Raw genomic sequence first — 46,980 nt, 5'->3', positions numbered from 1 at the left:
GATCTTGGTCGACACTGTTCTAGCAGGGGCTCTGTTGCTGTTTCCGCCGATTTGACGACACCACGAAATCGCTAACTAAGTGGTCTTGGGACTAGCCCGACGAGGTCACCCGATCACACCCGGAACGCGTCGGCGTTCTCCGAGGCCCACTGAGCGAAGCTGCGCGCGTCCCGGCCGGTGATCTCGCGCACGGTCGGGACCACCGTGTAGCCGACCTCCGGGGTGTCGCCCAGGGCGTGGACGAGGAACTCGATGGTCTGCTCGCCCATGCCGTCGGCGGCCCACTTGGCCCGCGCCTCGTCCACGGTCAGCTCCACGTACGCGACGTGCCGGCCGATCGACGCCCCCAGGATCTCGACCTTCTGCCTGAGCGTGATCGCCTCGGGACCCGTCAACACGTACGTCCTGCCGCCGTGGCCGCCCTCGACCAGCACCGTCGCGGCCACGGCGGCGATGTCGCGCTCGTGCACCAGGGCGCTCAGCCGGTCGCCGAACGGCTCCTTGATGACGCCTTCCGTCTTCACCGTGTGAGCCCACCAGCGCAGCGTGTTCGACATGAACTCGACCGGGTGGAGCAGCGTCCACTCCAGGTCGGTCGCGGCCAGCGCCTGCTCGAGCGGGCCGTCCTCGCGCCCGCCGAGCACGGTGGCCCGCCGCACGCCCGCCTCGACGGCCAGCTTCACGAGCGCGGCGCCGTCCGGCAGGGGCGCGTAGTCGTCGCCCGCGAAGTTGATGAAGTGCACGCCGGTGACGCCCTCGAAGGCGTCCTGCAACGACTCGGGCCGGGCGAGGTCTCCGGCGACGACCTCGACGCTCTCGGGAAGCCCGGCCTTGGCGGGGTTTCTGGTCAGGGCGCGTACGTGCTGCCCGGCCGCGAGGAGCTCCTCGACGACGAGACGGCCGACGGTCCCGGTGGCTCCGGTGACGAGGATGGTCATGGCGAACCCCTTAGATCGGAACGGAACGTTCTGCTCTTATATTAGCAGAACGGAACCATTTATTCCGCATACTCCTTGAGCGAGATGGCGTTCGCGGCGCGGTGGATGGGGCCGGCGATCCTGTCGATCATCCGGTCGCGGCCGGGCAGGTGGGGCAGCATCTTGATCATCTTGAGCTGGAACCAGAGGGCCGCGCGCGACCCGATCACCATGCCCTTGACGTTGGCGGGCCCAAGTGCCTGGTTGACCTCGACGAACGGGCGCAGCTCGCGCTCGTACCCCGCCGCCCCGCCGCCCTTCGCCAGCTCGCCCGCCAGCACGTACGCGCCCACGAGCGCCAGGCTCGTGCCCTGCCCCGAGGCGGGCGAGGCGCAGTACGCCGCGTCGCCCACGAGCACGACGCGCCCCTTCGCCCAGTGGTCCATGTGGATCTGGGTGACCGAGTCGAAGTAGAAGTCCTTGGCGTCGCGTGCGGACTCGAGCAGCGCGGGCACCTCCCATTCGACGCCCCGCATGGCCTTCACCAGCAGGTCCTTCTGGGCGTCCGGGTCGCGGTGGTCGTAGGCCAGCGGCCGCGACGACCACATGAACAGGGCCTTGGCGCGGGTGTCCTGCCTGGTGCTGTAGACGTTCGCGGTCCTGCCGGGGGTCGCGTGCACGGCCTCCTCGCGGTCCAGGCGCAGCGTGTTGGGCACCGTGCAGATCGAGATGTAGTAGCCGAGGTCGCGGGCGTACCGGGACTCCTCGCCGAAGGCGATCCTCCTGGTGTTGGAGTGCGCGCCGTCGGCTCCGACGACCAGGTCGTACCTGCGTGGGGCCGAGCGCTCGAACGTCACCGTGCCGTCTTCGGCGATCCCCGTGATGGAGTCGCCGAAGACGTACTCGACGTCGTGGCGCGTGAGGTCGTACAGCAGCTCGTTCAGGTCGCCGCGCATGATCTCGACGTCGTCGCCCGCGCGCCCGCCGAACAGGGCGGCGTCCATCGCCGCGGCCTTCCTGCCCCTGGCGTCGTAGTAGGTGGCGATCCGCATGTCCGTGCTCCTGGCGCGCACCGCGTCCATGATCCCCATGCGCTCGATCACCTGGAGGGCCGCGCCCCGGATGTCCACCTTGTAGCCGCCCTCGCGGATGGAGGGTGCCCGCTCGACCACTGTCACGTCGAAGCCGTGCTGCTTGAGCCAGTACGCCGCCGCGGTGCCGGCGATGCTCGCGCCGGAGATCAGGATGTCCGTCATGGCCATGACGGTACACATGTCTCAGACGCTTGTCTAGAACGAGTTTTCAAGACAACTGTGCTAGCCTCTGGGCATGGGAAACAGGGAAGATCTGCTGGCCGGGGCGAAGCAGTGCCTGATCGAGAAGGGTTATTCGCGCACGACGGCGCGCGACATCGCCAACGCTTCCGGGGTGAGCCTGGCGGGCATCGGCTACCACTTCAAGTCGAAGGAAGCGCTGATGAACGAGGCGCTTTTCGAGGCGATGCGGGAGTGGGGCGACGAGCTCGGGGCCACCCTGTCGGCCGACGTCGGGGCGGACGCGACGCCGCTGGAGCGGTTCGAGGCGGCCTGGGATCGGGTGACGGAGTCGTTCTCCAGGCTCCGGCCACTGTGGGTGACGCAGTTCGAGTTGCTGGGGCAGATCGACCACGTGCCCGAGGTGCGCGAGCAGCTGGTGCAGTCCATCAAGGAGGCGCGGCTGGGGCTCGCCGAGCTGTTCGAGGGCGCGGAGACCGGGACTGATCCGGAACGTGAGCGGCTGGTGGGGACGGTCTACCAGGCCATGCTGACGGGGTTCCTGTCGCAGTGGCTGCTGGACCCGGACAGTGCGCTGTCGGGCCGCGAGGTGGTCACGGCCCTGCGCATGATCGCCTCCTGACGGCGCTTGCGGGTCAGAAGGCGCTTATGGTGGCCGGGGCGCGTTCGGCGCGGCTCAGGGTGCGGACGACCGCCGTCGCCCCGTGCCGGTGCACGGCCAGCCGGGCCAGCAGCTCCACCACGGGGTCGATGACCGATGAGGGCAGCTCCGGAGTGTCCAGGCCCACGCTCGCGGCCAGGTCGTCCGAGTGCACGACCAGCTCCACCAGCCGCGTCAGCAGGAAGTCGTCGAGCCGCAGCGACCAGCCCGACGGCAGGGCCACGACCCGGTCGGCGGGCTCGGCCGCCAGGGCGGCGGTCTGCAGGTCGAGCAGCGCCTGCGTCCTTTCCACCAGCGCCACGGGCCCGTCCGCCGCGGCCGCCTGGCCGCCGCGCCTGACGCTCACGTTGCTCTCGTGGTCGAGCCCCGCCTGCACCCACGGCGACCTCGAATAGTGCTCCAGGAGCCCGATCGGCTCCTGGACCTGCCCGTTCGGCGGGAGCACGTCACGGACCCTGACGAGCTGGTGGGCCAGGTGCCCGGCCAGCCCCGCGACGCTGAACTCGGTGAGCGCGCTCGGCTTCTCCCAGGCCGCCGCCACCGCGGGAGCGCGCAGCAGCGACACCGCCGACTCCGCGGCCACCAGATAGGACTGCCTGATTTCCCCCATTTGCTGCCCTTCTCCTGATTTCAGGTGGTAACCCGCGCCAAGACTATCCCCCGGACAATCAGCGCGAGCGCCGCCATATGCCGGCCAGGCTCAGGAGGTCAGTGCCTTCCTGATCGCCGATCTGACGAACGCGCGGGCCAGCCTGCCCCTCCTGAAGCGGCTCAGCACCGGCGCCGCAGTCCCGTACCTCCGGGCCCGCACGTCGGCCACCACCTTCTCCGGCGCCCCCAGCTCGGCGAGCACGTCCAGGGCCTCCCGCTTGCTGATCAGGCGTCCCTCCCGCAGCGTGACCGTGGCCCTGGCGACCGTCAGCATGCCCAGGTCCACCCAGATGTCGCGCAGCCAGCGCCGCCGCCCGCGCGTCTTGACGAGCCAGAAGTCACGTAAATCGGTCCGTACGAACTCGGCCACCTCCTCGTCCGACACGGGAGGCAGCAGGGCGGCGGGCGGCGGGCCGTACAGCTGGAGAGCCCCGTCGTGCAGCTCGCGGCGGGTGATCGCGGTGACGGGGCGGCGGAAGATCTCCTCGTGGGCCCACGTCACGTGCTCGGTGGAGTGGTCGGCCAGCTCCTGTCTGGCCATGTACGAGCAGTGCAGCCCGGCCGCCAGCGGCTGGTCGAGCGCCCGGTGGGCGGCCTTGATGCGCCGCCACTGCTCCATCGTCACGGGCGTGTCCACGACCGCGATCAGGTCGAGGTCGCTGCGTCCCGGCTGGTAGTCGCCGGCCGCCAGCGAGCCGTGCGCCCATAGTGCGACCAGGGGAACGATGGGCTCGATGCCCTGGAGAAAGTCGCTCAGCAGTCGTTCGGTCGCTGTGTGCATATTGGCAACTATGATCGATGCGCGACCGAGTGGGAAGGTCGCCCCTGATCACGAGGGGTGTTGAGGGCGATCGCCGCGGACCGCTCCCCGACACCCCGGTCAGGTCATCACGGTGTATCGAACAGCGCGCTCACCGACTCGCCGTCGTGGATGCGGCGCATGGCCTCGGCCAGGGCGGGTGCGATCGACAGCACGGTGAGCTTCTCGCTGGGCTTGGGCGGCGGCACGGTGTTGGTGCAGACGATCTCCGCGACCTCGGGCAGCGCGCTCAGACGTTCGACCGCCCCGCCCGCGAACAGCCCGTGCGTGCACGCCACCCGCACCGAACGCACGCCGCGCTCGCGCAGCCGGTCGAGCAGCTCGATCACCGTGCTGCCCTTGGCGATCTCGTCGTCCAGGATGATCACGTCCTTGTCCGCGACATCGCCGATCACGGAGCTGATCACCACGCGGTCGTCGCTGAAGCGCTGCTTGGCGCCCATCGCGACCTCGGTGCCGAGCAGGCGGGCGAAGTGTGCCGCCTCCTTGGCGTTGCCGAGGTCGGGGGAGACGACAACCGTGTTCGACAGGTCGTACTGGCGGAAGTGCGCGGCCAGCTCGCGCAGCGCGTGCAGGTGGTCGACCGGGACGCTGAAGAAGCCGTGCACCTGCGGCGAGTGCAGCGTCATCGCCAGCACCCGGCTGGCGCCCGCCGCCACCATCAGGTCGGCGACCAGCCGGGCGCCGATCGAGATGCGCGGGGCGTCCTTCTTGTCGGACCGTGCGTACGCATAGTGGGGCAGAACCACGGTGGTCCTCGCCGCCGACGCGCCCCTGGCCGCGTCGAGCATCAGCAGCAGCTCGACCAGGTGCTCCTGTACGGGCGGCACGAGCGGCTGGATGAGGAACACGTCGCGCTCGCGGCAGTTGGCCTGGAGCTGCACCTCGAGCACGTCATTGGCGAAGCGCTCGATCTTCACCGGGTGGAGTGGCGTGCCCAGATGGCTGCAGATCTCTTCGGCCAGCTCGGGATGGGCGCTGCCGCTGAAAACCGTGATGTCTCGCACGATTTCGTAAGCATAGCCACCTGGCCTGGGCGTTCATGCGAGCAGGTCGGGGTTCAGCGCGTCGAGGTCGGGCAGGACGCGCCACGCCAGGGCCAGCGCGTCCGGCGCGGGCGGGTAGCGCGGATGCGGCACGGCGATCACCCGCATGCCCGCCGCGTGCGCCGAGCGCAGCCCGTTGCTCGAGTCCTCGACCGCCACGCACTCCTGGGGATCGACCCCGATCCGCCGGGCTGCCTCCAGGTATCCGTCGGGCGCGGGCTTGCCGCGCTCGACCTCCTCGGTCGAGACGGTGGCCGCGAAGCACTCCTTGAGCTCTGCCGCGTCCAGCACGACGTCGATCAGCGTCCGCGGGGACGAGCTGGCCAGCCCCAGCGTGATCGACTCGGACAGCCGCCGCACCGTCTCCACCGCCCTCGGCATCAGCGGCACCTCGTCGCGGTAGTGGGCGGCCATCTGGTCCACCACCCTGCGCGCGATCTCGTCCGGGGGCAGCGACACCCCGAGCGAGTGCAGGTAGGCGGCCCACTCCGCGGTGCTCATGCCCATGAGCCTGGACTGCGTGTCCGGCTGCCACGTGCCGCCGTGATCGGCGACGAAAGCCCGCCGCACCTCCTCCCACACCGGCTCGGAGTCCACCAGCACGCCATCGAGGTCGAACACACACGCATTCACCCGACAAGCCAATCACACGGCTCACGACATGCCCTTATTGCCCTAGATTCATGCTATTAGGGCAGTTTATTGAGCTATCCGGGCCGATTCCCGGGCACTCGGCATGGCATGGCAGACCTTCCAAATCACGACAAGGGCGACTTCGTGGACGCGGACCGCGGGTTCATCGGGAAGCTCAGCCCGGCAGTGATCAAGACTGCGGACAGCAGGGTCATCTGGGACAACGACGCCTACGAGTTCCTCCGGGGGGAGTGCCCGGAAACGGCCCATCCCAGCCTCTGGCGACAGGGCCAGCTGTGTGCCAGGCAGGGTCTGTACGAGGTCGCGGAGGGGGTCTACCAGGTACGCGGCCTGGACCTGTCGAACATGACCCTGGTCGAGGGCGAGCGCGGCGTCCTGGTGATCGACCCGCTGATCTCCACAGAGTGCGCCGCCGCCGCGCTGAAGCTGTACCGCGACCACCGCGGTGCCCGCCCGGTCACCGGCGTGATCTACACGCATTCGCACGTGGACCACTTCGGCGGCGTACGCGGCGTCACCGAGGGAGACGTGCCGATCCTCGCCCCCGCCGGTTTCATGGAGCACGCGGTGGCGGAGAACGTCTACGCGGGCCCCGCCATGACCCGCCGCGCCGTCTACATGTACGGCACCGCGCTGCCCCGCTCGCCGGAGGGCCAGATCGGCTGCGGCCTCGGCATGACCAACTCGACGGGCACCGTGTCGCTCATCCCGCCCACGCTGGACGTCACCCGTACCGGACAGGAGGAGAGCATCGACGGGATCCTGCTGGTCTTCCAGCTCACACCGGGCACGGAGGCTCCCGCCGAGATGAACTTCCTCCTCCCCGACCGCCGCGCCCTGTGCCTGGCCGAGAACGCCACCCACAACCAGCACAACATCCTCACCCTGCGCGGCGCCCCGGTGCGCGACGCCCGCCTCTGGGCGCGTTACCTGAACGAGGCGATCTCGCTGTTCGCCGACCGCGCCGACGTCGCCTTCGCCTCTCACCACTGGCCCACCTGGGGGCGCGACGGCATCGTACGGTTCCTCGGGGAGCAGCGGGACATGTACGCCTACCTGCACGACCAGACACTGCGGCTGCTCAACAAGGGCCTGACCGGGCCCGAGATCGCCGAGGCCCTGCACATGCCGCCCGGGCTGGAGCAGGCCTGGCACACGCGCGGCTACTACGGCTCGGTCAGCCACAACGTCAAGGGCATCTACCAGCGCTATCTGGGCTGGTTCGACGGGAACCCGGCGCGTCTGTGGGAGCACCCGCCGCGGGAGAGCGCGCTCCGGTACGTCGAGTGCCTGGGCGGGGGCTCGGCTGTGGTCGAGCTCGCCAGGCGCTACATCAGGGAGAACGACCTGCGCTTCGCCGCCCAGCTGCTCAACCACGCCGTCTTCGCCGACGAGGGCAACAAGGAGGCGCGTGACCTGCTCGCCGAGGTCTACACGCGGCTCGGCCACGGCGCCGAGAACGCCACGTGGCGCAACTTCTACCTCATGGGCGCCCTCGAGCTGTCCGAGGGCATCGTGCCGGCCACCGTGGACACCGCCTCGCCGGACCTGCTGACCGCGCTGAACGTGGAGCAGATCTTCGACTCGATCGCCATCCGCGTGGACGGTCCACGCGCCTGGAACGAGCGGTTGTCGATCGACTGGCAGCTGACCGATCTGGGGGAGCGGCATCGTACGACGTTGTCCAACGGCGCGCTCATCCATCAGCGGGAGCCGGCGGACGAGAGCGCGGACCTGACGCTCCGGCTGACGAAAGAGCAGCTCGTGGGGCTGCTGTCGGGCAAGGGCGTCGGGGGTGTGGAGCGCGAGGGGGACACGGGGGCGCTGCAGCGGCTGGTCGCCGTACTCGACCGGCCGGCGCCCGACTTCGCCATCGTGACGTCCTGACCCTGGCCGCGACGCCCTGAACCCTGGCCTCGACCTCCGGATCCGTCAGTCCGAGCCCTCGACCTCGAGCGCTCTGCAGGTCAGCACCAGGAGCGTCACCACGGCAGCCCCGACGCCCGGGCCCACCACGAGCGGCAGGGTCAGCTCGCCGGCATGCCACGCCGCCGCCAGGATCGCCGCCGACGTCACCACCGCCACCCCGAACATCGCCGCCCACAGCGGCAGCAGGTCCAGGTACACGAACAGCAGCGGGAACGCCAGCCAGACGAACGGCGGCGCCATCGCGGCGAGCACCATCCATCCGGTCGTCACCACCACGAGCCACACGGGGCCGCGCGCCTGGACCGCCGCCAGGCCGCCGGCGGCATATGCCAGGCCGAGCAGCACGCCGCCGACGGCCACGGCGACGTGGTCCTCGCGCAACGAGCTCACCACGGCGATCGCGAGCAGCCCGCAGACGGTGGCGTGCACCGCCCACCGCAGCAACCGCGACGGAGCGTCCATCATTACTCACCAAGAGTAACAACGGTCATGAGCGAGGTCACGTGCCGCGAGGCCGCCAGGCGAAGATCTGGTCGCCCGCGTTCGTGCCGCGTCCGTCCGACGCCGGATCGCATGCCCTTGGGATCAGGCCGGCTGTTCGGGGCGGTGTGAGCACACCGCTCAGAACCGGGTCACCTGCCGCAGTTGCCCCACTTGTCGCGACCGCCCTTCCCCTCAGAGGCGGAGCCCGGGCTCTGGATGGTGCCCGAGTACTTGACGCACAGACCACGCGCGAACAGCTTCACCGGCTTGGTGTGCCTGCTGTAGACGCCCGAGGCCGTCGCGGAGGAGGTCAGCGGAGGAGTGGTGGTCTGGACGGTCAGCGTGGCGCCCATCCGGACCTTGGCGTGGTTGACGTCGAACAGGGTCCGGAACGTCACTACGCAGTTGTAGCCGTTCCTCCTGTTGTAGAGCAGGAAGACCTTGCCGAGCTCGGCGCCCTGCCTGCCCTTGATCGTCCGGACGCCGTCCTTCACCACACGGAAACCGCTGCCGCAAACGCTCTGCGGCGTCTCGGTGGTCGCCTGCGCGGGCGCGGCGGTGGCGAGCGTTCCGGCGGCAAGGAGGGTGGCGGCGACGATCGTCTTCGCGGACATGAACACTTGCGTTCCCTTCATAGATCGAACACCGGATTAGAGACCGTGTCCGATCAAGAAGTTCACTGGTTCCCGTTCAGAATGTTCATTTGCAGCGGGTCGGGTCCAGTGCTCCACGCGTCCGCTCACACGCCACCGCCCTGGTCCCGCCGCCTACGACCTGGCCCGCACCGAACCCGAGTGCAGGGCGGCGGGCGATGAACACGTACTCGCGGTTGTCCTCGGTGAAGGGCTCGCGGCCGAATCCACCGTACAGCGCTTCCCAGCTCAAGCCCGGCGACCTCGCGCCCGCCATCGAGGCGCGCGGCGATGTGATGGTCGAAGGTGATGGCGTTCCAGGGAACCGCCCTTCCGGCATGAGCGAGGCGGCGACCCGCTCGAACGTGCGGCGGCGGTCGGCCCAGGTCGGCAGGTGCTGGAGCGATCGGAAGGGGCAGTAGACCAACGCCGCCGGCTCGTCCAAGGCGAGGTCACGCATGTCACCCTCGCGAAGGCGATCATGAGCCGATGGCAACGACTTGGGACGAGCACTGGAAGCCGTTGCCGCCCATGGCCATCCGGACTCGCCCGATTCGGGCAAGCTTGGGGCAGTAGGTTCCGGCCGGGCTGATCAGTTGAGGGGGCAGCGTGCGGGCGAGGTTGCGCAAGCTGTACGCGGGCGGGCAAGAGTTCGTATGGAGCGGCCGGATCCACCACGTGGCCGGCAACCGCGACTGCCACAGGTGTGTCCGCTTGCGCGTTTGGGGCGCCGGGAAGAACAGCCGTGCGCTCGAGGTGGATCTGTTGTCGAAGGCTGTCCTGCCGTGGGGCTGTGCGACTGACTCCGCCTATCCGACCCCGAAGGACGTGCGGAAGGTCATCGACTACGCCTTGCTGCATGGCTGGGATCCCGACCTCGCCGCCGAGAGCTTCTTCTTGAGCGAGAGCGAGCACGCTGCCGAGTTCGAGCTGACCGACTTCCTCATCACCGATCGCCTGAGAGACGAGGGGGCGCCGGATCCAACCACGCGAGTGCTCGACGCCGCCGAGACCGCACCGCCGGCCAACCGTTCCTAAGGGCTGAGCATGAGCTGCACCTGCTCAGCCGAACCGAAGGACGACCCGCCCTTCACCCATCGAGCACGAAGCGGTAGACGATCGAGTTCCGCCGTTGGAACCCCACCCGTTCATACAGGCGATTCGCCGCCTCCCTGGACGGCCGCGACGTGAGATCGACCGTGCGAGCCCCTGTCTCTCTCGCCAGTTCGAGGGCTCTGTCCGTCAGCGCCGCAGCAACCCCCTGCCCACGGGCTGTCTCGTCCACCACGACGTCTTCGACACGCGCACGAAGCCCGGAAGGCAGCGGAAAGGTGACCAGAGTCAGGGTTCCAACGATCTGCCCTTGAACGCGAGCCGCCAGCACCGTGTTCGATTCGAAGGCCAGCAGCCGGGCCACGGCTTCACGATCGAGCGCTTTCGCGGTCGTCGACAATTGCGGCAACAGCCGGCCGAGCGCGGCCACGACATCGTCACTCGCCTCACGGATGATTTCAATGTCGACGCCCATGAGCCCGACCTTATCGATCGGCGTGGGAGTTGATCTCCTGATGGCGCCGCAGGACGGCTCTGGCCAGGTCGGCAGGGGTTCGCCTCGGCTCATCCGTTCACAGATCGGCGGATACGGACTGGTGCTGCTCAGGCAGCTGGCTTTCCGGGTGTGCCCATACCAGGACGTTGTCGTGCCGTTCCCGTTGAAAGAAGGCGAGCACCTCCTGATCGGAGTGGCGCAGGCTGAAGTGCGTCAAGACGAACAGCGTGTCCGGGTGCGCCTCGATCACGGGTTTGAGCCGGCTCCAGACCGTGTGCCCGACCCGGTCGGCGCGGGACAGCTCGCTGTCGTGGAGAAAGGTGCACTCGGTGATGATGACCGGGTAGGTGAACAGCCAGGGGTTTCGCTCGAACACCGACACATGTGTATCGCCCAGGAAGGCGAAAAGAGGACGGCGTACCTGCCGGTCGACCGCTACGCCTTCGCGCCGTTTCTGCGCCATGATCCGGCCGAACTCCGCGCCGCGTCCGTCCCGGACGAGGGCGGCCCGCAGCTCCTGGAACTCGGGCAGCAGTTCCTTGCCGTTCTCACTGAACGCGTAGCCGACGCAGGGCACCTTGTGCTCGCATCGCACCACGCGGACGTGGTGGCCACGCGAACCGAAAGTGAATTCGTCGTCCTGCCGCACGCCGTGGAGACGATAGGCCGGGGCGAGCGCCGGATCGTACGGCGCCGCGTGATTCAGTTCGGCGGACGCACGCAGGAAGGTCTCCACGTAGGCAGCGCCTCGGCAGGCAGGTAGATGTCGGTGCCGGCTGCTCTGGAGGCGAGGTAGTCGAGATCCTTGGCGTGGTCGTGGTGCGTGTGCGTCAGGAAGATCACCCCATGCGGCTGACCGGCGCTATTGGGAGAGTGCTCATGGCCGTACTGTTTTCCGCATGAAGCTGCTCTCCGTCAACATCGGCAAGCCCCGGCGCAACCCGTGGAAGGGTCTCAGCGCGACAGGCATCGACAAGCGGCCCGTTGACGGTCCGGTCGCCGTCTCCGCTCCCGGCCCCAAGGGCACCGGCGCGGTCGGTCTCGAGGGCGATCGTGTCTACGACGTGAAGCACCACGGCGGTTCCGACCAGGCCGTTTACGCCTATGCCCGCGAGGACCTCGACGGTTGGCAGACCGAGCTGGACAGGCCGCTCGCCAACGGCGTCTTCGGAGAGAACCTCACGACCCTTGGTGTCGACGTCAACGGCGCTCTGATCGGCGAGCGTTGGCGCATCGGGTCCACGGTGGTCCTGGAGGTGTCGTGCGCGCGGATCCCGTGCGCGACCTTCCAGGGGTGGCTGGAGCGCGACGGGTGGATCAAGCGGTTCACGCAGGCCGCACTGCCGGGTGCGTATCTGCGCGTGATCGAGCCCGGGACCATCCGTGCCGGCGACCCGGTCGAGATCGTCCACCGGCCCGGCCACGACGTGACCGTCGCGCTCGTGTTCCGTGCGATGACACTCGAACCTGATCTGCTGACGCAACTGCTGGCCGCCGACGCGCTGCCGCAGGAGGACAGGGAACTGGTCCGTAGGCGTACGACCGCGTAGATGGCTCGGGACAGGCCCGTCCTCGCTCTCGGGTCAAGCGCGCCGGGCGACCAGCCGTCCCGCGTACTCCTTGACGGCCAGCGCCAGGGCCAGGGACTCGGGGCCCAGCAGCAGGCCCGCGCAGAGCAACCGGTACCAGAATCCGGCAGTCAGGGGGCCCTCGGCCAGGCCTTCGGCCGTCCACTGCAGGACCTCCACGATGACCGGCAGCAGCAGGAAGCCGAACCAGGCGGCCACGCCGAGGAATCCCGCGAGCCACAGCCAGCGGAACCAGCGTCCGGTACGCAGGTCGGTTTCGGTGGCGTCCGCCAGTTCCTCGGCTTCCTCCGCCGTCAGCCTCCCGAAAGCCTGCCGCAGCATCAGCGACTTCACGCGCCACAGATTCCGGCAGCCCAGGGCGTTGACCATCACCGCGTAGAGATCGGTGCGGAGAAAGACCAGGCTCTGCCAGAGCATCTGGATGACCTTGATGAGCGCCCAGGCGGCCAGCAGCGACGCGACCGTGCCGGGGGCCGACCAGAGGCCGGTGTCGATCAGCAGCCGGCCGGTGAGCAGCACGGCGAGCAGTACGGAGTCCACGGCCAGGCCCGCCAGCAGCGGGCCGTACCGCTGGCGGCGCGGGAGCGTCCACAGTTGGGTGAGATCAGTTTCGAAGACGAGCATCCACATGCGGCGGTCGACCCCGAAGCGGGTCTGGATGCCGAGAGCCCGCGCGCCGAGCCAGTGGCCGCACTCGTGGCTGGCCGCCGCGAACCACACGAAGGGGATCCAGGCCAGCGTGCTCAGCCCGGTGTCGTCGAAGGCGAAGGCGTCCTCGGCCGGGTTGGGGATCAGGCCGGGCCGGAGTGCGAAGACGCCCAGCGAGTAAAGCAGGCAGGCGGCATAGAAGGTCCAGGCCACGGGGCCGAAGAAGGGGCGTACCGTCTCCGGGCGGATGCTGGTCATCCAGCGGCGGGCCTGAATGGGTGCGGTGCGGACGGGCTCCGACGCGGCGCCGTCCCCCGCATCCTCGTCGCCGGCGTCCTCGGCCAGGAAGCCGAGCTCCCCGAGGGTTTCGACGAACGACGGCACGTTGACCGGCTGGCCGGCGAACTCCTCGGCCTCGGCCGCCGCCTCTTCGATGCTCGCTCCCCGCTGCAGGGCGGCGATCACCACCCCGCCGACCGCCGGGATCGTCACGAAGGTGCCGGTGGCGGGGTCGCCCACCAGAACCTCGTCCTCGCCCTCGGGTACGACGCTGAGCGGCCTGAGCCTGACCGTGGCGGAGCCGGGAGTGGTCACCGGCGCTCACCCTCGCGCGGCGGGGCCTGCAGGCAGACCCGGCATTCCGGGTTCCCGGGCAGGGGCTGCCACTCGGGCACCAGCCCCTTGCGCAGATCGAGGGTGACGCGGAACCCGGCCGCGCGGGGCGGTTCGTAGCCGGTGAGGTAGCGCTGCGCCTCGAAGGCCAGCAGCGAGCCGACCTGCATCGCCATCGGCCCGGTGAGCGGGTTGCTCAGCTTCATGTTCTCCACGATCCGGTAGGCGACCCCCTCCGAGCTGTCCTCGGCGGGCCGGTCCGCGTAGTCGCAGGCGAGGCACGGCGTCCGGCCCGGGTCCACGGAGAGGTACATCAGCTGGGTACGGTTGGCGCCCCCCAGCACGTACGGGACGCCGGCCCGGACCGCGGCCTCGTTCGCCCAGAGATTGGCGTGCGGATGGCCGTCGAGGCCGCCCGCCATCAGGTCGATGTCCTGGACCAGGTCCGCGAGGTCCTCGGGGGCGGAGATCCAGCGGTCGACGGCGTTCACCTTGATGCTCGGGTCGTAGTCGCGCACCCACGCGGCCGCGCGCTCGGCCTTCGACAGGCCGATGTCCGCATGCCGGTAGAGGAACTGCCGGGAGAAGTTACGGGGTTCGACGCGGTCCTGGTCGACCAGCGTCATCTCGCCGACGCCGAGGCCGGCCAGGCACTGCACCAGGGAGGAGCCGCCTCCGCCGACGCCCAGCACCAGGACGTGGGCCTCGCGCATCGGCCGGAGGAACCCGGCGCGCCGGCGGTCAAGGGCGGAGTAGGTGCCGTAGAAGCAGAGGTTCGAGAAGTGTCGTTCGTCCTCGTCCGGGTCTCCGAGGGTCCTGCCGTCGGCGTCCTCGACCAGGCCCAGGCCGTCGAGCCCGCTCAGGCCCCGGCTGACGTCCTCCTCGGAGAGCTGGAACCCCTGCCTGCCGAGGGCGTCGCTCAGCTCGGCGGCGGTCTGCGGGGCCCGGCGCAGCTCGCTCAGGAGCGCGGCCACCTGACCGTCGGGATCGTTCAGGGTGATCGCCTCGCGCGCGTCGAAGACCACCAGGAGATCCTCGCCGGTCGCCTCCCATTCACATTCCTTCAACGCCACACGCATCGTGCCTCCCGAGCCAGTACGCATGTTGGGCCCCGGCGGGGAGGGACAAGGGCGCGTACGATGAGGAGCGTCTTGTCTCCCTCCCCGCGGGAGAAATCGTCAGGCGATGTCAGCGCCTCACGTGGACGGGTTCTGGGTGGCCTTGACGGACTCGACCTTCTTGACCTTGATCTCCATGATGTTCCTCCTCGTGAGGTTCCACGGCCTTACGTGCCGCTTGTGAAAAGACTGATGGTTGGTACTGAAATGGCGCTGATTTTCCGCTGAGTTGGCGGTTAGGCTGCCAAGCATGATCACGCCGGGCACTCATCGAGGCATGTAGTGGCTGGAGGCAGGGACGAGTGACCGTGGACGGCGTTGGGTTCCGTCTGTTAGGGCCGGTGGGAGTGTGGGACGCCGGGCGATGGCTGGGCCCGTCCGTCGCGCAGCAGCGGACCGTGCTGGCGATGCTGTTGCTCGAAGTGGGGCGTCCGGTGCCCGTGACGCGGCTGGAGACCGCGCTGTGGGGCGCCGAACCGCCCGAGTTCTCCCGCAACGCCGTGCAGGGGCACATCTCCAGGCTTCGCCGGCTGCTGGCCCCGTTCCCCGAGGTGGCGCTGGCGACCTCGGCGCGCGGCTACCGCCTGGCGGTGGAGCGCGAGCGCGTCGACCTGTACCGCTTCCGCGAACTGGTCCGCGAGGCCGGCGAGAGCGAGCCGGAGCGCGCCGTCGGCCTGCTGCGTGGCGGGCTGGCGCTGTGGCAGGGCGCGCCCCTGGCGGACGTCGCAGGCCGGTGGCTGCCCGACGTCGTCGTGCCGGGCCTCGAGGAGGAGCGGCTGGCGGCACTGGAGCAGCGGGCCGCGCTCGACCTGCGGCAAGGGCGCCATCATGAAGTGGCGGCGGAGCTGGCGGCCCTGGTCGTTGAGAACCCGCTGCGGGAACGGTTGGTGGCCCTGCTGATGACGGCGTTGCTGCGATGCGACCGCCGCACCCAGGCGCTGGCCGTCTTCCGTCGCGTCAGGCGCCGCTTCGCCGAGGATCTGGGCATCGAGCCCGGCGAGGAACTGCAACGGCTGCACCAGGCGATCCTCGCCGGCCGGGAGGAGACGGCCGGGACGACAACCGCCGCGACCGCCGCCACCGGTACGGCCGGGACGGCCGGGACGGCAACCGCCGCGACCGGTACGCCCGCCCTCGCGGTGCCGCGGCACCTCCCCCCGGACATCGAGCTGTTCACCGCCCGCGAGGAGGAGCTGGCCGCCCTGGACCGGCTGACGCTCCCGGCCGCCGGCTCCTCGCCCTCGGCGCAGGCGCAGGCGGAGGCGCTGGCGCTGGCGCCGTGCGTCATCACCGGCACCGGCGGCGTCGGCAAGACCACCCTGGCCGTGCACTGGGCGCACCGGGTACGCGACCGTTTCCCCGACGGTCAGCTCTACGTGAACCTCCAGGGGTTCGGCCCCACCCACATCGCCCGGCCGCCGGCCGAGGCGGTGCGGCTGTTCCTGGACGCCCTCCAGGTGCCGTCGCAGCTGATCCCCGCAACGCTGGAGGCGCAGGTCGGGCTCTACCGCAGCCTGCTGGCGGAGCGGCGCATGCTGATCCTGCTCGACAACGCCCTCGACGCCGACCAGGTCCGGCCGCTGCTGCCCAACGCGCCCGGCTGCCTGGCCCTGATCACCAGCCGTGCCGAGCTGACCGGCCTGGTCGCGGCGGAGGGCGCCCGTACGCTGTCACTGGGGCTGTTCTCTCCCGCGCACTCCCGCGAACTCCTGACGCGCCGGCTCGGCGTGGACAAGGTGGGCGCCGAGCCGCAGGCGGTCGACGACATCGTCTCCCGGTGTGCCGGGCTGCCGCTGGCCCTGGCCATCGTGGCCGCCCGGGCCCATGCCCGCCCGGCGTTCCTGCTCGGCACGCTCATCTCGGGACTCGACGGCCTCGACGTCTTCGACGGCGGCGACGCGGCGACGAACATGCGCACGGTGTTCTCCTGGTCCTACCGCGCGCTCAGCCCGGACGCCGCCCGGCTGTTCCGGCTGCGCGGCCTCCTGCCGGCGCCTGAGATCTCCACCGCCGCGGCCGCCAGCCTGGCCGGGATTCCCGTACGGCAGGCCAACCGCCTGCTGACCGAGCTGACGCGGGCCCATCTGGCGGCGGAGCGCTCCCCGGGGCGTTACGGCTGGCACGACCTGCTCAGGGCGTACGCCGAGGAGCTGACCCTCCTCCACGACTCGGAGGCCGAGCGCCGCGAGGCGCTGCACCGGCTGCTCGACCACTACCTGCACAGCGCACACCTCGGCGACCGGCTCCTGGACCTGTACCACCGCGTGCCGCTGGCCCTGGCGCCGCCGCTGCCCGGCGTGGTCCTGGCCCGCATCACCGACCGCGCGCAGAGCCTGGCGTGGTTCGGTCGCGAGCACCGGACGCTGCTGGCGGCGATCCGGCATGCCGCGCGCTCCGGGTTCGACGCGCATGCCTGGCAGCTGGCGGGCGCCTGCTGGGGTTTCCTGTCCCAGGAGGGACGCTCCGACGACCAGGTGGCCATGCACCACATCGCGCTGGAGGCGGCGGCACGGCTGAACGACCCGGCCGCGGAGGCCCACGCCCGCGTCGGGCTCGCCCAGGCCCTCATCCGGCTTGGCCAGGACAGCGCGAGCGAGTCCCATCTGCGGGAGGCACTCGCCCTGTTCGGCGGCCTCGGCGACCAGGTCGGGCAGGGGGTCTGCCTCATCTACCTCAGCGTGCTGAAGGACCGCCACGGCCAGTACGCGGAGGGGCTGGCCCTGAGCGAGCAGGCGCTGCGGCTGTACCGGACCGCCGGCGACCGGGCGGGCGAAGGCCGGACCCTGAACAACATCGGCTGGTTCCACGCGCAGCTCGGGGCGTACGGGGAGGCGTTGCGCCGCTGTGAGGAGGCGCTGGCCATCCACCGCGAACTGGACGACATGCCCGGCGAGTCGGCCACGCTCGACAGCATGGGCCACATCCATCACCTGCTCGGTCAGTACGAGGAGGCGATCGCCTACTACCAACGGTCACTGGCCTGGCGCCGGGGCGGGAAACGCGCGCTCGGCGCCCGTACCCTGCGGCGGCTGGGCGAGGCCCAGGTAGCGGCGGGGCGGGTGCGCGAGGGCAGCGACACCCTGCGGCGCGCCCTCGACCTCATCGCCGAACTGGCCCCGGGCGACGCGGACGCGCTCCGCGCGAGGATCAACAGCCTCAGCGAGCCGGACGAACCGCCGGCCTAGGCGTGTGCTGAAGACTTCAGGCTCGGGTCGGTGCGTACGGCCTTGGCGGGGGCCTCATCGCCGGCCTGATAGTCGGCTTGGGGGCCGCGGTCGATGTGGTCGGCGTGGTAAAGGCCCTGGGCCAGCAGACCGCGCACGTGTTCGTCGGCTGCGCTGTAGTAGACGAAGGTGCCCTCGCGGCGGCCCTTGACCAATCCGGCCAGGCGCAGCTTGGCCAGATGCTGGCTGACCGCGGTGGGGGCGGCGTCGGCGAGTTCGGCCAGGCAGGCGACGTTGGATTCGCCCTGTAGCAACGCCCACAGGATCTTGATGCGGGTGGGGTCGGACAGCAGCCGGAAGGACTCGGCGGCCAGGTGCACCTGTTCCTCGTTCGGCATGTCGAAGTCGGGCAGAGAGGTGTGCATGTCGCCAGCATATCCCCGAACCTCGCTGCTTGCGTATCTGCGTGTATACGCATATACGATGCTTCGGTGACAACAGAGCTGAGACCTTCCCCCGCTGCCCTCGCCCCGGCAGCGACGTCCTCCACGTGGTGGCGGTCCGGGGCCGGTTCGCTGATGGAGGTGCGCTGGGCCATCGCGGCCACCGCGCTGTTCGCCGCCGGCGGCGTCGCCCAGCTGGCCGACGCGCCGCCGTGGCTGTGGTGGACCCTGTACCTGGCTTGCTACGTCGCCGGTGGCTGGGATCCGGGCCTGTCCGGGCTGAAGGCATTGCGCGACAAGACGCTGGACGTCGATCTGCTGATGGTCGTGGCGGCGATCGGCGCGGCGGCGATCGGGCAGGTCTTCGACGGTGCGCTGCTGATCGTCATCTTCGCCACCTCCGGCGCGTTGGAAGCCGTGGCCACCAAACGCACCGAGGACTCCGTGCGCGGCCTGCTGGACCTGGCCCCCGACCAGGCCACCCGGATCGACGACAGCGGCGAGGAGGAGGTCGTGGCGGCCGCCGACCTGCGCCTCGGCGACGTCATCCTGGTACGGCCGGGCGAGCGCGTCGGCGCCGACGGGCGGGTGACGGCCGGTGCCAGTGACGTCGACCAGGCCTCCATCACCGGCGAGAGCCTGCCCGTGGACAAGCAGGCGGGCGATGAGGTGTTCGCCGGCACGTTGAACGGCACCGGCGCCCTGCGCGTGCACGTCACCCGGCCGGCTTCTGAGACGGTGCTCGCCCGGATCGTGGCGATGGTCGGGCAGGCCGGCGCGACCAAGGCGCGTACCCAGCTGTTCATCGAGAAGGTCGAGCAGCGCTACTCCGTGGTGATGGTCGCCGCCACCGTCGCGTTGTTCGCCATTCCCCTGGCCTTGGGGCAGAACCTGCAGGAAAGCCTGCTGCGGGCGATGACGTTCATGATCGTGGCCTCGCCGTGCGCGGTGGTGCTGGCCACCATGCCGCCGCTGCTGGCCGCCATCGCCACCGCCGGCCGCCACGGCGTGCTGGTCAAGTCAGCCGTGGTGATGGAGCAACTGGCCGACGTCACCCACGTCGCCTTCGACAAGACCGGCACCCTGACCGAAGGGCGCCCGCACCTGGCCCACCTGCGTCCCATACCCGACCTGGCGACAACCCCCGAGGGCGGCTCGGCGAGCGCCCCTGGCAGCGAGGCCGACTGTCCCGGCAGCGAGGCCGACCGCTCCGGCAGCGAGGCCGACCGCTTGCTCGCACTGGCGGCTGCGGCCGAGCAGGGTTCTGAACATCCGCTGGGCCGCGCCATCGTCTCCGCCGCCCACCATCAGGGCCTGCGGCTGCCCGCCGCCACCGACTTCGCCGCCCTGCCCGGCCGAGGCGTGCGCGCCCACGTCGATGGTCAGGTGGTCGAGATCGGCAGCCCCGCCCACCTGCTGGCCGAGACCGCGCCCGGTGCTGCCGAGCGGGCCCGTACGGTGGTGGCCGAGACCGCGCCCGGTGCTGCCGAGCGGGCCCGTGCGGTGGTGGCCGAGACCGCGCCCGGCGCTGCCGAGCGGGCCCGTGCGGTGGTGGCCGAGCTCGAGGACGACGGGCACAGCGCCGTGCTGATGCTGCTGGACGGCCGCCCCGCCGCGGTGCTCGGCCTGGCCGACCGCATGCGCCCCGGCGCAGACCGGGTCGTGGCGCACCTGACCAGCCTGACCGGCACCGCTCCGGTCCTGTTGACCGGCGACAACCCCCGCGCGGCGGCCCGCGTGGCCGAGCAGGCGGGCATCACCGACGTGCGGGCGGGCCTGCTGCCCGAGGACAAGGTGAACGCTGTGCGCGAACTGCAGCAGCACCAGGCGCGGGTGGCGCTGGTGGGTGACGGGGTCAACGACGCTCCCGCGCTGGCCACCGCGCACGCCGGGATCGCGATGGGCCGCGCCGGCGCCGATCTCACCCTCGATGCCGCCGACGCGGTCATCACGCGCGACGAACTGAACACCGTACCCGCCGTGCTCGCCCTCGCCAGGCGCGCCCGCCGCCTGGTCATCGCCAACCTCGTCATCGCCGGCGCCTTCATCGCCGTCCTGGTGGCCTGGGACCTGCTCGGCGACCTGCCGCTGCCGCTCGGCGTGGCCGGACACGAGGGCTCAACCGTCATCGTCGGCCTCAACGGCCTGCGCCTGCTACGCAACGCCGCCTGGAGACGCGCCGCCGCCACGACCGCACGCCGGCAGACCTGACCACGACCGCCCGGCCCTTCCCCTTCCCTACCCCGAGCCCACCCGGGCGGCCCTGCCCATATCGGCTTGGGCCGAAATCCGGGGGGTTCCTCACGGCCGGGGGACGGCGAGCCTGGACAGCCGTTCGTTGACCTTGTAGTAGAGGTTGCCGAAGCCGTCGGCCGTCAGCCCTTCCATCCCCGGGACCGTCAGCAGCACGGTCAGCGCCTTGGTCGATTTTTCGATCTTGAAGATCTGGTCGCCGCTCGTGCCGTACACGTGGTCCGGATCCTGGGCCAGGGTCAGCAGCGCTCCGTCACGCCAGGCCAGGCTGGGCTTGGCGGCGTAGTCAGGGTCGGCGAACAGCCGTTTCGCCGTGATCGTGTCCGGCCGCGCCGGGTCGAGCGTGAACAGCGAACCTCCCGCCAGGCCCCAGAGCTCGCCGTCCACCGCAGCGAGGGCCGTGACGGCCTTGGGCGCTGTCAGCGGGAGCTGGTACGTGCGCACGGCGCCGTCGGCAGGGTCGAACGAGAACAGCACGGCCGAGGCACCCGGCGCGTAGACGGGGTCGACACCCAGGGCGCCGCGGGTGGAGGTGCCGCCGAACAGCCTGCCTCCCGCGTACGCCAGCGAGACGACGGACTGGTTCGACGCCACGCAGATGGTCCGACCGGCCGTGCCCTCCTTCCAGATGGTCAGTGCACCGCTGCGCTTGCCGTACTTCGGGACCGTGCCCATGTAGACGGTCCCGTCCGGTCCGCCGGCCAGCGCGTACGGCCGGTCCTGAGGCGGCGGGCCCTTGCCCGGCTCGCAGTCGTCGGCCTTGTCGCCCGCCGCGCCGCCGGTGTACCTGAGCGTGGGCGGCCACGAGCTCGCGGGTTCGTAGCTGTAGAGCTTCGCCGACGGGTAGGCCCCGATGTAGAGCCGCCCGTTGTGCGCCAGCAGGCTGTCGGTCTGGCTGAGCCCGTTGCGGGTCGGCGTGTCCGGTCTGTCGTCGTCGCCGTCGCCCCGTAGCGGGTTGTAGACGCCGGTGCCGCCCGTCAGGTAGCCGCCGGTGTAGATCTTGCCGTCAGGCCCCGCGCCGAGCGCGTTGATCGCGGCAGGCAGTACGGGGGCGCCGGAGATGACTCTGGTGCTCGATCGGCCGGCGACGGGGTCGTACTTGAAGATCCTCGTGCCGTCCGAGGCTGCGCCGAGGCCGACCAGCGTGCCGTCGACCCAGGTGTATCCGGTGACATCGAGGTCGGGGCGGACGGAGGTCGCCTGCACGGCCCGGCTGTCCACGTCGTAGGAGTGCAGCACACCTTCCCGGACGAACCAGACCTTGCCCTCGCGGGCCGGCGAATGGTGCAGGTCCACGTCGGTGATCGTGGCGTCGGTGACGGCGGCGTACGAGCCGTCGGCCTCGCGGACGACGCGCAGGACGAGCAGGGTGCGGTCGATCCAGGCGAACAACCTGCCGCCCGTCCAGGTGAGCCCGCCCACCATGGAGTTCTCGGCGTAGGCGTCGGGGAGGAGGCTGTCCACCCGCCCCGTGACGTTGTCGAACCTGACCAGTCCGGCGTTCGTGCCGGTGCCCAGGTACGTGGCGTTCGCGGCCGCATCGTGGGCGAGGCTGCGCACGTACTGGGCACCCGCCACGATGGGCACGTTCCCGATCGTGGTGAAGGCGCCGTTGTCGTACTTGAAGTAGCGGCCGTCGTTGTAGGTGCCGCCGTACACCTTCCCGCCCGCGCCCGGCTCCAGGTCCCAGATGAACGAGTAACCGCCTTCCGCCCGCCCGAGGTCGGTGACCGCGGACTGGCCGGGGACGTACCGGTAGAGCTTGGAGTTGGGATAGGTGCCGAGGTAGACGCTGCCGTCGGTGGCCGTGGCGGCCGCCCAGCCGCCGACGGTCGGTGTGGCCGCGCTGTCCGGAATGGTGATCTTCCGGGTCACTTGTTCGGTGGCCACGTCGATCACGGCGAGCTGCGGGTTGGTGTCGGCGGTGCCGGTGTAGAGGGCGTACGCGCTGCCGCCCGCGAAAGTGGTGGCGTTGGGCACGCTGCTCTCGATCTGCACACCCAGATCGGTCACGTCCCTGCTGATCAGCACCTCGTCCCAGTAGGCGGTGCCCACGTCGGCCACGCCCGAATAGATGAGGGCCGATACCGTGGCCGTGCCGGCGGGCGCGACACCCGAGGTCGTGACGCGGTTCCACCGCCTGCCCGTCGCCGGGGCGTTCGCACTCGCAGCGAGAAGGCGGCCGGAGGCGTCCCTGAAACGCAGATACAGATACGCCGTGCCGCTGTCGGCCCAGACCTCGGCGTACAGCGTGTAGCGAGTGCCCGCCGTGGCGGGCAGTCCCGGCATGCTCTCCCTGCCGTAGGCGGCACTCGGGTCGGCGTCGGTGACACGCGCTGCGGTACGCCCGTCCCAGACCACGGCGTCTACCCCGCCCGGGCTGTGCGAGCCGCTCCAGCCGGTCAGCCCTCCATCGAAGCCCCCGTTGACGAGCCGCAGGTCGGCCGCGGACGCCGGCGTGAACGGCATCGCGAGCAATGTCGCCAGGAGCGCCGCGGCCACCGCTCCGCGCACGGCGCGTCTCACGCGCCTCTGCCTTTCCAGTGGACGGACAGGTGTTGAGCGTGCTGCCGGATCGGGCACGCTAATGGACCCTCCATGGGAATCTGCACAGCACTACCTCCACATGAGTTTCGTGTGCGCGATTACGGTCTTGACCGTAACTTTGTGATCGGGATCCGTCAACGCTGTGGTTCCCGTCGCCCTCATGTCATGGTCCTGATGCCGTGCCCGAAGCATCGTCGACCCTGCCGACCGTTCCCCGAGCAGGTCACACGTCCGTAGACGCGCCGATGGCGAGATGGTGGTTCTCGGGCTTGGCGAGCGCACCGATGACCCGGGTCCATCGGCGCCGGTCAGCCGACCTGGTCCCAGGGGATGGCCTCGATGCGATCGATGTTCTCCTCACCCCATTCCCCAAGTGGTGCCATCGCGGTGTTGAGCGAGTGACCGAACTCGGTGAGTGAGTACTCCACCTTGGGCGGGACCTGGTGATAGACCTCGCGATGCAGCAGCCCGGTGGCCTCCATCTCCCGAAGCTGCAGGATCAGCACCCGTTCGCTGACGCCGGGGACCGCGCGCCGCAGCTCCCCGAAGCGTAGGGGGCCATCCTGGAGCGCGAACAGGATCAGCCCTTTCCACTTGCCTCCCATGACGGCGATGGCCGCGTCGAGACCGCAAGTGAACGTCCGCGTCTTCGTCTTCTTCACCCGCCCACACTTACATTTTTAGCGGTACCCGGCAAAATTGTCGGTACTTGAGGGAATGTCTGTGCCGGCCCCAGCATGGATCAGGCGCCGCACCCAGACCACCAATGGCATCGAAGGCGGCACGCCCCCTCTTTTCTGTTTGGAGTACGCACGTGACTGGAAATAGCTCGACGCCGGTGACCGTCATCGGACTGGGCTCGATGGGCGCGGCACTGGCCGAGGCCTTCGTCAAGGCCGGGCACCCGACCACCGTCTGGAACAGGACCGCCGCCAAAGCCGCCCCCCTGATCGCCATGGGAGCCGAACATGCGGATGCCGTCAAGGACGCGGTAGCGGCAAGCCCGCTGGTCATCACCTGTTTGACCACGTTCGACGACACTCGGCTGGCTCTGGAGCCGGCCGCCACGTCCCTGCACGGGCGGGCCCTGGTCACCCTGAACAGCGGCTCCCCGTCCGGCGCCCGCGAGACGGCCGCCTGGGCCATCGGCCACGGCGCCCGGTTCCTCGCCGGGGCCGTCAAGAACGTGCCCTCGGCCGTGGGAGCGCCGGACACCCTGCTGTACTACAGCGGCGACAAGACCGTTTTCGAGGAGTTCGAGACGACCTTGAAGGTGCTGGGCGGCGACACCGTGCACCTGGGCGAGGAGAGCGACCTCGCCGCCCTGTACGAGATGGCCGTGGGCGCCATCCTGCTGCCCGCACTCGTCGGCTTCTTCCAGGGCGCCGCCGCCATCCAGGCACGCGGGCTCGAGGCAGGCTCTATGGTGCGGTTCGCCGGCAAATGGCTGGACATGATCAAGTCCCTGCTGCCGATCTACGCCAAGGAGATCGACAACGGCGACTATGCCGATGCCGCCTCCTCCGTGAACCTTTTTCTCGCCGGGGCGGCCCACGACCATGACCTGGCCAAGGAGACGAACGTCGACACAGCCTGGCTTGCCCCGCTGCACGACCTGGTGAGGCGGGCGGTTGAGGCGGGCCACGGCGACCACAGCATCTCGGCCCTCACCGAAGTGCTCAGGAAACCGGCACGACAGGCATAAGCAGGACTCTCACCGACCGAAGGCGAGCGCGACCGGCCTATCGCCGACCTTCTCGGCAAGCTCATCGAACCCACCCTGTCAGCTCGGGAAGTCTTTCGACATCATGCGTTTCGAGCTGCGAAAAGACTGACCTGAGCACATGCGGGTCGAGTGACCGTGAGTTCCCCGTATTCCTCCGCGCCGCCGACCGTACGGGCAGGCAACTGGCATGCACCTCGACGCTCAGCATCGGCCGACGTCAGTGGTGCCGGCAAGCAGCAGGGACGGAGGCCGCCAGCAGTTGCCACGAGCTGAGCGAGGCCCTCAAAAACCTGTAGAGCATCGTCGTCGGGCATGCCAACATGACCGCGTGCTATTCCTCTTCGCGCGGCAGCCCTCGGGCGCCGAGCGCTGTTTTTCTCTATGGGCGCGGAGTACGTGCCCTGTCTGCGGCTTTGAATAAGCAGATCGGAGGTGCGGAGCGGAATGACTTGTCGCCTTGTCGCGCTCTGCTTCGATGCGCACGACCCGCTCAGTCTCGCGCGCTTCTGGGCCGGCGTCCTGGGCTGGGAGATGGCCGACGACCCCCAAGACGGCATCGCCCTCCTGCCGAGCGATGACACCGGGTTCCGGCTCCGATTTCTTCCGACTCAGGAGCAGAAGGTCGGCCAGAACCAGATGCACTTCGACCTGACGAGCACGTCCCTCGAGGACCAGCAGCAGACGGTGGCGAGGTCGCTCGGGCTCGGCGCCCGGCACATCGACGTCGGTCAACGCCCGGAGGAGGGTCATGTCGTGCTCGCAGACCCCGAAGGCAACGAGTTCTGCGTCATCGAGCCGGACAACAAGTTCCTCGCCGACTGCGGATTCATCGGAGCGCTTGCGAGCGACGGTTCGCAGGAGGTCGGTTACTTCTGGAGCGAAGCGCTGGGCTGGCCGTTGGTCTGGGATCAGAACCAGGAGACCGCGATCCGCTCGCCGCACGGCGGTCCGAAAATCACCTGGGGCGGTCCGCCACTGATGCCGAAGACCGGGAAGTACCGGCTGCATTTCGACCTCGCTCCACCCGCCGACGGTGATCAGCAAGCGGAGGTCGACCGTCTCATCTCCCTGGGGGCAACGCGCATCGACATCGGTCAGGGCGAGGTCAGCTGGGTGGTCATGGCCGATCCCGACGGCCATGAGTTCTGTGTTTATCCGGGTAGCCCGGCAAGCGCGGGTCGATGGTGAGCGGGATGATCAGGCTCCCATCTCAGCCGTCTACGGCACTGATACCCCGATCATCCCGGAGCCGGAGCGCCGCGCCGAAGGCTCTTTCGGCTGACATGATCCATGCCGAAGAGGGGTGGGTTAGTGTGGCCCGCGTGAGCCCGCGGGAGGTGGCCGCCGACCGGTTATCGCGCCTGATCGTATGGGCCCGGTCAGCCGCACTGGTCAGGAGGACGGGTGGGCGCCCCGCACCCCTCGTCGAAGTGGCCGGTCTGCTGCTCGTGATCCTGCTCTTCTCACGGCTTCATGCCGCCGCTGGGAAGGACGTCGCAGCCGCCACCGCCAACGCTCTGGCCCTGCAGTCCATAGAACGGGTCCTCCACCTGGACATCGCACTGAGGGCGAACCAGTGGCTGACCGAGCATCCAGCCCTCATCCAGCCGGCGGTGTACTACTACCGCCTGTACTACCTCGTGATCATCGGTGTGCTGGTGTGGGTCTTCGTCCGGCACGCCGACGTCTACATCAAGGTCCGCAGGACCCTCATCGCGATGGCCGTCCTCGTGCTGCCCGTCTTCTGGGTGCTGCCCATGTCGCCCCCACGGTTCGCCCTACCAGGCGTCGTCGACATCATTGCCGAGCACGACATCGTGGGCGGCCATGCCTCACGACAGATCGAGGACGGCCAGAACCTGTATTCGGCGATGCCCAGCATGCACGTGGGATGGTCGTTGTGGTGCGCGTATGCCGTGTGGTGCGCGCTGCGGGCCTCCCACCCGCGATTGGCGTTGCTGTCGTGGATCTTTCCGCTGGGTATGGCCGCAGTCGTGCTGACCACCGGGAACCACTACGTGCTCGACATCGCCGGAAGCGCCGTGTTGCTGGCCGTCTCCATCGCTGTCGTATCAGCGTGGGGCCACCTGGCCGAGCACCGGCGCGCTGAAGATTGAGCGCCATCGGACAGCTGTGGGGGAGCCGGCACCGCCCGGATGCTTGCTCACCTCCCGATCGTCCTTACAGCTATCCGTTGCGCGGCCCGAGCACGGGCGCGCGCGAGAGCGGCCTCCAGGCTGGCGGCAGATCTTCGGCGCGGACGGCCTGAGGGGGTCTACCGCGCCGCTGCCGCACGCGCAGCGTGTGGCAGCGAGCGGGGCCGCGTGGCGGGGCGGAGCACCGCCCTTGATACCTACAAGAACTGTTCGGCCAGTACGCAGACGATGCCTGGCGATCTTCACGAGCGTGAGGATTCCTGCTCGCTTTAAGGACGATCAGGTGTCGTAGGAGCCGTCCCAGGGTGGATAGAAGCCAATGTGATCGGGATAGAGCTCCGCGTACTCGTCGCCTTCGTGATCTTCCAGGATGAGGCCGAAGACCACACCATCGCACTCCAATCGAAACGGACGAATGGCGATGTCGCCGAACTCGAGGTCGGGGAGCTCAGTGAGCCATTCGCTCAGTCGCTGGACCGCGGCATCCACCGACTCCCTGTGCCTGTCGTCGGCTCCGGTGCACTCGATCCGCGAGTCAAGGTAGCTGCCATCAGGGCTGAAGCGGTGAAGAATGGCATACCACCGCTTATGGGACAGCCAGTCCTCGGTCCTTGAGTAGTCCTCTCGGAAGGCGGGCACGACCCCGCCGAGGAACTGACCATTGCGCCACCGGCCGATGCGGTCGGTGTGATAGTCGGGCTCATATGAAATAGGGATGACCTCGGGATACGTCACGCCCCGAACCGTAGCCGCCTTGTATGACAATCCCCGATTTGCCCAGAGACGCCCGGCGATGAGCCGTACCGCATCATCTCGCCCACCCCTGACATGGCGGTGATCGAACCCGCGCTGTCAGCTTGGGAACTGCATCGATCACGGCCTGATGAGGTACTGAACTGGGCAGAAAGCCGGCCCTGAGTGACCGTGATTGAGCCCTCGTCACCCCTGTTAATGGCCCGGCGATCAGTCGTTGACCTGGTCTTTCCCACGCGGCGCGCACCCCGCGCCTGCCTGATCATCCCATCGCTCAATGAGTCGCCGGAGGCGGATCGTTCCGCAGTCTGCTGTACATCCAGCCGTCGCGCCACTGACCGGCACGGAACTCCACAGCGCGTAGGACACCTTCCAGTGTGAAGCCGGCCTTCTCCAACGACTTCTGTTCTGCGATGTTCTCCGGGTGGGTGGCCGCTTGGATGCGCTCGGCTGGGGTGTGAGTGAACAGGTAGTCGCACAGCATCGCCTGAGCGCGCCAGCCGATGCCACGCCCGCGCCAGTTCGGAAGCAGGGCGATCCCTATCTCCCAGTATCGGGAGACCTCGAACCCTTGCGCCGACCAGCTCATGAAGCCCGCGGCCGTGCCATCGACCTCGACGATGATCCTGCTGTCAGCTTCGCCTAGGTAACCGTCGGCAGCGTAGCGCCGTGCTGGGGCCTGCGCATCGCGGAACCCCGCCCAGTCCAGCCCGATCAATCCCGGCTCTGTGGCGAAACGCCGGAACATGGCGAGATCGTCCTCTGTCACCGGCCGCAGTCGTATCTCAAGCCCGCTCATCGCGCACCTCCCTTGTGACGCATTCGTACGCCAAGATCGCGTCACTGGCCTGGACCCTACCTCGCCGGATCTTGGTGCGCGGGACATTCCGGCAGGGACCGCGCCCTTCGGCACGATTCCGCGCGAGATGCCACCTGGTCGAACGCGATCTCAGTGAGTCCGCTGACCGCGCCAAGGACCTTCCTTTAGATCATGTAATGGGGCGCCAGAGCCGAATCCTGATCGAGGTGACGTGCGCCCCCACGCCTGCACGTCCGGGGTAGGTCTTCCGCAGCGCCAGACGACCATCCGGCGCCATCCACCTTCGCGAGCAAGGGATCGAACCCGCGCTGTCAGCTTGGGAACTGCACTGATCGCGGCACGTGAGGGCTCTGAGCTGGGCGGAAACCAGGTCGCGAGTGACCGTGACTACTGTTGTTGATCGCAATCGGAGTAGTCGCTACCGGGTTGCACGAGGCGGTGACCTTCGTGCTGGACTAATCCGCCTACCGGGAGGTCCGTGGCCGTCCTGATGTGGAAGCGGCTCCTGCATTCCGGCCCGAGCGGGAATTCGTACAGTCGCCGTCCCGGAAGCAAAGCCAGCCCTCGCTTGCAAGGAGAGCGCTCAGGTCTCGCTGGTGCGCAACCCACTGATGGCGGTCCTCCTGACGCTAGCAAGGCGGTTGCGACGCCGCAGGAGGATGAAAGGTAGGATAGAGAGCATGAGCGAGCCTACTGGCAAATATTCGATCACCATGCCGCGGGACATCGCCGAGGCCGCCCGGTCCCGGAGCGGCCCTTCCGGCCTGTCCGCCTACGTCGCCGCCGCCGTCGCCCGCCAGATCGAGCGCGACAACCTTAATGAACTCATCCAGGTCGCCGAGGCCGAGCACGGCCCCATCACCGACGACGAGGTCCAGGCACTGCGCGACCAGCTCCACCATGCCCGGCGGGGACAGGCCAATGGTGGGGCGGTCGCGTGACCCGTTCTCCCGCTGCTCCCGGCGGCACCCTCGTCCTCGACAGCGAGGGACTGGCCAAGGCCGTCCTGCGCGACCGTACGGTCACCGCATGGCTCGCCCTCGCCCGCGCCGACGACCTCCGCGTCATCACCTCTGCCGCCACCCTCGTCGAAGTGGTCCACCCCCGCGTCAACCGGCCGGCCCTGGAGTGGACGCTATCCCGCCTTGTCGTTGAGCCGGTCACCGAACCAATCGCCCGCCATGCCGCCACGCTCTTGTCCGACGCCAGCCTGCACGGGCACAAGTACGCCATCGACGCCATGCTCAGCGCCACCGCCCTCGCTGCCCCAGGGCCCGTCACAGTCCTCACCTCCGACCCCGAGGACCTCGCCGCCCTGTGCGGCGTACGCGTCACTGTCATCAAGGTCTGAGTTGCGCTCCTGGCCTGCGGGTTCCTGACAGGTGATCATCCGGCCTCATGACACGCAGAGATCAACAACCCTGGACACCATCAAAGCCCCGGGGGCCGAATTTGCCGGTCCACCTGGGCTTTCGTCATTGGAGCGGGTGACGGGAATCGAACCCGCGCTGTCAGCTTGGGAAGTCCTTCAGGATCATGGACTCTGAGCAGGGAAAACGCTGACATGGGCATATGCCGGTCGAGTGACCGTGAGTGCCCGTGGCTGGTTGGTCGCTACGAGAACGGGCACGCAGCGGGCACGGGCTTACGGCCATTCAACGCGGACAAGGTAGACCTCGCGCTGCCGGTCCAGGACCACGTAGGTGGCAAGGCCGCGCTCTCCGAACGGGTGCGTAAGCATGTTCGCCCGGGGATTCGCAGAGTTGTACGGGTCTCCACTCCAAGGAGCGGTCTCCAGCAGCGCGAACAGATCCGCGAGCGGATGCAGTGCCTGATCGGGTAGCGCGGCGATCTGTTCCTCGGCTACGGGATCGATGATGAGCTTGAACACCTAGACATCGATCCCACGAGCAGCAAGGATCTCCCGCCACGGCCTCCCATGAGGAACGGGTTCGCCGGCCAGAGCCTGCTGGGTGCGGACGTGCATCTGACGGCGCCCCTCGGGATCCTTTGCGGTGTCACACGCGGAGATCCACCAGCGGTGCACGAATGCGTTGAGCGCTCCAAGATCCAGGCTCACCCTGACCTCGTCGAGCACGGCCTTGAGCCCGGCGTCGAAAGCCTCGCGATCTTCCGGGACGACCAGCGCGGCACGGATGGCCCGCAGGTTCTTCTCAGGCAGAGGCGCGCCGACAGAGATGAAATCCTGCGGTTGTGCGGTCATGCCCGCTCCCTTCCTTGTCCTCTAGAGACTACAGAGGAAGAGCGACATCCTTCACGCGCACATGAGGGGGCCTGCCGCAGTATGAAGTGGAGCGGGCGACGGGAATCGAACCCGGGCTGTCAGCTTGGGGACCGGCTACTGATCTTGAGGCGCTGAGCTGCGGACACAAAGGTCGAGGTCAGATCGGGTCGAGTGACCGTTAGCACCCGTGAGAGACCTGGACTGCCCCCCTGTGCTGGCACGGATCTGGCACGCGATCGATGCCTCCGTGTTGTGGCATCGTTGGCCGAAGCTGGCAGCATGCAGCCCCATGGACGTGGACTTCTGGCGGTTTCTGGCTCCGTCCTCGGCGGGCGCACTTCGATAGCGTTCGTGGAGAACAGCTCGTGGGCCGACCGGCCCGGGAACATCGCCTCGAAGACGCGACAGTGGCCGGAGCACGGCAGGCCCTTGAGCTCGCCGGACAGCCAGCGATGGAGCTGGGCGCGGCTGGGCCAACCGCCCTGCAACGACGGGTCCACCTTCTTGGCCGCCTTGTCGTACTCCTTACAGAACGTGCTGTAGGTCTGCCAGTGGCGTTGCGTCAGTAGGACCTTCAACAGGATCGGCTGGTCAGTCATGATCCGCGCCTCGGGCTGGGGTGCCATATAGGCCCAGGTTAGCGACAGAGATGAGCGCGGACGAGACAAAGAGGAGACGAACAGAGACGAGCCGATCACAGACGGTACTCGCGGGCGATCGAGACGTGACAGGTCCCCGGGCAATCCTCGTTGCATGACTGCGCGATGCGACTCCTGCTCGGGGCGGGGCTGGAAGTACGTGCGCCTTCGCCGGGTCGTGGTGGCGACCGAGAAGTCCGGTGACGCTGACTCCGGCGAGCGACACAAAGACGCTTGCTGGCGGTGCAACGGGACCGGCACGGTTGGAGCGCAGTCGTGATCGTGCGTGCCAACTGCCTGAGCCCTCACGTGGCCCCTGCCAGGCCAGACCACATGTGCCTGGTCTGGCGAGAGCCCTATAGGGGCGAAGACCGCTACCGCGCGTTCGCCTGGACGTGCGAGTGCGAGAACACCGTTTACGAGCTGCGCCACGCGGCTGGTCTTGCGTACATTCGGCGGACGCGGCTCGTCAGCAGCGTGACTGAGGTTCACGAGACGTATCGGTGGCGATTGGGACAGGCGCACAGCGTCTGGAACGCACTCCTGGAGGGGCAGGCCCGATAAGCGAGGCGCGGCGGCCTGATCAATACCGGGTACTCATGCCGTCGCGTCTTGGGCGGTGGGGGCTCCTGCAGCGCAGTCAGGTAGTCCCCACCAGTCCGTCCGTCCCGCTTCCTCTTCCCGAGGGGAAGACAGACAGCTCGACTCGAACTAGGCTTTACGACAAGTCGAGTTGTTGGATGGTCGTCATGTCGTCTGAAGAGTTCGCTCCGCCGAAGTATGCCCAGATCGTTCAGGCGATCAGGCAGAAGATCGCGGACGGGACCTATCCTCCGGGCTCCCTGCTGCCTTCGGAGACGCAACTTGTCCGTGAGTTCGGGGTTAGCCGTCCAACCGTCGTCCGGGCGCTCCAAGTGCTCCAGCTCCGTGGAGTCATCGAGCGAGAGCACGGCAGGGGGTCCTTCGTGAAGGCGGCCCCGCCGGTCTCCGCCGAACAGAGCGGCCGGCCTGGACGGGCGGTACTGGATCGAGTGGAGACAGGCGAAAACTGCTCGGTCGTTGATGCAGGGCCCCAGGTGGCGACTGCTCCAGTGGCGAAGCTCCTCGACGTGCCGGAGGGATCTCCTGTGGTACGACGCCGTGTCCTGTTCTGCGACGATGAGCGGCCAACCGATCTCGTCACGATCTGGTGCCCGGCGCATCAGGCCGACGACACGCAACTCGGCGAGGCGGAGCCGCTCACTGTCGGCATCAGACAGCATCTCCAGACAAGGAAAGGCCTCAAGCTCCAGCATGTCGTCGAGCGGTTGAGCGCCCGGCATCCTTCGGCCGAAGAGGCCAAGCTCCTGGAGATACGCAAGACCACTCCCGTCCTCGGAGTGCTGGCGAGCGTGTTCAACGGAGGCGGACGGCCCGTGATGGTCGTTGATCTGGTGATGCCGGGCGATCTTCACGACCTTGAGGATTCCTACTCGCTGTAAGGACGATCAGGTGTCGTAGAGACCGTCCCAGGGCGCATAGAAGCCGATGTTGTTGGGATAGAGCTCTGCGCACTCGTCGCCTTCGTGATTTTCCAGGATTAGGCCGAAGACGACGCCGTCGAACTCCAGCCGAAACGGACGGATGGCGATGTCGCAGAACTCGAGGTGCCTGACCCGCGTGATCGACACCATCGGGGAGTTGGAGGCGCGGTCATGATGCCCGACAACACGCGCTACCTGCGCGCTGCCGAGCAGCAGCGCCGAGCACGGCTCATAGACCAAGCTCGCGAGGCGATCCGGCGTCTCGATGACGCCGGGGACGCCATCACGGTCGCCGCGGTCGTCCGTGCCTCTGGCGCCTTCCGCTACCGGGTTCCGAACTGGTCGAGGAGATCCAGAGGCTACGAAACCTTCAACAGCGCTCCGGACAGCGGCATCCTGCTCGCCAGCGCATGACGGATCCCTCCAAGGAAGCCCGCATTTGCCAGCTAACCACCATCAACGGCGAGCTCAGGGCCGAACTCCAACGCCTCCTAGCGCAGAATGCGCTACTTCTGGGCCGACTCCGAGAACACGCGGCCAGCCGGCATTTCGACCACGATTACCCGCCGGAGCAGGTGAGTTGACATGCCCTACGGGGTTCAAGGTGCTGCCGCCGCTCAGCGACGGATGCGGTAGCGGATGTGGGTTGCCTCCGGGGTGTCGATCACCCGAACGATCTCCAACTCCACCCGCGACGGCAACACATCGAACAGCCGTCGGCCCCCACCGAGCAGCACCGGGATCTGATGGATTTGCACCTCGTCCAGCACCCCGGCCTCGATCGCCCGCTGCGCGGTGTAGGCGCCGATCACATGCACGTTCCGGTCCCCGGCAGCGGCCTTCGCCTGAGCCATCGCGCTGGCGATTCCATCAGTCACGTACGTCACCAGTGGATAGTTCGCGACAGACGGGTCGGACGGCCGATGACTCAGCACAAAAATCGGGATCCCCTCACCGTGATGATTACCACCCCAGTGATCGGCCTGCTCAGCAGTACGCCGTCCCGAGAGGACCGCCCCGGCCGCTTCTATCTCGCCGAGCAACTCCCCGGCCAGCCCGGACTGACGGAACTGCCCATCCGGCGCAAGGGCCCAATCGTGCAGCATGAAGCCATCGCCGCCGGGGTTACCTGGTTTGTCGTTCGGACCTGCGACGTACCCGTCGAGCGACACCGACATATCAAGCACTGATACCGACACTTCGACCTCCTGCGGTCTCGATCCAACCGGTTTCCACGTTCTGTAGACCCCGCATGGCGGCATTACTCATCGGCCGGCCGAACCCAAACCGTAAGCCAAGGCATCAGCCCGTACAAACGTGCACCTGGACCGCCCAGTTGCTCTCGGCTGGTGGGCCGCGGGTAAAAACGAAGCGCCGCAAGTCACAGATCTTCTCCTACGGAAGTGCGCCTGACCAGGCCAGTGACCGGACATTCTCCGGGCTTTGGAAGGGCCACCGGGGCAGTTCGGCGAGCCATTCCCTCAGTCGCTGGTCCGCGGCGTCTACCGACTCGCTGTGCCTGTCGTCGGCTCCGGTGGATTCGATGCGTGAGTCAAGGTAGTGGCCGTCAGCGCTAAAGCGGTGAAGGACGGCATACCACCGCTTATGGGACAACCAGTCCTCTGTTCTTGAGTAGCCTTCCCGGAAGGCAGGCACGACCCCGCCGAGAGACTGACCGTCGCGCCACAGGCCGATACGGTCGGTGTGATAGTCGGGCTCATATGAAAGCGGGACGACATCGGGGTACGTCACGCCCTGAACAGTAGCCACATTGTACGATAATCTCCCGTTTTGCCTGCTCATTGAGCTGACGCCCTCTAATTAATTCACTAACTCGTGTTGTCGAGTGCTCGAAACTGGGGTAGCTTCATGGCAGCTCGACAAGACGAGTTAGCGACAATACGACTTAGGAGCAAGCCTCAAGGCACTGCAAGGTCCCATCCCCGTCACGTTCGACATGGTCTTCCCGCACGGCTGCTACATCGTCGGCGAGGTCGAGCCCGTCAAGGACTTCGACGCCTCGACCAACGGGCGCTTCGTTCAGTCCCGCGACAAGCAGAGCGGCGAGCTCATCTGGCAGGTCAGCGTCATGGACGCCGACCCGTCGCTCAAGGCCGCTCAGAAGACCGTGTCCGTGAAGATCCTCAATCCGGTGCAGCCGGTTCCTCCGGCTCCGATGGCCGGACTGCCGTTCACGCCGGTCGAGTTCGACCACATGACCGTCACGCCATACGTCAACCAGGCCGGGAGGCTGGTGTACTCGATCAAGGTGCGCGAGATGCGTGCCCCTCGCCCTGCTGGCAAGACGACTGCCGCAAAGGACGCGGCGTGATGGGGCGGCCCAAGGCTCGCCCGGCCAGCACGATCAACCTCAAGGCCGGTCAGGGCGCTGACGTTCGCAACCATCCGTATCCGCAGCGGTCGCCGGTCCTGGGGCTGGTCTTCGGCGGCACGCAGGTTCTCGTCACCACGCCGGCAAACGATCACGTCACCCTCGACGACGTCGAGTTCGCTCGGAGCCTGGCCCGCGAGGCCACCATGTTCGCCGGTGCGGTGGAGCGCGTGTTCCACGGCCTTCCAAAGGGGCTTGGGGTGGCGGGTCGATGACGCTCAGCCCGTACACCTACGTCACGGTCTCCATGCGCCCCGACCAGCCGTCCCGGATCAGCGTCGCGTTCAACTCGGCGCAGTTGCGGGCGCGTGCCTGGCTGGGGGACAGCGGCAAGCCCTGCTTCGACCTGGACACCTCGAATGCCTCGGTCACCGTCTCCACCACTGGGCCGGTGACCGACGACGACTCACCGTCGCTAGCGGGGCCGCAGGAAGCGGCAACTTCCGGCGGCCCCTCGATCTTCCTCACACACGCGACATGTTCGAAAGGACTTCACCCTAATGTTCAAGAGGATGCCCGGCGATGAGCCGCACCGCATCGTCTCCACCACCCCTGACACGGCGGTGGTCTTCAAACCGGTCGTGGTCCAGACCCCGGCCATCATCACTCTCACCATCTTCGTTGCCCGGTTCGTCGCCGGTCTCGGTCGTCTCGTCTGGCGGCATCCCGTGGCGATGGCCGTCACCGCCGTTCCCGGTGCCTTTTGCTGGGCGTACGGCTGGCGCGTCGCTCTGCTGGTTGTCATGCCTGCACTGGTCGGCCTGGGCGCCTGGGCGTTCCTCGACAGGCCGCGGTTCGTGCGATGTGTCGGCTGGCGGCTGGTCGCCTTCGTTCGCTGGTTCTGGATCTACCGGCGACGGTGGCGACCGGTCATGACCGTATCCGGCCTGGCTCGGTGCATACGCGGACGGGAGTACGTTCCACGGCTGGTCAAGGTCACGTGCGACTCGTGGTCCGATCAGGTCACCGTCCGCATGCTCGACGGCCAAGCGGTCAAGGACTGGGCCGACAGGATCGAGCACCTTTCCCATGGCTTCGGCTCGGAGACATGCCGGGTCTCGGTGGCCAAGTCCGGCCGGCTCGTGCTGACCTTTCCACGCCATGATCAACTGGCCACAGCCATACCGGCGCTTCCTGTCTCAGAAATACCGACTGTGGGGCCGATCGAGATCGGCAAGCAAGAGGACGGCTCACCCTGGCGGCTCCGGCTGCACGGGACTCACGTCCTGGTCGCTGGTGCCACAGGGGCGGGCAAGGGCTCGATCATCTGGTCAGCGATCCGCGGGCTCTTGCCGGCCATGCGGGCGGGCCTGGTGGAGGTCTGGGCGCTCGATCCGAAGCTGATGGAGCTGTCGTACGGCAGGCCGCTCTTCAACGGCCGGTACGCGGCTGATCCCGCTGACTGCGCGGATCTGCTGGACGAGGCCGTGACCGTTATGCAGAAGCGGGCGGCTCGTTTCGCTGGGGTGCAGCGGTCGCACACACCGACACTCGACGACCCCTTCGTCCTGGTCGTGGTCGACGAGGTGGCGTTCCTGACCGCGTACCAGTCCGACAAGCAGCTCAGGCAGCTCATCTCGGCTGCCCTGGCCACGCTGACCACCCAGGGACGGGCGGTCGGCGTGGGCGTCCTGGCGGCTCTCCAGGACCCTCGCAAGGAGGTCATGAACATCCGCAACCTCTTCCCGGGCAAGATCGCTCTGCGGCTGGACGAGTCGGAGCAAGTGGACATGGTGCTCGGCGACGGGGCAAGAGATCGCGGCGCGCTGGCCGACCTGATCTCTTCTCGTTCCGAGCGGGGGGGGCGGGCGTCGGATACGTGCGACTGGAGACCAGCCCTGACCCGGTTCGCGTCCGGGCGGCGTACGTCTCCGACGACGACATCCGCGCGATGGTCGGTGAGGCCCGATGACGCTGGCTCACTTCCTCGACGGCCTGCGCTGCGCTTCGTGCGGTGCGCTGAATGTCCTCTGGCTCGACGCGATGCGTGGCCTGGTCGAGTGCTCCGAGTGCGGACAGACCGCGCTCACGTTCCCCGAGATCGGAGAGGAGGTCCATTGACCGACCGCAAGACTCCGCGCGCTGTCCGCATGGCTCAACCGCTCGCCCGCGACGTGGCCGAGGAGATCGCCAAGCTTCACGGCGTCTGCATCCGGCCCGTGGCGCTCAAGCGGCTCGACATGACGACCGGAAAGTCAGAGGTCGTGTCCCGTGCGGCTCGCCGCAGGAGAGCAAGTGTCCTCCGTGCGCCAAGCGCAACCGGCAGCTCCGGATGGCGCAGTGCCGCGAGGGCTGGCACCTGGATGAGGAGCCGATCATCACGCCCGACGAGCCGACCGATGGACAGCGCTGGCTCATCGAGTTCCGGGCCGACATGCAGGCAAAGCGCGATGAGGAGGAGAAGGCCGGCGGCGACACCTCAGACTTGGACGCCGTGCTCACCGGGCTCGACATCGAGATCAACGAGGCCGGGATGCGCGGCAATGTGCTGGGGCGTACGGCGTCCAAGCGGGTCCGTTCGACGAAGCGCCGCCAGGACGCGCCAGACCTGCCCAAGCGAAAGATGGCCAGCACGACCCTGGGCCGGACCTTCGAGGCAGCGGACGGCAGGACCTATCGGCCTTCGCTGTTCGTCACGCTGACCCTGCCGAGCTACGGCAAGGTCATGAACGGCGCTCCCATCGATCCGGACGCGTACGACTACGTTCGGGCGGCCCGTGACGCGCTGCACTTCTCCAAGCTCGTGGACCGGTTCGTGCAGAACCTTCGCCGGGTCGCTGGCTACGACGTACAGTACTTCGCCACGGTGGAACCTCAGAAGCGGCTTGCCCCGCATCTGCACATGGCCGTCCGAGGCACCTTGCCGCGCGCCGAGATGAAGCAGATCGCGGCGGCGACCTATCACCAGATCTGGTGGCCTCAGGCGGATGAAGCGCGCTTCGAGGGTGACCACCTGCCTGTCTGGAACGACGGCATCGGTTACGCAGACCCTGACACGGGCGAGGTCCTGCCCACCTGGGACGAAGCCCTCGACCAACTCGGGGACGAGCCCATGCACGTGATCCGTTTTGGCGATCAGGTGGACGTGAAAGGCGTGCTCGCCGGGTCGCCGGACGCCGATCAGTGCATCCGGTACCTGTCCAAGTACCTCACGAAGAGTCTCGGCGAGACCTTGGACGGTCAGGCCCAGCGGGAGCACGCGGCCCGCTTCGTCGATGCCCTGCGCTACGAGCCGTGCTCGCCGACCTGCCCGAACTGGCTGCGATACGGCGTGCAGCCCAAGAGCGTCAAGTCGGGAATGGTGCCTGGCCGGTGCAAGTCCAAGGCGCACAAGCCGGAACACCTTGGCTACGCCGGTCGCCGTGTCCTCGTCTCCCGGAAGTGGAGCAACAAGTCGCTCGCTGAACACAAGCAGGACCGCCGGACCTGGGTTCTGGAAGCTCTCGGCCAGGCCGACGAGCCCACCGACCCGCACCGGTACGTCTGGCAGCCCGTCAGACCGGGCGATCCCGATGTCGCACCGATCGGAGTCCGGCTCCTCCGATCCATCGCCGAACGGCAGCGATGGCGCGCCCACCTGAGACAGCTCGAAGAGCAGAGTCTTTCGGCAAATCCGCAGGCAGCCTGAGAGGAGGAGATCTTGGACCAACTGTTCACCGTCCCGGAAGCGGCCGAACTGCTCAGCACCTCGGTGCGCTTCGTCCGCCGACTGATCGCCGAACGCCGGATCGAGTTCGTGAAGGTCGGACGGCACGTCCGCATCCGTGAGTCCGCACTGATCGCCTTCGTCGTCGCCGGGACCGTCGCGCCCATGACGACCTTCGACGCAACCGGGAGGGCCGCCTGATGGCGAACAAGGACAACCACCGCCGTTTCGGCAACATCCGCAAGCTGCCCTCGGGGCGGTTCCAGATCCGCTATCCCGGACCCGACGGGCGCATGCGGACCGGCGAGGAGACCTACGAGCGCAAGGGCGACGCGGACCGGGCGCTCACCCTGATCGAGGGGCGGATTCTCGCTGGAACATGGACCGACCCCGAGCGCGCCAAGATCAAGCTCGCCGATTATTCGGCAACCTGGATCGACCAGCGCCCTGGCCTCCGTCCTCGGACGGTGGACCTGTACCGCTGGCTGCTCAAGAAGCACATCACGCCGTATCTCGGCAACGTCTCGCTCGGGAAGCTCTCCACGGCGATGATTCGGCAGTGGCGGGCGGACCTGCTCGGCAAGGGCGTCTCCGTGAGCATGGCGGCCAAGGCGTACCGGCTGCTGCGGGCCGTGCTCATGACGGCGGCCGAGGACGACGGGATCATCCCCCGCAACCCGTGCAGGATCCGCGGGGCCGGCGACGAGCATGCCGAAGAGCGACCGGTCCTCTCCGTGGGGCAGGTCTTCGAGCTGGCGGACAAGGTTGGGCGCCGACCAGTGGGCAGCATCCGGGGGCTCAAGAGAGGCGAAGGACATCGCATCCGATTCCAGAGGCATGGTGAGATGCGGACCTACCCGGAGGTCTTCCCGACGCGAGCAGAAGCCGAGCGGGCGCTGCGGCGGATGATCGACACCGGGGCAGGCTGACTGCACGCACGATCGCCGCTACCGGGCCTTCGTGCTCCTGGCGACGTTTGCGAGCCTGCGGTGGGGCGAGATCACCGCACTGACCCGATCAGATCTCGACCTCGACACGGGTACGGTCCGCGTGCGCCTGGCCTATGTGGAACGCTCCACTGGCGAGCTGGTTCTCGGTCCACCCAAATCCAAGGCTGGCAGGCGCATCGTCGGCATCCCGCAAGCGATCATTCCGGCTCTGAGGGAACACCTGCGGCTCTACGTGAAGCCCGAGGCGGGAGCGCTGATCTTCGCCGGGATCAAGGGTGGCCCGATGTGTCGGAGCGGGTTCAACAAGCTCGCCGGATGGATTGAGGCCGTGCGGGCGATCGGCGTTCCGGAGCTGCACTTCCATGATCTCCGACACACGGGAAACATGATCGCGGCGGACTCGGGCGCGGGTCTCAAGGACCTCATGGCGCGCATGGGGCACGACAATGTCCGGGCCGCGATGATCTATCAGCACGCCGTCCGGGGAGCCGACAAGCTGATCACTGAAGCGATCGATAAACACCTCATCGGGCATGAACGGGCACGCGACGATGATGACGACAATCCGCCTGGCCTGCTGGTCCCTACGGATGACCACGAACCCTAATGGCACGCTAATGGCACGCAGAGATCAATAACCCCACACAAGATCAAAGCCCAGGTACCGAATCCATCGGTCTACCTGGGCTTTCACAGTTGGAGCGGGTGACGGGAATCGAACCCGCGCTGTCAGCTTGGGAAGCTGATGTTCTGCCATTGAACTACACCCGCGTACGACCCCAACTCCGAAGCCGCGACCCCTACTGTAGCGGAAACTTGGCGTGCAACAGCAATCCCGACCCCGCACGGTTTCCGGCCGGGCGGTAAGTTGCTCACCGTGCTGCTATCTGACCGTGACATCCTTGCTGAGATCGACGCCGGGCGGCTTGCGCTCGATCCCTTCGAGCAGGAGATGATCCAGCCCTCCAGCATCGACGTACGGCTGGACCGCTTCTTCAGGGTGTTCGAGAACCATCGTTACCCCCACATCGACCCGTCCGTGGAGCAGCCGGATCTTACGCGGATGGTCGAGCCCGATGGGGACGAGCCGTTCATCCTGCACCCGGGTGAGTTCGTGCTGGCCTCCACCTACGAGGTGATCACGTTGCCGGACCATCTCGCGTCGCGGCTGGAGGGGAAGAGTTCGCTCGGGCGGCTGGGGCTGCTGACGCATTCGACGGCGGGGTTCATCGATCCCGGGTTCAGCGGGCACGTCACGTTGGAGTTGTCGAACGTGGCCACGTTGCCGATCAAGCTCTGGCCGGGGATGAAGATCGGGCAGTTGTGCGTGTTCCGGCTCAGCTCGCCCGCCGAGCATCCCTACGGGTCGGCCAAGTACGAGTCGCGGTATCAAGGGCAGCGTGGGCCCACGCCGTCGCGGTCGTTCAGGAACTTTCACCGGACCAAGGTCTGATAGGGCTCCCCCCGGTAAGGCAAAAAAAGATCTCAAAGTACGCTCTGTGCCGGTGTCGTACAACATACGCGGGGTAGCCAGAAGGAGAAGGGGACATGAAGTTCGCATTTCGCCTGGTAACCCGTACCCTCTACACGGACCATCCCCGCACATCTGGAGAACGACGTGCGCCTGCGTCTCACGCCACGTGAGGACAGCTACTACGACCTGTTCGCGGACTCCGCGAACAATCTGGTCACCGCGTCCCGTCTGCTAGTTGAGATCATCAGCGACGGCTCGGACAGGGAGTCCCTGGCCGAGAAGATGCGTGCTTGCGAGCACGCCGGTGATGAGCGCACCCATGCGATCATGAACCGGCTCAACGAGAGCTTCATCACTCCGTTCGACCGCGAGGACATCTACCGCCTCGCGTCCAACCTCGACGACGTGATGGACGCCATGGAGGCCGCCTCCGACCTCATCGTGCTGTATCAGCTCGACCATCTGCCGAAAGACGTGGTCAGGCAGGTCGAGGTGCTCGAGCGGGCCGCCGAGCTGACGGCCGAGGCCATGCCGCGGCTGCGGTCCATGAAGAACCTCAACGAATACTGGATCGAGGTCAACCGCCTCGAGAACCAGGGCGACCAGGTTTACCGCAGGCTGCTGGCCAAGCTGTTCAGCGGGGAGTACGACGCGCTCACCGTGATGAAGATGAAGGAGGTCGTCGACGCGCTGGAAGAGGCGGCCGACGCCTTCGAGCACGTGGCCAACACCGTCGAGTCGATCGCGGTCAAGGAAAGCTAAGCCCTGTGGACCTCACGCTCGCCCTCGTCATCGGCGTGGTCGTCGTCTCACTGATCTTCGACTACACCAACGGGTTCCACGATGCGGCGAACGCCATCGCTACCTCCGTCTCGACCAGGGCACTGACCCCCAGAGCCGCGCTGTTCATGGCCGCGGCCATGAACTTCATCGGCGCCCACCTGGGCACCCAGGTCGCTCAGACGGTCGGCAAGGGGATCATCGACGCTCCGGACGGCCCTCACGGCCTGGTCGTCGTGGCCTCGGCGCTCATCGGTGCGATCGCCTGGAACCTGATCACTTGGTACTTCGGACTGCCGTCCTCCTCCAGCCACGCGCTCATCGGCGGCCTGGTGGGCGCCGCGCTGGCCTCGGCCAGTGTGGTGCACTGGGGCGGCGTCGTCGAGAAGGTCGTCATCCCGATGGTGCTGTCGCCGCTGGTCGGGTTCACGCTGGCGGCTCTGATCATGATCGCAATTTACTGGATCTTCCGCAACAGCCAGCCGGGCAAGACCAACCGGGGCTTCCGCTACGCGCAGACCGTCTCGGCCGCCGCCATGGCGCTCGGGCACGGGCTGCAGGACGCGCAGAAGACCATGGGTGTCATCTTCCTGGCGCTCACCGTGGGCGGCTTCGCCGACCCGACCGATCCGATCCCGCAGTGGGTCATCCTGGCCGCCGCCGGGGCGATCTCGCTCGGTACGTACGCAGGTGGCTGGCGCATCATGCGTACGCTGGGGCGGCGCATCATCGCGCTGGACCCGCCACAGGGCTTCGCCGCGGAGTCGGCGGCGGCGACCGTCCTGTACGGGGCCGCCATCGGGTTCGGGGCGCCGATCTCCACCACGCACACGATCACCTCAGCGATCATGGGCGTGGGAGCCACCAAGCGGCTCAGCGCCGTGCGGTGGGGGGTCGCCGGGAACATCGTGACCGCATGGATCCTGACCATTCCGGCCGCTGCTCTGGTCGCCGCCCTGTCCTACTTCGCCCTTCACGCGATAGTGGAGTAGGGCCGGCTGGACATCACGTATCTCCCGTAGGGCCGCGGCCGTACATCACCTGTCTCCCGTAGGGCTGTACATCACGTCCACGTCCCAGCGGTTGAAGCCGAGGGACTCGTACAGCCTGATCGCCGCCGTGTTGGCCTCGTCCACGTACAGCATCGCCTGGGCGAGGCCGCGCGAGCGCAGGTGGCTCAGCCCGGCGAGGGTGAGCGCCTTGCCCAGGCCCGTGCCCTGCTGCGTGGGATCGATGCCCACGACGTAGACCTCCCCCAGGGGCTCGTGGCCGTGGGACGAGGAGCCGTGGATCTTCGTCCAGTGGAAGCCGGCGAGCCGGTCGCCGCGGACGGCCAGGAAGAACCCCTCGGGGTCGAACCACGGCTCCTGCTCGCGGCGGAGCAGGTCGTCCATCGTCCAGGCGCCCTGCTCGGGGTGGTGGGCGAAGGCCGCGGAGTTCACCTTGAGCCAGGCCTCCTCGTCCCGGCCGGGTACGAACGTGCGCAGGCGTACCCCATCGGGCAGGGCGAAAGACGCGAGCGGCGCGAAGAGGGAGCGGCGCATCTGCCAGAGCGAGCGCACCCGCTCGAAGCCGAACTTGGCCGCCAGCGCCCCCGCTCCCACGTGGTCGCCGTGCGCCCACAGGCGCGGCTTGCCGCCGGTCAGCTCCATGACGGAGCTCAGCAGGCGCGTGCCGTGTCCCTGGCGGCGGCTGCCGGGGTGGACGACGAGCTCCACGCTCGGACCCTCGACCTCGTCCGTGGGATCGACGTGGGCGTAGCCCGCCAGCGTGCCGCCGGCCTCCAGCAGGAGGGACCGGGCCTGCGGATCGCCGCCGTAGCGGAGGTGGAGCATCACGTGCTCGTTGAGCGGGCGGACGCCGTCGGCCTCCGTCGCCGCCTCGACCAGGCCGAGCACCGCGGCGATCTCGGTGTCATCGAGCCGTTCCCTGACCTTCACGTGTGCACTCACAGAACGAACTCTAGGCGCATGACTGGCAAATAACGCCATGTGACAACCTGGCAAATCGTTACCTTTGCGCCATTGGCCGCATAGGTTCGCGCCGTAACGTCTTGAGCCATGACGTCTCGTTCATTCCTCCGGCTGACGCTGGCCGGAGCCGTCGCCTCGGGTGCGGTCATGCTCGCCACCCTTCCGGCGGACGCGAGCAAGGCTCCCAGGACGGTCCCCGTCCGGCTGCTCGCGCTCAACGACTTCCACGGCAACCTCGAACCCCCCACCGGATCCTCCGGCCGCATGGTGGACGAGAACGGCAAGACCGTCGACGCCGGTGGCGCCGCGTACGTGGCCACGCATATGAAGGCCCTGGCCGACGAGAACACCATCGCCGTGGCCCAGGGCGACCTCATCGGGGCGACGCCGCTGATCTCGGCGGCCTACCACGATGAGCCGTCGGTCGAGTTCCTGGGCAAGCTGGGGCTCAAGGTGGCCGCGGTGGGCAACCACGAGTTCGACGAGGGCTACACCGAGCTGCGGCGGATCATGAAGGGCGGCTGCCACCCGGTGGACGGCTGCTCGCCCGCCGGCACGTGGAAGGGCGCGGCGTTCGACTACGTGGGCGCCAACGTCCTGTTCAAGAACCCCGACGAGAAGACCGACGCGCTCGCCGCGCTCGGCGGCTCGAGCTCGGCGCAGGTCAAGCAGGTGCTGTCGGACTGGGGCGTGCCCGCGCTGCCGCCGGTCAGCATCAAGTGGATGAACGGCGTGCCGATCGGCTTCATCGGCCTGGTCACGCAGACCACGCCGAGCATCGTGACGGGCGAGGGGATCAAGGATCTCAAGTTCGTCGACGAGGTCAAGGCCGCCAACGTGGCCTCCAAACTGCTGAAGCTGGTCGGGGTTAAGGCGCAGGTCGTGCTCGTGCACGAGGGTGACCAGGTGACCGCGGGACAGTCGCCCGACGCGTGCAGCGCCGTCCCAGGGGCGGGCAACCGCATCGCCACGCAGGTGGCCCCGGAGATCGACATCGTGCTCAGCGGGCACTCGCACCAGGCGTACCTGTGCAAGGTCAAGGACCCGGCGGGCAACGACCGCGTCTACTCGCAGGGCGGCTCGTTCGGGCGGGTCATCACGCAGGTGGACCTGAACGTGGACGTGAGGACGCGCGACATCGACCGCGCTTCGGTCGCGGCGGACAACCACGTCGTGACTCGAACCGTTACCCCGGATCCCGAAATTTCCGCGTTCGTTCAGACGTGGAAGGACCGCGTCGCGCCCGTCGCCAACAAGCCCGTCGGCACGATCAGCAGCGACATCACGAACGTGGCCGTGCCCTCCGGCGAGTCCGCGCTCGGCGACCTCATCGCCGACGCCCAGCTCGCCGCCACCAAGACCGGCGGCAACGCCCAGATCGCGCTGATGAACCCGGGCGGTGTGCGGGCGTCCCTCACGTACGCCTCGTCGTCCGCCAACGAGGGCGACGGCGTCGTGACGTACGGCGAGGCCTTCACGGTGCAGCCGTTCAACAACCTCATGCAGGTCGTCACGCTGACGGGCGCCCAGCTCAAGACGGTGCTCGAGCAGCAGTTCACCGGCGGCCCCAACAACCAGGCGTTCACCAAGATCCTGCAGCCCTCGGCGAACTTCACCTACACCTACAGCCGGAGCGCCGCCTGGGGTGCCAAGGTGTCCGACATGAAGATCGACGGGGTGCCGGTGACGGACACGCAGTCCATCCGGGTCGCGGCGAACAACTTCCTGGTGGGCGGCGGTGACGCGTTCCTCGCCTTCAAGGACGGTACCGACCTGTGGAGCGGGCCGCTGGACGTCGACGCCTTCGTCGACCACCTCGGCAAGAACAACCCCATCGCCCCGCCCGCAACCAACCGCATCACCGCCGTCGACTGACCCTTGTTCACGGCCCGCCCGGTGCTCTACGGGCGGGCCTCCTTTTCACCTTCCGTTTTCCAGGCCAGCCACTTCCGTGCGACCTCCGTCTCCAGGTCCACCCCGTGGTGGTGGGCCATGAGGAGCACGTGGCAGAGCACGTCGGCCAGCTCCGCGCGGAAGTCGAGCTCGAGCTCCTCCGCCGTGCGCCCCTTGGTCCTGGCCCGGCCAGTGCGCATGAGGAACGCCTGCGTCAGCTCCCCGAGCTCCTCCTGGAGCTTGAGGAGGAACCAGGTGTCGTCCCGCTCGATCCCGAGCCGTTCCGCGTACTGCTTGGAAATGGATTCGATCTCGGTGGCGAGCCGGCGCAGGTCCATGCAAGGGAGTGTAGGAGCGGCCGGTCACGGTGGCCCGTACAGGGGGAGGACGACCACGAAGCGGGCGCCGGGTGCGTGGTCGGCGACGGTGAGGCTGCCGCCGTGGGCGGTGGCGATCTCTCTCGACAGCGGCAGGCCCAGGCCGCTGCCGCCCTTGTCCTTGGCCCTGGCGCTCTCCAGGCGCGTGAACCGTTCGAAGACCCGCTCCCGGTCCTGCGGCGGGATGCCCTCCCCGTCGTCGGTCACCGTCACGACGACCTTGTCGCCTTCCACCTCCACCTCCAGGTCGATCCTGGTGGCGGCGTGCCTGGTGGCGTTGTCGAGCAGGTTCGTGAGGAGGCGGTCGAGCTGCATGGGGGAGCCGAAGACCGGGGCGCCGGCACACAGGTCGGGGATGATGCGCACGTCGGAGCCTTCGCGGCGGCGTATCTGGTCCTGCGCCACCTGGGCCAGGTCCACCACGCGGCGCTCCGGGACCGCGCCCGCGTCCAGCCTGGCCAGCATCAGCAGCTCGTCGATGATCCCGGCGAGCCGGTCGGCGGCGGCCAGCGCCCGCTCGCCCGTCATCTTCCAGTCCGTCTCCTCCGGGTAGGCGTGGGCCACCTCCAGCTGGGCGCGCAGGGCGGAGATGGGGCTGCGCAGCTCGTGCGAGGCGTCGGCGACGAAGCGGCGCTGCGTCTCGG

50 protein-coding genes, 1 tRNA gene and 2 pseudogenes (1 of these 53 cut by a window edge) are annotated in these 46,980 nt (G+C 68.1%); 25 read left to right on the top strand and 28 right to left on the bottom strand.

The genetic code is table 11. The features are described 5' to 3' along the window. Positions 1-113: 113 nt before the first annotated feature. Complete coding sequence (locus ACIBVN_RS43910; protein WP_397146228.1) at positions 114-938, bottom strand: NmrA family NAD(P)-binding protein; 825 nt, start codon at positions 936-938, stop codon at positions 114-116. A gap of 59 nt (positions 939-997) precedes the next feature. Further along, the gene (locus tag ACIBVN_RS43905) at positions 998-2,173 is read right to left on the bottom strand and encodes an FAD-dependent monooxygenase (RefSeq protein WP_397146227.1); all 1,176 of its coding nucleotides are present in this window, start codon (positions 2,171-2,173) and stop codon (positions 998-1,000) included. Between the two features lie 73 nt (positions 2,174-2,246). Here ACIBVN_RS43905 and ACIBVN_RS43900 point away from each other — a divergent pair, with 73 nt between their 5' ends. Next, positions 2,247-2,813: a TetR/AcrR family transcriptional regulator gene (locus ACIBVN_RS43900; protein ID WP_397146226.1), complete on the top strand. Its 567-nt coding sequence runs from the start codon at positions 2,247-2,249 to the stop codon at positions 2,811-2,813. A 13-nt stretch (positions 2,814-2,826) separates the two neighbouring features. On the opposite strand, the gene ACIBVN_RS43895 is transcribed toward ACIBVN_RS43900, so the two are convergent. The 4 genes from ACIBVN_RS43895 to ACIBVN_RS43880 form a co-directional block, all read right to left on the bottom strand. After that, a complete protein-coding gene (locus ACIBVN_RS43895) occupies positions 2,827-3,462 on the bottom strand; it encodes a maleylpyruvate isomerase N-terminal domain-containing protein (RefSeq protein WP_397146225.1) in 636 nt (211 codons plus the stop codon). 90 nt (positions 3,463-3,552) lie between these two features. After that, complete coding sequence (locus tag ACIBVN_RS43890; protein ID WP_397146224.1) at positions 3,553-4,284, bottom strand: nucleotidyltransferase domain-containing protein; 732 nt, start codon at positions 4,282-4,284, stop codon at positions 3,553-3,555. 107 nt (positions 4,285-4,391) lie between these two features. Next, a complete protein-coding gene (locus tag ACIBVN_RS43885) occupies positions 4,392-5,330 on the bottom strand; it encodes a ribose-phosphate diphosphokinase (protein ID WP_397146223.1) in 939 nt (312 codons plus the stop codon). Between the two features lie 33 nt (positions 5,331-5,363). After that, positions 5,364-5,990: an HAD family hydrolase gene (locus ACIBVN_RS43880; RefSeq protein WP_397146222.1), complete on the bottom strand. Its 627-nt coding sequence runs from the start codon at positions 5,988-5,990 to the stop codon at positions 5,364-5,366. A gap of 120 nt (positions 5,991-6,110) precedes the next feature. Between ACIBVN_RS43880 and ACIBVN_RS43875 the strand changes: the two genes are divergently transcribed. Further along, positions 6,111-7,910, top strand: a complete 1,800-nt coding sequence (locus ACIBVN_RS43875) for an alkyl/aryl-sulfatase (RefSeq protein WP_397146221.1) — start codon at positions 6,111-6,113, stop codon at positions 7,908-7,910. A 45-nt stretch (positions 7,911-7,955) separates the two neighbouring features. Here ACIBVN_RS43875 and ACIBVN_RS43870 read toward each other — a convergent pair whose 3' ends face one another. The 3 genes from ACIBVN_RS43870 to ACIBVN_RS43860 all read right to left on the bottom strand — a co-directional run bounded on the left by ACIBVN_RS43870 (position 7,956) and on the right by ACIBVN_RS43860 (position 9,527). Beyond that, positions 7,956-8,417, bottom strand: a complete 462-nt coding sequence (locus ACIBVN_RS43870) for a hypothetical protein (protein ID WP_397146220.1) — start codon at positions 8,415-8,417, stop codon at positions 7,956-7,958. Between the two features lie 167 nt (positions 8,418-8,584). Next, a complete protein-coding gene (locus ACIBVN_RS43865; protein ID WP_397146219.1) occupies positions 8,585-9,049 on the bottom strand; it encodes a spore-associated protein A in 465 nt (154 codons plus the stop codon). Between the two features lie 85 nt (positions 9,050-9,134). Beyond that, a complete protein-coding gene (locus tag ACIBVN_RS43860) occupies positions 9,135-9,527 on the bottom strand; it encodes a hypothetical protein (protein WP_397146218.1) in 393 nt (130 codons plus the stop codon). Positions 9,528-9,688: 161 nt separating this feature from the next. On the opposite strand from ACIBVN_RS43860, the gene ACIBVN_RS43855 reads away from it, so the two are divergent. Further along, positions 9,689-10,105 (top strand): hypothetical protein, encoded by a 417-nt coding sequence (locus ACIBVN_RS43855; RefSeq protein WP_397146217.1) that lies wholly within the window; start codon positions 9,689-9,691, stop codon positions 10,103-10,105. A gap of 52 nt (positions 10,106-10,157) precedes the next feature. Here the strand turns inward: ACIBVN_RS43855 and ACIBVN_RS43850 are convergent, their stop codons facing one another. From ACIBVN_RS43850 to ACIBVN_RS43840, 3 genes are all read right to left on the bottom strand, one after another. After that, on the bottom strand, positions 10,158-10,595 hold the full coding sequence (locus ACIBVN_RS43850) for a GNAT family N-acetyltransferase (RefSeq protein WP_397146216.1): 438 nt from the start codon (positions 10,593-10,595) through the stop codon (positions 10,158-10,160). 97 nt (positions 10,596-10,692) lie between these two features. Next, complete coding sequence (locus ACIBVN_RS43845) at positions 10,693-11,352, bottom strand: hypothetical protein (RefSeq protein WP_397146215.1); 660 nt, start codon at positions 11,350-11,352, stop codon at positions 10,693-10,695. Next, positions 11,319-11,459: a hypothetical protein gene (locus tag ACIBVN_RS43840; protein WP_397146214.1), complete on the bottom strand. Its 141-nt coding sequence runs from the start codon at positions 11,457-11,459 to the stop codon at positions 11,319-11,321. Before ACIBVN_RS43840 ends, ACIBVN_RS43845 begins: the two co-directional genes overlap by 34 nt. Positions 11,460-11,515: 56 nt before the next feature. On the opposite strand from ACIBVN_RS43840, the gene ACIBVN_RS43835 reads away from it, so the two are divergent. Continuing rightward, entirely contained in the window at positions 11,516-12,166 is a 651-nt protein-coding gene (locus tag ACIBVN_RS43835; RefSeq protein ID WP_397146213.1) for an MOSC domain-containing protein, read from the top strand. A 33-nt stretch (positions 12,167-12,199) separates the two neighbouring features. Here the strand turns inward: ACIBVN_RS43835 and ACIBVN_RS43830 are convergent, their stop codons facing one another. Both ACIBVN_RS43830 and ACIBVN_RS43825 read right to left on the bottom strand, forming a co-directional pair. Beyond that, on the bottom strand, positions 12,200-13,447 hold the full coding sequence (locus ACIBVN_RS43830) for a hypothetical protein (RefSeq protein ID WP_397146212.1): 1,248 nt from the start codon (positions 13,445-13,447) through the stop codon (positions 12,200-12,202). Continuing rightward, positions 13,444-14,544: a HesA/MoeB/ThiF family protein gene (locus ACIBVN_RS43825; protein WP_397146211.1), complete on the bottom strand. Its 1,101-nt coding sequence runs from the start codon at positions 14,542-14,544 to the stop codon at positions 13,444-13,446. Before ACIBVN_RS43825 ends, ACIBVN_RS43830 begins: the two co-directional genes overlap by 4 nt. A gap of 380 nt (positions 14,545-14,924) precedes the next feature. Here ACIBVN_RS43825 and ACIBVN_RS43820 point away from each other — a divergent pair, with 380 nt between their 5' ends. After that, on the top strand, positions 14,925-17,768 hold the full coding sequence (locus ACIBVN_RS43820) for an AfsR/SARP family transcriptional regulator (RefSeq protein ID WP_397146210.1): 2,844 nt from the start codon (positions 14,925-14,927) through the stop codon (positions 17,766-17,768). Here the strand turns inward: ACIBVN_RS43820 and ACIBVN_RS43815 are convergent. Further along, positions 17,765-18,172, bottom strand: a complete 408-nt coding sequence (locus ACIBVN_RS43815) for an ArsR/SmtB family transcription factor (protein WP_397146209.1) — start codon at positions 18,170-18,172, stop codon at positions 17,765-17,767. The two genes, ACIBVN_RS43820 and ACIBVN_RS43815, sit on opposite strands and share 4 nt — an antisense overlap. Before the next feature lie 153 nt (positions 18,173-18,325). On the opposite strand from ACIBVN_RS43815, the gene ACIBVN_RS43810 reads away from it, so the two are divergent. Then, positions 18,326-20,401 carry a heavy metal translocating P-type ATPase gene (locus ACIBVN_RS43810; protein WP_397146231.1) on the top strand — a complete coding sequence of 692 codons (2,076 nt, stop codon included), beginning with the start codon at positions 18,326-18,328 and terminating at the stop codon, positions 20,399-20,401. 90 nt (positions 20,402-20,491) lie between these two features. Here ACIBVN_RS43810 and ACIBVN_RS43805 read toward each other — a convergent pair whose 3' ends face one another. Beyond that, entirely contained in the window at positions 20,492-22,969 is a 2,478-nt protein-coding gene (locus ACIBVN_RS43805) for a hypothetical protein (RefSeq protein ID WP_397146208.1), read from the bottom strand. 329 nt (positions 22,970-23,298) lie between these two features. After that, complete coding sequence (locus ACIBVN_RS43800) at positions 23,299-23,652, bottom strand: winged helix-turn-helix transcriptional regulator (protein WP_397146207.1); 354 nt, start codon at positions 23,650-23,652, stop codon at positions 23,299-23,301. A 152-nt stretch (positions 23,653-23,804) separates the two neighbouring features. Here ACIBVN_RS43800 and ACIBVN_RS43795 point away from each other — a divergent pair, with 152 nt between their 5' ends. From ACIBVN_RS43795 to ACIBVN_RS43785, 3 genes are all read left to right on the top strand, one after another. Continuing rightward, positions 23,805-24,695: an NAD(P)-dependent oxidoreductase gene (locus ACIBVN_RS43795; protein WP_397146206.1), complete on the top strand. Its 891-nt coding sequence runs from the start codon at positions 23,805-23,807 to the stop codon at positions 24,693-24,695. Between the two features lie 453 nt (positions 24,696-25,148). Beyond that, positions 25,149-25,904, top strand: a complete 756-nt coding sequence (locus tag ACIBVN_RS43790) for a VOC family protein (RefSeq protein WP_397146205.1) — start codon at positions 25,149-25,151, stop codon at positions 25,902-25,904. Positions 25,905-26,038: 134 nt separating this feature from the next. Next, positions 26,039-26,833, top strand: coding sequence for a phosphatase PAP2 family protein (locus tag ACIBVN_RS43785; RefSeq protein ID WP_397146204.1), 795 nt, complete (start codon positions 26,039-26,041; stop codon positions 26,831-26,833). 318 nt (positions 26,834-27,151) lie between these two features. On the opposite strand, the gene ACIBVN_RS43780 is transcribed toward ACIBVN_RS43785, so the two are convergent. Continuing rightward, positions 27,152-27,607 (bottom strand): hypothetical protein, encoded by a 456-nt coding sequence (locus ACIBVN_RS43780; RefSeq protein WP_397146203.1) that lies wholly within the window; start codon positions 27,605-27,607, stop codon positions 27,152-27,154. A gap of 292 nt (positions 27,608-27,899) precedes the next feature. Beyond that, positions 27,900-28,424 (bottom strand): GNAT family N-acetyltransferase, encoded by a 525-nt coding sequence (locus ACIBVN_RS43775; protein WP_397146202.1) that lies wholly within the window; start codon positions 28,422-28,424, stop codon positions 27,900-27,902. 701 nt (positions 28,425-29,125) lie between these two features. Between ACIBVN_RS43775 and ACIBVN_RS43770 the strand changes: the two genes are divergently transcribed. Then, on the top strand, positions 29,126-29,386 hold the full coding sequence (locus tag ACIBVN_RS43770) for a CopG family transcriptional regulator (RefSeq protein ID WP_397146201.1): 261 nt from the start codon (positions 29,126-29,128) through the stop codon (positions 29,384-29,386). After that, positions 29,383-29,796, top strand: coding sequence for a type II toxin-antitoxin system VapC family toxin (locus ACIBVN_RS43765; RefSeq protein WP_397146200.1), 414 nt, complete (start codon positions 29,383-29,385; stop codon positions 29,794-29,796). The genes ACIBVN_RS43770 and ACIBVN_RS43765 overlap by 4 nt, the downstream gene beginning before the upstream one ends. A 294-nt stretch (positions 29,797-30,090) precedes the next feature. On the opposite strand, the gene ACIBVN_RS43760 is transcribed toward ACIBVN_RS43765, so the two are convergent. Further along, positions 30,091-30,336: a hypothetical protein gene (locus ACIBVN_RS43760; RefSeq protein ID WP_397146199.1), complete on the bottom strand. Its 246-nt coding sequence runs from the start codon at positions 30,334-30,336 to the stop codon at positions 30,091-30,093. Then, positions 30,337-30,669 carry a DUF6247 family protein gene (locus tag ACIBVN_RS43755; protein WP_397146198.1) on the bottom strand — a complete coding sequence of 111 codons (333 nt, stop codon included), beginning with the start codon at positions 30,667-30,669 and terminating at the stop codon, positions 30,337-30,339. Positions 30,670-32,077: 1,408 nt separating this feature from the next. Between ACIBVN_RS43755 and ACIBVN_RS43750 the strand changes: the two genes are divergently transcribed. Then, complete coding sequence (locus ACIBVN_RS43750) at positions 32,078-32,809, top strand: GntR family transcriptional regulator (protein ID WP_397146197.1); 732 nt, start codon at positions 32,078-32,080, stop codon at positions 32,807-32,809. Positions 32,810-32,815: 6 nt separating this feature from the next. On the opposite strand, the gene ACIBVN_RS43745 is transcribed toward ACIBVN_RS43750, so the two are convergent. After that, positions 32,816-33,001, bottom strand: coding sequence for a hypothetical protein (locus ACIBVN_RS43745; protein WP_397146196.1), 186 nt, complete (start codon positions 32,999-33,001; stop codon positions 32,816-32,818). A gap of 21 nt (positions 33,002-33,022) precedes the next feature. On the opposite strand from ACIBVN_RS43745, the gene ACIBVN_RS43740 reads away from it, so the two are divergent. Beyond that, positions 33,023-33,265, top strand: coding sequence for a hypothetical protein (locus ACIBVN_RS43740; protein WP_397146195.1), 243 nt, complete (start codon positions 33,023-33,025; stop codon positions 33,263-33,265). 203 nt (positions 33,266-33,468) lie between these two features. On the opposite strand, the gene ACIBVN_RS43735 is transcribed toward ACIBVN_RS43740, so the two are convergent. Then, positions 33,469-34,050 carry a dihydrofolate reductase family protein gene (locus ACIBVN_RS43735; RefSeq protein WP_397146194.1) on the bottom strand — a complete coding sequence of 194 codons (582 nt, stop codon included), beginning with the start codon at positions 34,048-34,050 and terminating at the stop codon, positions 33,469-33,471. 758 nt (positions 34,051-34,808) lie between these two features. Between ACIBVN_RS43735 and ACIBVN_RS43730 the strand changes: the two genes are divergently transcribed. Both ACIBVN_RS43730 and ACIBVN_RS43725 read left to right on the top strand, forming a co-directional pair. Further along, positions 34,809-35,183: a plasmid replication, integration and excision activator gene (locus tag ACIBVN_RS43730; RefSeq protein WP_397146193.1), complete on the top strand. Its 375-nt coding sequence runs from the start codon at positions 34,809-34,811 to the stop codon at positions 35,181-35,183. Continuing rightward, positions 35,183-35,458 carry a hypothetical protein gene (locus tag ACIBVN_RS43725; RefSeq protein ID WP_397146192.1) on the top strand — a complete coding sequence of 92 codons (276 nt, stop codon included), beginning with the start codon at positions 35,183-35,185 and terminating at the stop codon, positions 35,456-35,458. Before ACIBVN_RS43730 ends, ACIBVN_RS43725 begins: the two co-directional genes overlap by 1 nt. Before the next feature lie 16 nt (positions 35,459-35,474). Here the strand turns inward: ACIBVN_RS43725 and ACIBVN_RS43720 are convergent, their stop codons facing one another. Beyond that, the gene (locus tag ACIBVN_RS43720; RefSeq protein WP_397146191.1) at positions 35,475-35,615 is read right to left on the bottom strand and encodes a hypothetical protein; all 141 of its coding nucleotides are present in this window, start codon (positions 35,613-35,615) and stop codon (positions 35,475-35,477) included. Positions 35,616-35,743: 128 nt separating this feature from the next. Here ACIBVN_RS43720 and ACIBVN_RS43715 point away from each other — a divergent pair. The 6 genes and pseudogenes from ACIBVN_RS43715 to ACIBVN_RS43690 all read left to right on the top strand — a co-directional run. Then, positions 35,744-36,649 (top strand): annotated as a pseudogene (locus tag ACIBVN_RS43715) (FtsK/SpoIIIE domain-containing protein); the annotation flags it as partial. Between the two features lie 502 nt (positions 36,650-37,151). Further along, positions 37,152-37,304: a hypothetical protein gene (locus tag ACIBVN_RS43710; protein WP_397146232.1), complete on the top strand. Its 153-nt coding sequence runs from the start codon at positions 37,152-37,154 to the stop codon at positions 37,302-37,304. Beyond that, on the top strand, positions 37,231-38,871 hold the full coding sequence (locus ACIBVN_RS43705) for a replication initiator (protein WP_397146230.1): 1,641 nt from the start codon (positions 37,231-37,233) through the stop codon (positions 38,869-38,871). Before ACIBVN_RS43710 ends, ACIBVN_RS43705 begins: the two co-directional genes overlap by 74 nt. Positions 38,872-38,883: 12 nt before the next feature. Further along, positions 38,884-39,090, top strand: a complete 207-nt coding sequence (locus ACIBVN_RS43700) for a helix-turn-helix domain-containing protein (protein ID WP_225271124.1) — start codon at positions 38,884-38,886, stop codon at positions 39,088-39,090. Continuing rightward, on the top strand, positions 39,090-39,818 hold the full coding sequence (locus tag ACIBVN_RS43695; protein WP_397146190.1) for a hypothetical protein: 729 nt from the start codon (positions 39,090-39,092) through the stop codon (positions 39,816-39,818). The genes ACIBVN_RS43700 and ACIBVN_RS43695 overlap by 1 nt, the downstream gene beginning before the upstream one ends. 19 nt (positions 39,819-39,837) lie before the next feature. Beyond that, positions 39,838-40,446: pseudogene (locus ACIBVN_RS43690) on the top strand (tyrosine-type recombinase/integrase); the annotation flags it as partial. Between the two features lie 90 nt (positions 40,447-40,536). Here ACIBVN_RS43690 and ACIBVN_RS43685 read toward each other — a convergent pair. Next, positions 40,537-40,610: transfer RNA gene (locus tag ACIBVN_RS43685), tRNA-Gly, on the bottom strand. 106 nt (positions 40,611-40,716) lie between these two features. Between ACIBVN_RS43685 and dcd the strand changes: the two genes are divergently transcribed. The 3 genes from dcd to ACIBVN_RS43670 all read left to right on the top strand — a co-directional run bounded on the left by dcd (position 40,717) and on the right by ACIBVN_RS43670 (position 43,085). Continuing rightward, complete coding sequence (dcd, locus tag ACIBVN_RS43680) at positions 40,717-41,292, top strand: dCTP deaminase (RefSeq protein WP_349446505.1); 576 nt, start codon at positions 40,717-40,719, stop codon at positions 41,290-41,292. A gap of 165 nt (positions 41,293-41,457) precedes the next feature. Next, positions 41,458-42,075 (top strand): DUF47 family protein, encoded by a 618-nt coding sequence (locus ACIBVN_RS43675; protein WP_344496488.1) that lies wholly within the window; start codon positions 41,458-41,460, stop codon positions 42,073-42,075. Positions 42,076-42,080: 5 nt separating this feature from the next. Continuing rightward, positions 42,081-43,085 carry an anion permease gene (locus tag ACIBVN_RS43670; protein WP_397146189.1) on the top strand — a complete coding sequence of 335 codons (1,005 nt, stop codon included), beginning with the start codon at positions 42,081-42,083 and terminating at the stop codon, positions 43,083-43,085. Between the two features lie 45 nt (positions 43,086-43,130). On the opposite strand, the gene mshD is transcribed toward ACIBVN_RS43670, so the two are convergent. Further along, a complete protein-coding gene (gene mshD / locus ACIBVN_RS43665; RefSeq protein WP_397146188.1) occupies positions 43,131-44,045 on the bottom strand; it encodes a mycothiol synthase in 915 nt (304 codons plus the stop codon). Positions 44,046-44,153: 108 nt separating this feature from the next. Between mshD and ACIBVN_RS43660 the strand changes: the two genes are divergently transcribed. Beyond that, positions 44,154-45,941, top strand: coding sequence for a bifunctional metallophosphatase/5'-nucleotidase (locus ACIBVN_RS43660; RefSeq protein WP_397146187.1), 1,788 nt, complete (start codon positions 44,154-44,156; stop codon positions 45,939-45,941). Between the two features lie 26 nt (positions 45,942-45,967). Here ACIBVN_RS43660 and ACIBVN_RS43655 read toward each other — a convergent pair whose 3' ends face one another. Both ACIBVN_RS43655 and ACIBVN_RS43650 read right to left on the bottom strand, forming a co-directional pair. After that, positions 45,968-46,297: a pyrophosphatase gene (locus tag ACIBVN_RS43655; protein ID WP_397146186.1), complete on the bottom strand. Its 330-nt coding sequence runs from the start codon at positions 46,295-46,297 to the stop codon at positions 45,968-45,970. 24 nt (positions 46,298-46,321) lie between these two features. Beyond that, positions 46,322-46,980: the end of a sensor histidine kinase gene (locus ACIBVN_RS43650; RefSeq protein ID WP_397146185.1), read on the bottom strand. 709 nt of this gene lie beyond the right edge of the window; the window shows 659 of its 1,368 coding nt (coding positions 710-1,368); its start codon lies off the right edge, out of view — the gene reads right to left on this strand; its stop codon occupies positions 46,322-46,324.

The sequence above is a fragment of the Nonomuraea sp. NPDC049400 genome, assembly GCF_044466425.1.
In the GTDB taxonomy this organism is placed as follows: domain Bacteria; phylum Actinomycetota; class Actinomycetes; order Streptosporangiales; family Streptosporangiaceae; genus Nonomuraea.
Note: the sequence above shows the minus strand (reverse complement) of the source record. Positions and strands in the feature narration are given on the sequence as shown.

Bases quoted from the DNA above. Each gene is read 5' to 3' on its own strand.
- ACIBVN_RS43910 (WP_397146228.1), bottom strand. From the start codon at position 938: ATGACCATCCTCGTCACCGGAGCCACCGGGACCGTCGGCCGTCTCGTC.
- ACIBVN_RS43770 (WP_397146201.1), top strand. From the start codon at position 29,126: ATGAGCGAGCCTACTGGCAAATATTCGATCACCATGCCGCGGGACATC.
- ACIBVN_RS43875 (WP_397146221.1), top strand. From the start codon at position 6,111: ATGGCAGACCTTCCAAATCACGACAAGGGCGACTTCGTGGACGCGGAC.
- ACIBVN_RS43740 (WP_397146195.1), top strand. From the start codon at position 33,023: ATGATGCCCGACAACACGCGCTACCTGCGCGCTGCCGAGCAGCAGCGC.
- ACIBVN_RS43660 (WP_397146187.1), top strand. From the start codon at position 44,154: ATGACGTCTCGTTCATTCCTCCGGCTGACGCTGGCCGGAGCCGTCGCC.
- ACIBVN_RS43835 (WP_397146213.1), top strand. From the start codon at position 11,516: ATGAAGCTGCTCTCCGTCAACATCGGCAAGCCCCGGCGCAACCCGTGG.
- ACIBVN_RS43710 (WP_397146232.1), top strand. From the start codon at position 37,152: ATGACGCTGGCTCACTTCCTCGACGGCCTGCGCTGCGCTTCGTGCGGT.
- ACIBVN_RS43750 (WP_397146197.1), top strand. From the start codon at position 32,078: ATGTCGTCTGAAGAGTTCGCTCCGCCGAAGTATGCCCAGATCGTTCAG.
- ACIBVN_RS43895 (WP_397146225.1), bottom strand. From the start codon at position 3,462: ATGGGGGAAATCAGGCAGTCCTATCTGGTGGCCGCGGAGTCGGCGGTG.
- ACIBVN_RS43695 (WP_397146190.1), top strand. From the start codon at position 39,090: ATGGCGAACAAGGACAACCACCGCCGTTTCGGCAACATCCGCAAGCTG.
- ACIBVN_RS43725 (WP_397146192.1), top strand. From the start codon at position 35,183: ATGGGGCGGCCCAAGGCTCGCCCGGCCAGCACGATCAACCTCAAGGCC.
- ACIBVN_RS43810 (WP_397146231.1), top strand. From the start codon at position 18,326: ATGGAGGTGCGCTGGGCCATCGCGGCCACCGCGCTGTTCGCCGCCGGC.
- ACIBVN_RS43860 (WP_397146218.1), bottom strand. From the start codon at position 9,527: ATGCGTGACCTCGCCTTGGACGAGCCGGCGGCGTTGGTCTACTGCCCC.
- ACIBVN_RS43900 (WP_397146226.1), top strand. From the start codon at position 2,247: ATGGGAAACAGGGAAGATCTGCTGGCCGGGGCGAAGCAGTGCCTGATC.
- ACIBVN_RS43755 (WP_397146198.1), bottom strand. From the start codon at position 30,669: ATGACCGCACAACCGCAGGATTTCATCTCTGTCGGCGCGCCTCTGCCT.
- ACIBVN_RS43870 (WP_397146220.1), bottom strand. From the start codon at position 8,417: ATGATGGACGCTCCGTCGCGGTTGCTGCGGTGGGCGGTGCACGCCACC.
- ACIBVN_RS43865 (WP_397146219.1), bottom strand. From the start codon at position 9,049: ATGTCCGCGAAGACGATCGTCGCCGCCACCCTCCTTGCCGCCGGAACG.
- ACIBVN_RS43850 (WP_397146216.1), bottom strand. From the start codon at position 10,595: ATGGGCGTCGACATTGAAATCATCCGTGAGGCGAGTGACGATGTCGTG.
- ACIBVN_RS43890 (WP_397146224.1), bottom strand. From the start codon at position 4,284: ATGCACACAGCGACCGAACGACTGCTGAGCGACTTTCTCCAGGGCATC.
- ACIBVN_RS43905 (WP_397146227.1), bottom strand. From the start codon at position 2,173: ATGACGGACATCCTGATCTCCGGCGCGAGCATCGCCGGCACCGCGGCG.
- ACIBVN_RS43745 (WP_397146196.1), bottom strand. From the start codon at position 33,001: ATGGTGTCGATCACGCGGGTCAGGCACCTCGAGTTCTGCGACATCGCC.
- ACIBVN_RS43815 (WP_397146209.1), bottom strand. From the start codon at position 18,172: ATGCACACCTCTCTGCCCGACTTCGACATGCCGAACGAGGAACAGGTG.
- ACIBVN_RS43655 (WP_397146186.1), bottom strand. From the start codon at position 46,297: ATGGACCTGCGCCGGCTCGCCACCGAGATCGAATCCATTTCCAAGCAG.
- ACIBVN_RS43825 (WP_397146211.1), bottom strand. From the start codon at position 14,544: ATGCGTGTGGCGTTGAAGGAATGTGAATGGGAGGCGACCGGCGAGGAT.
- ACIBVN_RS43730 (WP_397146193.1), top strand. From the start codon at position 34,809: ATGGTCTTCCCGCACGGCTGCTACATCGTCGGCGAGGTCGAGCCCGTC.
- ACIBVN_RS43775 (WP_397146202.1), bottom strand. From the start codon at position 28,424: ATGAGCGGGCTTGAGATACGACTGCGGCCGGTGACAGAGGACGATCTC.